Below are 47575 nucleotides of genomic sequence, written 5' to 3' on the forward strand. Positions count from 1 at the left end.
GGAAGCGTTCCCGACCTCCTTGGCCTCTTGAATAATCTGGTTCTTCATTTCCACTGAAAATCGTCTGCGTTGCATTAAAAAATCCCCTCCATCGCTTCTGCTTCTAGCTTACACCGTTAAGTGTGCTAGACTCAAATCCGATTAAGGGGCTTAATAGCGAATTGTATTGTCGAGTTAAAGCAAACGATAGTCCTCCTCTGCCTGGGAGTGTCATATCCGTTTGATATAGCGACAGATCACCAGATAAACTAGAAATACTCTCCTGATCCATATTGATCGAATAAGGTGCCTGACTAATCGTCGATTTGTTAAATACCGGCGCTTCCTCTTGGCCACCGGGTCCGGACATTGCCATCATAGACAAGGGCTCTTCAAGGACAGTCTCGCCTTCTGCCGAAAGCTCATCCTCTGTCTGCTCATTATCTTCTTCTATTGGTTCTTCAGAGTTCTGACTAGATTCTTCTAACTGATCTTCTTCTAATAAGTTGGTGTCTTCCTCGCTTGTTGATAAATCTTCAGTTCCTTGAGAATGGTCGTACTGAATTTCTTGTTCTATCGATTCCTCAGTTACATCCGCTGTAACTGACGTTTCCGGCAAGTCCGACTCTGTAGCATCTTGGTCATCATTGTTATTTTCATTCATAACTTGCGGATCATACACTTGGCCTGTCACAGTTGAATCAGCATCGGTAAGCACTAAATCCAGTGGCAGACTAGCATTGCTCACCTCGCTCTGGGCGTTAGTAGACAAATTGATTTCGTCTGGAAAGAGCTGAAGTCTTGCCGCAGCATAATCAATTCCGTCAAGCTCAACTTTCATAAGTGCGGCATAAATTTGGTTGACAGAATAGCCTGCTGCAAGTTCTGAATCAACAAAATTTTGTGTGACGGAAAAACGATCCAACAGTCTCTCCATTTTTTCGACCTCTTGCGAATTGCTGTCTGCAAAGCTGCGTGATATATCGAAACCATTAAATAGACTCACCATTAACGCAATGCTAAGCGCGACAGATAAAATTCGCATCTTCCAATTATAAGACAATGTATTCCTCTCCCCTGTAATAAAGTATTAAGCTACTCCTCTTCCTTCACAATTGCTATAAGATTTCCATTATCGTCATAGATATAGTTGTATCTCTCGTCATCCACTAACATATATTGGATTCTATTGGCATCATCATATTCATAGACTGCAACGCTGTTTAGTCTCACAGTTTGTGGGGTCCATTTGCTGATATTACCAATCCCCAACTTTCCTCCTACATTGTTTCCCCACGTCCAGACAGTACCATCATTCTTGAGCGCTAAACCATGGGTATTTCCGGTGGCTATTTGTTCTATACCTGATAGATTTACTACTTGAACCGGTGTAATTCTAGCCGCTGTGTAGGTCCCGTCTCCCAATTGTCCACTATCATTGTAGCCCCACGACCATACGGTACCATCTTCTTTGAGTGCATATGAGTGATGTAATCCGGCAGCGACACTAGTAATGTTTTCAATATTTAATACCTGCACAGGAGTTAATCGTCTTGTTGATGTTCCATCACCAAGTTTACCTAAGACATTGCTCCCCCAAGCCCAAGCCGTTCCATCGCTCTTTACGGCTAGAGAATGCGTACCCCCGGCACTAATGCTAACAACATTGCTAATACTGACTTGCACGGGAACATTCGTATTGGATTGAGATCCATTTCCGAGTTGCCCTTCGTTATTCCATCCCCAGGACCAAACGGTTCCATCTTGTTTTAAAGCAAGTGTGTGGTGATCACCAGCAGCTATTGCAACAATTTGATTTAAACCAGGAATTTGCAGCGGAGTTAATTGATCTGCGGAAGATTGATTGCCTACTTGCCCATAGTCATTTTTCCCCCACGCGAAAACCTCTCCCGTTTGTTTTAACGCTACCGAATGATTTTGACCCCCAGATATCTGCAAAATACCGGACAAAGATGTTAATTGAATGGGCGGGTATTTATTCACAGTTGTTCCATCACCCAATCTACCATTTAAATTGGCGCCCCACGCCCAAACGCTTCCAGAAGAGCTAACTGCCAAGCTATGTTCTCCTGCAGCAGCAACGGTTGCAATTGATGGCAAATTCCCAATTTTAACAGGCAACTCTTTCATAAAAGAAGTACCATCGCCTATTTTTCCGTAGTTATTGCTCCCCCAACCCCAAACCGAGCCATCGTCTTGTACTATAAAAGAATGTTCTGCACTTTCAGCAAGATGTGAGGCATTCGTTATAGATACAACTTGTCTAGCTGTAGGACTCCCTTTCCCAAACTCTTTTATTCCAAGTTGACCGAAATTGTTATTGCCCCATAGTGCCAGTGTTCCGTCTTGTTTTTGCATGACAGAGAAGTCTGATCCGGCAGCAATTCTTTTTCCATTTGTTAATCCATTAATTTGAGTTGGAATTTTGTTTGTTACATTCGTGCCATTGCCTAGTTGACCTTGCGAGTTATTCCCCCAAGACCATACAGAGCCGTCTGCCTTTATTGCTAGAGTATGGTTTTTTCCCGCAGCAATCGCACTAATATCCGCTATATTAATGGCAACAGGACTTAATCGGTTAGTAAAGGAATTATCACCTAGCTGCCCGGTTGCGTTATTTCCCCAAGCATACATAGATCCATTTTGAAGCAACGCCAAAGAATGATTTGTTCCTGCCGAGATGCTCTTAACCGATTGAATTGCCGTTATTTGAACTGGGGACAGCCGGGTAGAAGTCGATCCATCACCTAATTGACCGTTTGCGTTTAATCCCCATGCCCAAACGACGCCATTAGAATCAAGCGCTAAAGAATAACCGTTTCCTGCTGCAATAGCTACAATACTGCTGCTCAAACTCGCTTGTATCGGTTGGGAACTACTTGTAGTTGTTCCATTTCCCAATTGGCCATTAGTGTTCCCCCCCCATGACCAGACCGTACCGTCTTCTTTTAAAGCTAATGAATGATTAAAGCCTGCGGAAACGGAAACGATGTCCTGAAGGCCGCTTAGCATGACTGGAGCATTTCTTTGTGTAGATGTCCCATCTCCTAATTGGTTCACAGAGTTACTTCCCCATGCCCAAATACGTTCATCTTGATCGATTGCTAGAGAATGGTTAGCTCCAGCTGAAATACTGGTGATGTCCGATAGATTAGGAATTTGTGCGGGTGTCGCATTATCCATGACTGAGTTATTTCCCAATTGCCCGTTTGCATTTTTCCCCCAAGACCACACTTTCCCATTGGCCTTAAGGACGAGAACATGTGAGTCTCCTGCCGATAAACTCGAAGTTACAAAAGAATTTGCTTCTACGTGAACACTTAGACCCAAAATGCAGCATATCAGTACAATAGTTAACAAAAAAATTCGATCATTTCTGATAAACAAACCTTTCATTCGATATCCCTCTTTCTTTGTCATCAATTAGTGCAATCAAAACGTAAATCAACCTCTAACGACATCACCCCTCAAACTTCATTTTATGTATAATAATTACAAAATAAATTCTAGCATAAAAGTCAATTTTCTGGATATAGCGACAAATGATAGATTTTGTCATTTCGTGACAAATTTATAATAATTGATATAATTATCAAAATTAGTATTTTGTATGGAAACTCATAGCAGAACTCTCATCACTACGCGTTCTGCCTATGTTGTATGCTGTTAGGCTCAGTTATCGAAATTACAAATATATTCGCTTTAACTGTGCCAACCAAGGACTCCAATGTCCAAAGTATAGTTTCAAGCCGCGAGCGTGTTTGACGAAACTAGCGGAAGTGAGCATGAGGTCTTCTTGTATCACCGTTCGAATGCGCTGACGAACACCTGCTTCTTTCACTCTAGTTAATCCACCATCCGCTTCTATTAATAGACTTCTACACTTCCTCCGGTAACTATCCCAACATATAGTACTGATATACCACAATTCATAGGGATGAGAGGTGAGCAATATGCCTGATAACGGTCATTTGAACGTGAACGGACAAGATTTCCTCGTCTATGACGATACCGGGTTGCAAGAGAAACTAGATACGATCTACGATCCCACTTCCGGTAAGATTAAACCGTCGGCGCTGCCGGATGGCTACGGGGCTACTGGACCTACGGGACCTGCTGGCATGCAAGGGCCTGTGGGGCCTGCCGGAGCGAAAGGCGCTACAGGAGCAACTGGGGCAATCGGCCCTACGGGCAGCACGGGAGCGACGGGAGCGCAAGGACCAAAAGGCGACTCCGGGCAACAAGGAGCGGCTGGTGTTGAAGGGCCAAAGGGCGCGACAGGCTCAACTGGTGTGACTGGTCTGCAAGGCGTAACTGGAGCTACAGGGGCAACTGGGGCAACTGGCCTGCAAGGCGCAACTGGCGCTACAGGGGTAACTGGGGCAACTGGTCTGCAAGGCGCAACTGGAGCTACAGGGCAACAGGGTCCCGCCGGGCCTGCAGGACAGCCGGGGCAGCAAGGACCCGCAGGTCAATTAGGCCCCCAAGGACCAGTCGGACCACAAGGTCCTCAAGGATCGATCGGTCCGCAAGGGCCCCCTGGTCAGAATGCAGGGGCAATCGGTTCAGCATTGTCATACGTCATTGAACTAAGCAGATGGGGAATAGTTGCCGGAATACCTACCAAACCTTACACGGATGCCAACTATGTACAAGCTGACAAAAACGTACAAGGGATCAATAATGCTCTGCAATGGGCTGCCACAAACGGCTACAACTATGTACTGATGCCACGAGGGGATTATGCCATCTGTTATCCCCGCACTATTATGATCACCCAGAGCAGTATGACAGTAGACTTTAATAGCTCCATACTGAAGGTCATCTACGATTCAACGCGCAAGTCTCCGTTCGACACGAGAACCGGAGTGACGGACTATTATAACTTCCCCGGCAAATTCTCGAACGGACAGGACGGCGTCAGCATCAAATTGCAAAGCGTGACGAACTCCCATGTCAAAAACCTCGTTCTCATCGGATGCAAAGCCGACCGAAGTTTCATCGCGACAGCGGAAGCATCGATTGAATGGACCTACGGCATTCAAATCGTTAGAGGATCGTCTTACTGTACCGTTAGCAACAGCAAAATAAGCAGCTACATGGGCGATGGCATTTCACTAGATAGCACAGGCTATTACGACTATGCGGAATTTGGACTCGGATTGACCGTCAACGATATCGATCGACAAACCGGGGCGCTTATTCCAACTAACGGAAAAACGTTAACATCACAATTGTTAACGATCCCAACGACAGGGTATGACAGTTTCCTTGTCGCCGGAGCTGGCTACTCTCGCCAGACGGCTATTAACACGAAGGAAGTAGATGTCGCTTATTACGGAGCCGACAACACGTATCTCGGCAACTATAGCAACAAGAAGATCTATACTCCGATTTCAATTCCTCCCACTGCCAGGAAGTTTAGGTTTATTTTTAACAATGAGACTTCAACGACCAAAAACATGCAGATGACCTTGAAATTCGGCTTGACTCCACATCACAATACAATTGAATATAATGAGGTCTACAATATTCACCGCGGCGGCATTACGCTCGGTGGCAACTATAACACGGTTCAAAACAACATGATTCATGACGGAACCGGGGCGCTCGATCGCAAACCTCTCTTCACTGATCCTACACGATATGGAATCAATCAGGAGGACTCGTACGGGGATAATTGCATCATTCGAAACAATGTATTATATAACTTATATCACGGTATACTCGCAGGCTGTTGGACAATCGAAATACACAACAATCATTTCTACAACCTTGGAGGAATCGGTATAAATCTATACACATTACACATGGCAAACATAACCCAAAACTACCTATATCGTTGCCAAACGGGAGTCGGACTCATGACGGCCCATTTACCCAATGCCCATGTGAACATCGAAAGCAACACGATCATTTATACAAATAAAACCAGCTTCGAGAGCCCTGATTATATTGTTCATTTTCACAAAAACACGCTTATTGACTTGGGCGTATTCGTCATGTTGGATGATGATAGACACTTGTGCCGGGATAACCATTTTATCTGGACGGAAATGTTTTCAGGCTTACCAACAATTATGGTAAACCGAATCGAGAATTGTACCTTCGAAAGCAGCATAACGCAGCGAGAAATGTATTTCAGAACTTATTTCGTTCAGGGAACCGTTATGGTGAACATGAATTTACGATTAGAAACTAGACACCAAAAAACAAAAGCCGAAACCGTAGAGTTCCATGATTGCCGGTTTAATAAATGTTTGCTAAATAATCATGTCAGCGTTTCTTTAGGCCGAACAGTCTTAGTGAATAAGAGCGCTCTGACGGACACGATTATTAAAATAGGTGGTATTAACAACCCTGATTATTCACCTGTTACCCAATTAATAAATTGCAATCTTGACGTGACGTCCATTACCTATCTTTTTATAAGCGAGTTTAATACAGGTTACGGTTGGATTGAGGTTGAAAACAGCCGTATAGAAATCGCCAACAGCGGGTTCGCTTATTTACTAACCAACATTTTTAATGTTATATCAGATACCGTCAGCTTGTTTATAAAAGAATCGAGAATTAGCTATACGGGAGCTGGACGATTATCCCTCCAGTATTACAATAATGCTAACAAAAAAGCAGTCAAATTATTTGGGAACATTAGAAATACGTACTTTGGAATCGCTTTGCCGGGAGAGGAAGCGGATATCTATATCGACTATGATCCAAAATTCGAAGGGTATGCACCTCCTAATTCCGGAATATGGTTCAAAGGGGATACCTTCAGCCATGCAAATCCAGTAAGCGGGGGATATATTGGGTGGGTGTGTATCATTCCGGGAATTGCGAATGCAACCGCATGGTCAGCATCAACGGTAAAAGCAAAGGGTGACAGGATCTCTGCAGGAGGAAAGGTATTTGAGACGATCGGCGCAGGTACTACTGGAGGAACAACGCCTACTTGGCCAACCGTGTCACCCCTCCAAGTAAACGATGGTACAGTCATTTGGCAGGAAATCGGTTCATTGCCCGTCTTTAAGCCATATGGATCAATTATGTAATTTGAGATTCAATAGAAGGCAGTCTGGAAAAACGGAAGGCAAGTTAAAGAAGGCAGATCAACTAAATTCGAGGGCAGGCACAACGGGATCACAGTGCGGGCAAAAATACAGCTCCAACACTGCTGTATGTAATAATGATACAGTAGTCAAATTGCCGGAATCGGGCGGTGTAGATGAAATTTTGATTGTACTTTCCTATACGGGATAGTTAGTCTTATTATTAATATTTGTGATTTTGGGATCTGCCTCATAAAGCAGATCCCTGTCCTAATCCAATTTATCTTCGATAACTCGTAGACACTTCCCGGCTGTTTGTCATCCTATTAATCCATTGGATTATATCTTCTGAACCATCATTAAATTTCCTCGCAAAACAGTGGTAAGATATGCCGTAAGCCGTTTCTGAAAATTCCTTTTCCAACTCTGCCATATGAATTGAACTTATTAGGGATGGAAAAGGTGGTTCTCCTATCCTCCAATCCGTATATGTGAGACAACCCTTGATCGTGTGACTGTAAGGCGAATTCATTAAAATGATATGGAAAAACATCTCATCCGGAATATACGTATGCTTAAAAAACTTCGTGAATTGTGTATTCTCCCCCAAAAATTTCAATAGGTATTGAATAAATTCATAATGAAATGCCCACCATTGACCACCTGCATATAATTTATAATCCAAGAAAGGGAGAGGAAGACTTCTATTTTTTATAGTTTTCTTATAAAAGTAATTGCAAAGCTTTATCCACCACGATTTTATACGACTTTTTGTACGTTCCCCGCCTTCAATATAATAAGTTCGGATACGTTCCAACGGTTTATTAAATTGGGGCATCTCCGCTGCATTCAAAAAATTAGATCCATTATTTTCTTTTAAATGTCTTATTAATTGGTCTCTCGTTTTAATCGGATAATCAGCACCGCTCAATAATATATAATAGTCATAATGTCCTTTCTCATTAGCCTCTTTGAGAAGTTCTATCTGAGCCTTTATCATGCTGAATCCACCCCAATGGACACACAATCGTTTTTCAATAATACTTACATTAGGCCGCCTAAATCTAAGTCCATCCAATTGAGCGCGTTTATCTACATGAATGAAAATATCATCATCCACATGGATTAAACTGGAAACCAGCCTTTCAAGATGATGAAATTGATTGTGGGCCAATATCAAATAAGCGATTTTCATTGTTATCCCCTCTTCAACTTATAATGAATCATCTCGTACTACTCTCTTTTTGAAAAATACATAACTTTTACCCGTTACTTTGTTCACGAGCAGCCTAAAAACTTTCAATAAATACTTGAACTCATCGCACCTATAAAAAAATAAGGTGTATAATGCGTTGATTGCAATCATCGAGAATAAACATTGAATGATAAGTTGTGCATAAGAATCCATGTTAAAGAGGGTTGATATGCCGTAGCTTAAGAAAAGGCCCAATAAAGCTATGACGATATAATAAAGATTTGTTAGGTAGTAACTGATGAGCGGCAAATCAAAAACTCTTTTAAATACCAAATAAGGTGTTGACCAGAAAGGGACAGCAAATGCACTAATTAATCCACCCATAAAAATTCCTGATAATCCCCAAAAATGAACTAACACAAGCGAAGCACTTAAATTAATGAATGCTTGCAACAGTGGTGCAAACCGATCCTCGTGAAAAATTCCAGAGGTGGTTTTCAACATAGTGATCGCATTACGGATACCTCGTTCATAGAAAGTAACAAGCAAGAGAATAAGTACAACTTTATCCAATACAAAATCATCGCCTAACCATAGTTTGATAAACGGATTGACAAACAAAAACATCAAACTCGCAAATAACGAATAGAGCCAAAAGCTAATCAGTTGTGTTACACGAAAAATACTGTAAACTTTTTGTGAATTTTCTTTGGCAATCAAATTACCCATACTGTTGTACATGTTTCCAAACACCTGGTTTATAAACGTTCTGCATATATCAATAAGCATTTTATAATTGGAATACATCCCGACTGCCACAATGCTTACAAATGAAGATATCAAAATATTTTCTACGCCGAAAATAAAATAAGTTCCTATGTTTTGGATTAATATAGCTTTCATATTTTTGATAAAATTTGCTTTAGTGTCTGAATCGAGCTTTTCTTTTGATTTGATTTTTAGATATGGGTACATACGGTCAACCGCTTTGGCAAGTAATATCGATGTTGTAATCGAGATAATACATTCTACAACAAGAAATAACAAATAATTTTCTGTATAATGTAAAATAACTATTTTTAAAGAAGTGGAGATTATTGTGGAAAACGAATATACTGCAGTTACAATATAGTTTTTCTGATTGACATTTAAAAAGGAATGTTTATAGACGAATAAATAAGGCAATGCAGTATTAAACAAAAAAATTAAATATACCAGCTCTAAGTGCGGAATATCCGTATCAATAAAAACTTGTAAAAATGGCATCGCCATTAAACCGATCAGCATCACAATAAGAGCAATTATTCGATATGCGTTTTTATAAAGCCTCATTAATGACATTATTTTGGGTTGATCTTGTTCCGATATGGGTTTATACAAATTATATACAATACTTACTCCAATACCTGCTTCAGCTAGTGAAAGCATGGCCAGCAAGCTTGTAAACAGAGCATTAAGTCCAAGATATTCAATTCCTAAACTATTAATAAACACAGTCCGTGAGACAAAACTTAAGACCGTAATAATAAATTGATTCAGTAAACCGACAGTAATATTAAGAATAGTGTGCTTCACTCTCATGATATTAACTCTCTCCTGTAGGATGAATATCACAATCCCTGTTTTCTCACATTCCTCGTGTCATCCCATCTTTTGGATGTAGATAATTTTATGTTTTATCGTGTAATTATCTTAATATTATGTCTAATTCTCATAGGAAACTCCTCTAAAAACCATCCTCTTGATTTTCACTAAACTTATCGCGAGTTTTAAAGTGATCGGTGGTATTCCCAAATAATCAGCTGCTTGATTTGGTGTGTTACGTTCTTTAACAAACTCATAATACAAATAATAATTGGCCATTCTCCCCCACCAATTGTATCGATGATGTTTGATTTGCAGTTTAAAATAATAAGCGGTGCCCTTAGGGTTTTTTGAGAAAACATTTCTTATATTTCTGGTCAGGCCGTCTTCCAGATATTCCGAAATGTAAATGACATCGTTAAACCATCTCAGCTTATAACCATCGTATGCCATTTTGTCCCATACCGTGGCCTCCGTCATAAAGTTCTCACCGTCAATTTCGACAAACTTATAATTTCGAAGGAGCTCGGTATAAAAGGCTTCGGCTTTATCTCCCCTCATATTGTATTTCGTTCTCTCTAGCGAAGTCGCATCCAAATAAGAGCCTTCGAAGGTGGTTCCGTGCAATTGATCCGGTGCCGTTCCTCGATTTCCCGACACGCCGCAGAATCGGCCCTTGGGATCCAGACTTTCCTCCCACTTCACAAGCTTTTCAATCGCATCTTCCGTTAAGGCATCATCAGAATCTACGATAAAAAACAGCTTGCCTTTGGCTAAATGAGCCGCTTTATTAATCGCTCTATGTTTCCCGCCGTTCTCAACCTTCATGTATCTAATCGCAAACCGGTTGGGTTCTTCAATCCACTGCCGGAACAACGATTCCGTCTCATCCGAGGATCCGTCGTCTATTACTAGCCACTCGAAATCCTGAATGGTTTGATTCTGCAGGGATTGGTATAACGTTCCGATGATATATCCGCGGTTATACGTTGGAGTAAAGACGGTTATCTTCATAAAGCATCTCCTTTGGTCTGTCTACCTTCACCAATTGGGACACTCGAATGGCAAACCCTTGCGTGAATGGCATGATCCCGAATAAAGTAGAGTAGTGGCCAATATCTTTGGTATCCCCTTGCGAGAACTCGATCGCGCCATCCTTTCGCGTGACGCTCTTCAGATACGTGATTCCCTTCGTTACACCCGCGATACATAAATCAGACAACCCCTGGACGGCGGAAGCTTTGAGCAAATACCAGCTAAGCATGGCTGTTGCAGACGAATCCGGTCGGCTCTCAGGTCTGGTTACAGTCCAATTCCAGTTCCCGTTCGGCTGCTGAAACGTTATAACCGAGCGCGCAAATCTAGCCACGTATTCCTGCAATTCGGATTTATACAGATGGTTCTGCGGCAACAGATCCCAACAATCGATTAATCCTATTGCAAACCAGCCTAGTCCCCTCCCCCATCCATACAAACCAAGAGGAGCATGATTTCGGACATCGTATGCATGACATGGAATAAACTCTTTGCCATGCATGCCATGTTGGACATAGGCCCTAATCTGATGGATGGCAAGATCAACAGCCTGCGGTTTCATAAATTTTAATCCATAAGAAATTAGAAAAGGACAAATAAATCCTATCGTATCTACGTAGCGGTATTCCGCCATCCTTTTCCGATATTGTACGGTTCCGTCTGGACCAACATGATCTTGAATAAGTTCGTACATCTCGTCAAGAGCGGGTCTATAGTCTGTAATCTCGATTGTTTTTAATCGAAATAAAGAATAAGCGACTATGGCGGAATCAATATGAATCGGATTTTTCACCCACTTTCCATCAGCACGGAAACATGCGTTCAAAAACGTATGTATTTCCTTAACGTCATTGGCATCGTTCTCACATTCCGCTAGTCCTAGGAGAAGCGCCGCATGCTGCCAATCTTGCAAAGTAGCACTTGTATAGCGGCCTTTCATCCGATCCAATACCGTTAGGCGAGTCTGATCCGTTACCTTCATCAACGGTGTACGATTTAGCCACTTGATTCCCCTCTTCTTGATGATCTGGCTCCATGCCGATGTATCTTGCTGTCTTCCGATGTGAATTCTGCTGAGCCATACCCGGAATACAGGGACAATATCAATGAGGAGAACAGTAACCCCGCCCAAGAAAGCAACTCCCAGCACGACGAATGCGCTAATGAACAAGCTCATATAGCTTATTTACCTCCGATTCTGTACCTAAATTTTCCTCAGATAATCGGTCAATGACATGAGATCTTAAGCTCTCATCTTGGATGAACCTCTCAATGCCTTCCGCAATTGCTATAGGATCCATTTCGACTATCAAGCCATTCACTTCATGGTTTATCTGATCTTTAGCCGTGCTAAAATTAGTTACGACTATCGGTTTTTTCAATATTTTCGCCTCATCGATTGCAATTGATTTCCCTTCGAACCGCGAAGGTTGCACAACGATTAGGGAATTCTTCAGATACGGGTATGGATTCTCTACCACCCCAAGCAATACGAAATGCGATTGCAATCCATAGTGATTGATGAGCGCTCGATTTTCTTCAAGCTCTTTTTCGGTTCCATAACCAAGCAATTCCCATTTCACGAGATAGCCGCGGTCAATTAATATTTTGCATGCTTTAATCGCTAAATCGATTCCTTTGACATAACTTAATCTGGAAACGGTAATGATTCGTACGACTTGGTGCTGTATGGGATCGGATAATGCAGCTTCGTTAGCCATATTTCTGATAATGGTTGGGGACACAATGTTGGATATAAGCTTGAGTTTATTATGGTAGAGATCAAACTCATTTCGTAATGAGTGTAAACACTCCTCGGAAACGGTAACGATAAAATCCAGCTTTTCAAAATAGGGCTGGTCTATATTCGCGTCCATCTTCAGATTCGAATAGTTTGTATGAATCCATCCCAGTTTACGTTTTGCTTTCACTCGGTCTACAACATAATAAATCGGGCTTTTTTCCAGGAAGCCAATAGCAGCATCATATTCGCGTTCCGATCGCCGAAATGTACGGACGACATGTCTCCAAGCTAACTGCTCTCGCCGTGCTTCGTTTTTTTCGGTCCGCATAACGAAATTCAAATAAAATCGAACAAACAAATCCCGGAAAGCTCCTCTCTTAACGCATTTGACAGCAGCGGTTTTCAGAGGCATATCGAAATATGGGTAATTTTCTGGTGAGGGAAGAACATGAACTTCTTCAGGGACTTGCTTTAGGAATACCCCCGTAGGTTTAAACAATAGCAGGTCAACTTCGTAATGATCGTAATCAATCACTTGCAATAAGGAAACCAATGCTTTCTCGGCTCCACCGCAATGAAGATGGTTCATGACGAATAACAACTTCTTTTTCACCGCTTAACCTCCCACTAGCTTGTAAAGCTTATATATCTCCTCTTCTGTGCCCAACTTCTCATTGGATAACCGAATACTCATTTCGTTTGATTTATCGCGATTTACGATGAGTTCCTTGATGCCCGAAGCCAGTTCAAAAGCGTTCATAGGAGCAATCACACCGTTCAGACCGTGCTGGATCTGATCCTTTACAGTGCTAAAATCAGTCACGACGATCGGTTTTCCTAATATTTTTGCTTCATCCACTGCAATGGATTTCCCCTCATACCTTGATGGCTGAACGTAAATATCGCATTGCTCGATGTAAGGATAAGGATTCTCTTTAAGTCCTAGCAATATAAAATGTTGCTCGACTTTGTGCTTGCGGATGGCCTTCGCTAAAGAATCTCTTTCTTCACCTTCTCCGATAATAAACCAGCGCACATTGATTCCGTCTTCGATTAAACGTGCACAAGTCTCGATAGCGAGGTCGAAGCCTTTCTGCGAATGAAGCCTGCCTATGGAAAGTAGAATGATTTCATCCTCTTTCCGAGCGAAAATGTCCCCATCCGTCATTTGACCCATCTTCTTGATCAGCCTCGGCGACACAATGTTATAGATGGTGCTGATCTTGCCGGCATGCCGAGGAAATCTCTTTTTGAGTACCTGCTCGCATTCCTCGGATACTGTTACGATTTGGTCCAACTGATTAAAATACTTTTCATCAAATGCGGCATCCATATCCAACTTGTCGTAATCGTTGTGAATCCATCCGATTTTTTTGGCGGCATCTACTTTATCAACGCAGCAGTATATGGATGACTTTTCCAAAAAGCCTATGGCGGCATCATATCTGGACTGCAATCGCTCCATTGACTTGGACACAAAGCGCCAGGTGTACTGCTCGGTCGTGGATGAACCTTTCCGGTACTGATTCCTAAGTGAAAATAAGATGCGGTTTAACAAAAGCCGATAGTTGGACGCGGCGAACAGGACTTTAAGCGAGAGCAATAAGGGTTGCGTGAATGCCGAATAATTCTCTTGATGCTTAATCACATTCACTTCATTCGGCAATGCGTTCATGAAAATACCTTCATGGTTAAATAAGAACAGGTCTACCTCGAATTTCGTATAGTCGATTTGGGACAACATCGTCACCAAACTTTTCTCTCCGCCGCCTGCTCCAAGCCCGGGCATAATAAACAGCAGTTTTGTTTTCATGGATACCTCACGCTAACTTTGATAAATAATGAACAGCCCTTGACGACATCTCCTGAATCCGGGGAATCGCATGTTGCAATTGATGTTTGATCTCCATTTCATCGCGAAGCATTTCTTCGAATGAAAGCTTTAATTTGTCTGCATCCGAAATTTCTTGAATGCCTAATACCAATTTCTCCTTGCCGAACAAATCATGAGCAATCCCCTTAGACTTTACGCTGTATCCAAGCACCATCGTCGGGACGCAGTTGGAATACGCGGCAATCGTCGCGTGGGTTCTTGCTCCGATAAAGAATCGCATGCGTGCTATATACCCTTTGTACTGAATTGCGTTCAAGTTATCCGGAAGCAATAGAACTCTTCCTGAATCCTTATACAAGGCATAAAAATGTTGAAGAACTTCATAATCGTTATTGCTTTCCTGAATGACATGGGGAGTTAAAACGATCGTCATGTTTGTCTTGTTCAGAATGTGTTGAATAAGTTCATTCATTGCCGCATGCGAATTTTGATTTCTTTTCCAGACCAACGGGCTGAAATTGATCCCGATTGTATTGTTTTCCTGCCATCCGCTCGGCAATTCCAGTTCTTCCTTGTCCATGGTGAAGGCAGGATCCGCGCACAGTTTGACATTACTAAGCCCTTTTCCGGTCAACATTTGATAGGTCAATGATTCCCTGGCCAATATGAGGTCGAACGTCCTCAAATCCTCTAATTTCGTTTCGGACATGTCCTCTTCACCAATGGAACAACCCCATAATACTAGCTTTTTCCCTTCTCTTTTGACTCTACGATTTACTTCATACCAGCCAGGTTGCTCTCCGTAACAATAGTTGTCTCCACCAATCGACATACAAACGTCCATTTGATGAATATGTTTGATAATATTATTATGAATTTTTCCTTGGGCATAAGTTTCATCCTGAAAGAGCTTGTTCCGAATGGAAGAGACCATCCAATCGTAGGAATATTTCGTGAGCGGTCGAGGAGATCCGTCATAAATGCCGTCAAGTTTAGGGATGATTTGGTCGGTTACCGGATTATCGGACACCAAGTACACTTCCGACCCGCGTATCGATTGTTTAATAATAGAGGCAGAGGAACGGACAATGGCCTCGCAACCGCGATTCATAGAGCCTCCGTGCGCAAACATCATGATCTTCATTTGTTTATCCTCCAATAACCTTTTGATTTCGAAATCTGCTGTAAGCGGTGACGCCGTAAAGACCTACCGCTGATTTCGAGTTCATCAGTGACAATATGATGCGTTCGTATCTGCCGAATCTAGAATGATCGCCGGTTGCATAATCGGCCAATGCAACCTGCAATTCGGAGTGATGGACCATCTTGCGTACATCTGTTATTTTTTGAACAAAACTTACCGGATTAGACGGCTCAAAACAGTGATGGATCAAGGAAATGCACGAATGGACGAGTTTCTTGGAGCGCAGCGCCCGAATATTCGCATGTTGTACGGCAGCTTCATAATCAACGGGGAGGGGCTCCCGATACACTCGAAGGGCACGGGCAAAATATTGGGCAGGGTTTGAGTTTCGGGTCGCGCTACCCGCCGTATCTCTGTAATGATAACCGGCGTAATCGACATAACAGGCGGAGTTGGCCGCACTGAGAGCCTGCATATTAAACCAACCGTCTTCGCCTAAGGCGATGCCGCTTGGGAAAGTAATTTGATAGTTGCTGATGACCTCATGGCGGTAAAGTTTATTGCACACGGAATTCAGGCGATCCGATTCTAAATAAACAGGGAGAATTTCTTTTCGAATAAAGTCTCTATCCAGGAGTCGTCCGGTCGGAAATTCCATTCGTTCTGCGATCATTCGCCCGCCCAGTTCTCCAACGTAATCAGAAAAAACGATATCGCACCGATGGTATTCGGCAACTTGATACAGAGTTTCCATCATATCCGCCTTCACCCAATCGTCCGCATCCACGAACCCGATGTATTCGCCCCGGGCGGCTTCGATCCCGGCATTCCTGGCGACGCTTACGCCCTGGTTCTCTTGATTAATCAACTGGATGCGATTGTCTTCCTGCTGGAATCGTTCGATCATCGCCCGGCTTCCGTCAACCGATCCGTCATTGACGAATATGAATTCGCATTCCTGCAATGTCTGTCCGAGCAACGACCTGATGCACTCCTCCAAATACTTCTCCGCATTATAGACGGGCACGATGACGCTTACCTTTACTTCCATGACACTGCCTCCTTCCCTCGACGATTAGACGACCATATTGTACAGCTTCTCAAGTTCATCCCGATTATGGTAGTCCTCAAGTTCCAGGTTGCCTATTAATTCCTTGCGTTTCTCATCGTTCGCGTATAACTCCCCGATTGCATCCGCCAATCCTTCAGCACTGCACTCGCAAATGATGCCCGTTTTGCCATGAACGACTTGGCTAGTGGCGGTTGGATAGTTGGTGATGATGATCGGCTTATGAAGGATCTGCGCTTCCGTAACCGTAACGGCTTTCCCTTCATAGCGGGAAGGCTGCACGTACAGATCGCAATGTTTAATGAAAGGATACGGATTCATTTGTTTCCCCAGCAACACGAAGCTGTTCTCCAGTCCGCTTCTGGCAATCTGCTCGCGCAACTCGTTCTCGGAGCCGCCGTACCCGACGACATGCCACTTCACTTTCGTTAAACCGCGATCGTGCAGCAGCTTTAACGCCAGTATGGCGATGTCAAACCCTTTTACATAGGAGAGCCTTCCGACGGAAACGATCGTAAAACCTTCCGGCTTCATGGCTTGCGGGATGTCTCCTTGTTCGGCCATGTCCCTAATAAAGGCCGGAGATGTAATGTTTTCGATCAGCTTGATCTTCTCTTTAAGGCTGGGATAACTTTTGATGAACGAATCGGTACATGCCTCCGAGATCGAAATGATATTTTCGTACCGGCTCCAGACGGCTTCGTCCATCGTCCGGTCCATCTCAAGCTGGGTGAAATCGGTATGGATCCATGCGATTTTGCGTTTGGCGCGCACCTTCTCCGCAACGAAATCATGAGGCCAGGCGTAGCTGACAGCCATATCGTATTCGATCATCGGTCCTCTATGAGCGGCGGCGAACCATTTGGAATCGTATTGCATCTGGATATAACCGGGTCCCTCGGCTGGGCGCAGTCGGCGAGCGCTCACGTAAGCCGCGGCTTTCGAGGCTACGCGAAGCAAGGAAGCCTTCACCAATCCTTGACGCAAGCATTCGAGAATTGATTTGCGAATAGCTGCGTAACTTCGCGATTCCGGCAATAGATTCACCTGCTTCGGAATCATCTCCATGAATTCGCCGGTATGGCAGAACACGATCAGATCAACGTCGAAGCTGTCGTAATCGAATTGTTCCAGCATATTAATGAGGCTCCGCTCGATTCCTCCAATTTCCATCGCATAGCCGGTGAATAACACGCGTTTCTTCATATCGCCTCCGCTCCTTTCGCCATGCCGTGAACGAACTCATCGACCGGCCCTTGCCGAATGGCAGAGAATTGTTTCTCCCGTTTATTCAGAAACAGCGTGTCGGGCGGAACGATCCCTTTCACGATGCTCCCTGCGGCTATGACGGCGTTATCGCCGATTTGGGTTCCGCGCAAAATGATCGAACCCGCTCCGATCCATACGTTATTGCCGATCACGACGGAACCTTTGAGCAAGTGACCGCCTTCCGCGCCGCGGAAATTATGGTCGTGATCGTTGATGCATACGTTAGGCGCGATCTTTGTATAGTCGCCGATCGTGATGTTTAACGCGCAATTAATTGTGCAATTGTCGTTTACGAAAACATGATCACCCAGCCGAAGCTGCCCTTCGTCGTCGATTCGGATGCTAATGTTTTTCCGTAGGAAAACGAACCGTCCGACATGAAGTTTCGCGCGTTTATGGAAGATTTCGATCGTACTTCCGCCTTGCATCGCGAATAAAGAAGCCCGGATGCTGCCCAGGTAGAGTAGTTTATAAAAGAATGCCCTGGCGAAGGCCGCTAATTGCGCGACATTCATGAGCAGCGTGTGAAGCAGTCCCCTGCTTCGATATTGCAAGGCGATCGTACGAATCGCTTTTCTGATCATGGACTTGTCAGCTCCTTTCTCCGCTTCGCCCCGCCGAGCGATTAGGTTCCGGCTGCTTTATGTTTCTTGCTGTCGCTCAATTTCCGCCACATCCAGAGGAACGGACGCAGCCCGAAATAGAGAAAATGCAATTGCTTCGGCAACGGCAACGTCTCCGCATCCTCATGGAACGGATGCATGATGCTAAGCGCGTAGACGCACTTCTGCCTTAACGTCATCAGACCGAACAAATATTGTCTATGATATCGTTCGACATCCTTCGGCACCGGAGGACTGTGCAGATTGACCGTCCGCTCCATGTAGAACATGGTGTCTTCCGCCAGCCATCCCGCCTTGCGCGTCGTCAGGATCGGTTTCATCTCTTCCCGAAGCGGCGCCGCGAGCAGCTTGGCTGCCAGGAACAGAGCCTGCCCGCCCAGATGAAGCATCTGGTGCTTGCGCAGATGAACGGTCAGCCTTGGCCAGTCGATCCGCTGGTTCATTAGCTGCTTGATATCGAGCAGCCAGCGCAGCCGCGACCATCCGTGACGCGCGCCGTGGGAGACGAGGAACAGGAACAGATCCTCCCTTCCGAGATAGAAGATCGGCCGGCTGATGAGCGCGCTCTGGCGTCTGCGGCTCCATAGATCCTCGAAGCCGGGTTCCTTCGACGGCGACGGATTAAGCCGCCAGTGGACCTCTACCTTAATCCCTTTCTTCGGATGCAAGAAGGTTACGTGATGATGCCGCCACTTCCAGTCGTTCAGAACGCTTGTTATGTAATCGTCCTTCTCGTAGCCTAACGATACGAGCAAGGCTTCAGCCGCCTCGAGCCGGTCCATCGGAACAAGCACATCGAGGTCGCAGGACGTTCGAAGCGATACATCGCCATACAGATCGGCCGCAATAACGGGCCCTTTCAGGAACAACGCTCGAATATCCCGGTCGGCGAACAGGCTGGAGAGCTGCTCCATCTCGCCGCTCAAAGCCAGCATCTGCAGCGTATTCCGGTAATAGTCTTTCTGGAATAACCCTAGAACGAAAGCAGGCACGCTAATGGGCCGGTGCTCTTGCAGCTTCCGGTTAATCGTCGGGAATACGCGATGATGTCTGGCCAGTTCAATGAAGGCATGCCAGTCCGCGTCCTTCATGAGCTCCCAATGCTCATAACTCAGTTCCGACCCTTCCTCCATTTCCAGAAAGGCGAGCAGCAATTTTAATTCTTGTGAAAAGTCCCCGGTATGGAGCGCAGCTTCCATTTTCATGACGGTCTCCTTCATTCGCAAATAACGAACAAAATTTATATTTTGTTCTATAAAACGAACACAACTACAGATTAGCATCCGCTTGTAGTTCTGTCAATCAGGTTCACCAGATTTCTACAATATTCTGGATCGCCCGCGCCAATCGGTATGCTAGAATAGGAAATAGCAGGTAATAGTATGAACTCGGAGGGACTCTCGAATGTCGAATCGGATTATTTTGTTCGGAGCTGGCGGGCATGCCAAAACCGTTATCGATACTATAGAAAAACAAGGAATTTACGAAATCATCGGATTGTTGGACGGAGGCAAGCCTGCCGGAGAAATCGTATTCGGTTACGAGGTATTGGGAGACGAATCGTGGCTCGAGGATCGGGCAAACCGAGCAGACGGCGCAATCGTGGCGATCGGCGATAACTGGAAGAGAGGGCTGGTCGCACAGACGATTCGAAGAATTCGGCCGGGGCTCCCGTTCGTTACGGCTATCCATCCTTCTGCCGTTATCGCAAGAGGAGCCCGCATCGGCGCGGGCTCGGTCGTTATGGCTGGCTCCGTGATCAGCTGCGATGTGGAGATCGGCGATCATACCGTGTTGTATCCCCTAGCTTCGGTCGATCACGATTCGAAGATCGGATCGTTCGTCAGCTTCGCGCCCAAAGGGACAACCGGCGGCAACGTGACGATTGGCGAGTATACAGCCGTCGCGATCGGCGCGACGATCATCCATGGCGTTACGATCGGCGAACATAGCGTCATCGGCGCAGGTTCAACGCTCATTCGGGATATCGGCTCGCACACCGTTGCTTTCGGTACGCCTGCCCGACCCATCCGATCGCGACTAAGCGGCGAACGTTATCTCTAGCTCGCCGCTCCGGAAGCCTTCGCGCGCATTCCGCTTACGACGTCTTCGATCACGCCGATGACACGCTCTTGTTCTTCTTTGCTCATGCCCGACCCGGATGGCAGGCAGATGCCGGTTCGGAATAGCTCCTCGCACACTGAATTCGTTTGTTCGTTATGCCGATAGAACGCAGCTCCCTTAAACAACGGCTGGAGATGAAGCGGCTTCCACAACGGCCTGGCTTCAATGTTAGCTTCGGCGAACGATTCCAACAAGCTGCCGATGACGGCTTCCGCATGCGGATCAGTCACCGTCATGGCAGTGAGCCAGCGGTTCGACCGCGTACCCTCCAGCTCGGGCATGAACTTGATCGCCTCAAGCTTGCCGAGAGCTTCGGCATAGTTCCGGTAGATCGCTCTCCTAGCATCCACCCGTTGCTCCAATACTTCAAGCTGCGCTCTTCCGATGCCGGCCAGCACGTTACTCATCCGGTAATTATACCCCATGACGCTATGCTGATAATGAACGGCGGCATCTCTCGCTTGCGTCGCGAGAAACTTCGCCCTCTCCAGCGCTTCGACATCGTCCGATATCAGCATGCCTCCGCCCGATGTTGTAATGATCTTGTTTCCGTTGAAGGAGAATATGCCGAAAGCGCCGAACGTTCCGCTTTGACGACCGCGATAGGAGGAACCAAGCGACTCCGCCGCATCTTCGACGACGGGCACGCCATAACGGCCGCAGACATCCATGATTTCGGCCATTTTCGCCATTCCGCCGTACAAGTGCACGACCACGGCAGCCTTGGGCAGCTTCCCTGCGGCCGCCGATTGCCACAAAGCCCGCTCCAGCGCCGCCGGCGATAGATTCCATGTATCCGGCTCGGAGTCTACGAAGATCGGCTCCGCTCCAAGATAACGAATCGGACCCGCCGTGGCCACGAACGTAAAGCTGGGACAGATGACCGTATCTCCTTCTCCGACGCCCAGCAGTTGCAGCGCCAAGTGGATCGCGGCCGTTCCCGAGCTTACCGCAGCAGCGCCGCGAGAGCCGACATAGGAGCTTAGCTGCTGCTCGAACGCGTTAATATGGGGACCAAGCGGCGCAATCCAGTTGCTGCGGAACGCTTCGTCGATATAAGCTTGTTCGTTCCCGCTCATATGCGGAGGCGATAAGTAGATGCGGGTTTGCTCATTCGTATGCTGCTGGGACATCGTAGCCATCATCCTTTCTGATTATGCGCCTGACCGTCGAAGAGCGGCATCGTCACATGGTTGCCGTTGCTGATTCCATCCGAACGCAGCACCCGCTTCACGGTCAGAAGCAGAATGCGCATATCGAGCCAGAAGGTCCGGTTCTCGACGTACCATACATCCCGGTCGAACCGGTCATCCCATGTCACCGCGTTGCGGCCGTTCACCTGCGCCCATCCCGTGATGCCCGGCCTGACGAGATGCCGCTTCGCCTGCTCTTCCGTATATAGCGGCAAATAATCCATTAAAAGCGGCCTCGGGCCGACAAGGCTAAGCTCTCCCCTGACAACGTTGAACAGCTGCGGAAGCTCATCCAAGCTTAGCTTCCGAAGCAGCTGCCCGAATGGCGTCAGACGCAGATGGTCCGAGAGCAGTTTGCCTTCTCCGTCCCGTTCGTCGGTCATGCTTCGGAATTTGTATAAGTAGAACGGGCGGCCGTGAAGACCGGGCCGTTCTTGCTTGAACAACACCGGAGATCCCAGCTTCGTCCGCACGAGCACGGCAAGCAGAACCATAAGCGGCAGCAAAGCCGCAAGCAGCAGACTGGCGGCGATTAAGTCGAACATTCGTTTCATCATCGTATGGCCTCTCCTCTATTTATCTCTGTCTCTGTTTCGAATTACGTTTGCGCAGCAAACAGCTTTCTCATCTTGGCGATCGCCGCAGGGCCGATGATTCGGCTTACAAACCGTTTCGCGCCGCTCTTAAGCCGCACATGCGCGGGCAGCCAAGATTGCGCGAAATGATGGATCGTGTAGCTCTCGTCCGTCAAATAGCTTCCCCCGTTAATATAGTCGTAGGGGCTGAAATATTGTCGTGGATAGAAGACGACGCCGTTGCCAAGCTTCTGGTATTTGCCGTCCAGAACGAGGCCGTCCGACTTGCACAACTTGGAGATGACGGCGGTATTGGTCAGCATGTCGTACGTGCCGTCAGGCAGCAGGAACGATCTGCTTTCGTAATCGTCGAGCAGCTTCTTGATCCAGGGATGCTCCGGAACGGCGCCCATCGTCCCGGACTGCAGGAAACGTTCGTCTTCGAAGCCCGAGAACGCTTCGTGCGCGAGAAGCGGATCGAGCGGCTTCACCACCTCGACATCCGTGTCCAGATACACGCCGCCGAAATGATAGAGCGCAAAGAGCCGAACGTAATCGCTGACGAACGCGTATTTTTTCGCTTCATAGGCCTCCTTCACGTAACGGGATTGACCCAGATCGAAGTTGTCCTCGTTCCATTCCATGAACTTGTAGCCGCTGCCAAGTCGCTTCTGCCAGCTTTTCATACAGGTTTGAATCTTCTTCGGCTTCTCCCCACGCCCGAACCAACAGTAGTGAATGATGCGGGGAATTTGCTCCATTTGTCCCATGACGTCTCCTCCTCCCTGGTTAGAACGGCCACTTGAGATAATCGCTAGAGTAGCGAATATCCAAGATGATCACATTTTCATAGAAGAAATATAGGAAGTAACAACAGATTAATCCGATATAGACAAACCGTTGATCCTTCTCTCGAAACAGCTTGACGATCCAGCCTAACAAAATCAATTGATAGAGAGTGAAGTAGATACCCAGTCTCGCGAAAATCCAATTCTGCGTCGAGATGATCATGATGACTGCTCCGACGAGGGACAAGTTGACGATGATATCGCTCTGGGGAAAGATGCGGGCTAATTTCTCTCTTCCGAGAAACGCGATGAGGACTGGAACGATGTAGACGATGACTCGCAGCACGTTCGCTCCGCCTTCTTGAAAACTTTGGTACTCCGAATATTGCGTATTCTCGATAACGGCGAACAATGCCGTAGAGAAGTAGTTAAATCCGACAACGACCAGAATTGCCATACTAAGCATTAGCATGGATGTCAACGTCCAAGCTTTGCGCCGGACCAAGAAATAGATCGGAAGCATGATGAGCGCGCTCTGATGAAAGAACGAGGCGAAGACGACGACTGCGAAGAAGCTCTTCCACTTGCCTTCCAGCAATGCTTTTGTCGCCGCGAACACCATTGCCGCAGCTAGAAATTGGCGGATTCCGTTCATGGATACGATGAACGCACCCGTCGTGATATAAGCGTAAAGGCTCAGTTCGATTTGCCTTGCATATTGATAGAACACGACGAAGATTAACGCATTCGTAGCAAATGCCGTTAAAAAGATCATCAACTGCGGATCTTCCGTCATTTGTTTCAACATCATTTGGAAAATATTAAATGCGATATCGTCACCTTGAAGCACGGACATCCACGTATAATCTGTTACTCTATAACTATGCATATAAAGAAACGTATCTCCGATGTTATTGCGGAGACCCGCCACGACGATCAAACAAACGGCGCCCATCATGATGTAAATCCGGTTAGGCTGGATGCCGAGCGGTCCGCTGACCGTCGCAGTAGAAAAGTATCTGGCCATGAAGGCGTTAAAAAAAACGACCAGCAGCGCAAACCATATCATTTCCATTACTCCGCATCCTCCCTTCCGTTCACAATGCCGTTAGCCTGTCTTGACTACTGTGCTCCGTTTCGTTCGAACAATATAGACGAACAACGCGAACCCGAGCGGCACGGCAAGCAGCGTCGTCCATTTGCGCGGCGACTCTGCGATAAACCTCCGGTTCCGCAGCATCAGACTGCTGGAAACGTAATGCACCGCCTCGCGGAATCGGTCCCTGTACGTAGGCGCATGCTGCATCGCCGTTCTCCGGAAGAAGGAGAAGCCCCGCGGATTGCGAATGTACTGCTTCACCATGTTCATGCTTGAGCCGTCCGTCCGGTATTCGACGAAACATAACACTTCATTCAGGACAAGAAGAGGCGCTTGCTGATCGATCAAAATATATTTGTACGAGAGCGGGCAATACTTCTCTCCCTCGTATAGCGGATAAGGCGGGCATGCTTTGGTCAGCTCCGTCCGATAGACGAGCTTCTTGTCTCCTTTGACGCCATGTTTCGCATACAAATCGGACAAGGTTGTGTTCTTTAGCCGCTCGGGCATCCGCGTGCCGATGACCGTCCCGTCCGTGGCCGCGTCGAGCGCGACGATGCCCGCGTACTCGCTGCCGCCTCGTTCCTTCCAGAACGTGAGGATCATCTCTACCGCGTTATCCGCCATAAAATCATCGGAATCGATGCAGACGTTTAGTTCCGTATCGATCAGCTCGTAAGCCGTATTATGGGCGCCGTGCATCCCTTGGTTCTCCTGGTGGACGTAGCGGATCGGAAAGTCGGCTTCCTCGATCCACCGGTTCACCAGTTCTTCCGTTCCATCCGTCGAGCCGTCGTCGATAATAAGCCAGACGAACTGTTTGCTTGTCTGTCTCAGCAGACTTTCATAGCAGAGATGAAGCGTATACGCCCGGTTGAACGTTGGCGTGAATACGGTCAATGGGGGTTTTGTTTGACCGCTCATCTCATCCCTCCGCCCGATGCCTCAGCCGGTTCGATTCTCGATCTGTAATAGGCGCCTAGCCAGTCGGCCATCGTCTCCGCGTCATAACCGCTTGCCTTAAGCTGGCTTCGCGTATCCGCATGCTCGTAAGTCGATGCCAATACCGCGTCGCTCCAAACCTCAGGAGATTGGTCCAGGGACAGGAACGATACTCTGCCCGTAATGTCCGACTCCTTCGTAATCCGGTCGGAGACGATGCACCGCAGCCCCGCGGCTTGCGCCTCCACCAAGACGACCGGCAACCCTTCGAAGAGCGACGGGAAGAGGAACAGATCCATCGCTTGCAGCAATCCGGCGATGTCCTCGCGAACGCCTAGGAACTTCACCGCGGCGGAGATGCCGCGTTTCTCCGCCTCCTTCTCCATGGCCGGACGCAAATGCCCGTCGCCTGCGAGTATGAGCATCGTATTCGCGTTGCGCCGATGAATCGCTTCGAAGATTTGGAGCAGGAAGCGGTGATTCTTCTGTTCGTTGAACCGTCCGATATGGCCGATAACGATCCGATCGCCCGCTCCAAGCTCTTCCCTGACGGCTACCCTCGCGGCTTCGTCATACCTGAACTCCGAAGCATTCACTGCGTTATGAAGGACCGTCACTTTGGCCGATGACGCCTTCTCCTTGCCGAACAGCCACTCCCCGGCCCTTGCCGAACAAGCGAAGTAATCGCTCGGATGATCTTTGATCGACATCCTGGCATATAACCGGAACGGATATTTGTAATCCAAGCCGAGATCGCTTAAGTGGCTGTGGATAATGCGGCAGGGAACGCCCGCCCTTCTTGCCGCTCTCAGCACGAAGCCGCTGTTCTCGTTCATGTGGGAATGGACGACCTTATAGTCGCGATGCTCGGCGAAAAACGCGTCGAGCTGCTTGAAGTAGCGGCGGTAATTGCCCGGCCGGATTTGCGGCATCCGGAAGATGCGTCCGCCTAACGAGGCGATTTCGGCATCGTAATGGCCTTCTTCCGTCCGATGGACGAGGAAGTCAAACTGTATGCCTTTCTCCCGCATTTGACGGTAATAATTCATGAGCATCGTTTCCAGCCCGCCCCGGTTCATGACGGTGACGACTTGCAAGATCCTTAACGGTTCCACGGTTACTCCTCCTGATCGGCTTCTTGGTTCGCATCGCTTCCATGGCGATTAACATGACGTATACTGCAAGCGACATCCGCAGTTTGGCCATTCCGTAAAAGAGCCGCCACAAGGGCGGACAGGGCTTCGGCTGAAACGCGTTCAACGCCTTGCGGAACGTCTCTTCGCGAAGCAGGCTGCCCAGCTCGCGCATTCTCCCAAACACAGATTTGGGATTCGTGCGGCTGACGATGTTGAGCCCGAGTCCGAGCACGTTCATCGCGATCCGATTCGATAACGCCTTCAGGCGAATGTCCTTATCGAGCCGCCTTTCACCCGCCTCTTCCATCTTGTCGTAAAGGACGCGGAATTGAGCCGCCAGCATCGGCTTATATCGAGTCGTGATCGAAGCGTCGTTCGCTCTCCAATAGTGGTAATAAGGCCGGTTCAAAAAAACGAATGTCTTCGCTCTGCTGCATGCCGATATATTAAATAGCGTGTCCTCGTTACTACCGATCAGCGAAAGATCCGTGAACCGCACGCCTTCCAGCAGCTCCGCCCGGTACAGCTTCGACCAGACTGTTCCCCAGGCGTCCAAGTTTTCCGGCATCGCGACTTCGTCCCCGATCGGGCCGATCAGCCGGCGCGTGACGCGAGACTGAACCTCCTCGCCACGATAAACCGTATAGTCCGGCTCTTCGAACGTTTTGGGCCTCGCGAATCCGCCGAACTCCCGAACATAGGCGCACATTACGATATCCGCGTCTTCCTGGCGGGCAACCTCCAGCATATTCTCGTACATCCCGCGATCGGCCCAATCGTCCGGATCAACGAAGCCGATAAATTCGCCGGTGCAATGGGAAAGTCCGATGTTGCGAGCTGCGGCAACGCCTTGATTCCGGCCGTCTATGACAACGATTCTAGGATCCCGTTCGGCATATTGGCGAAGCAGCCCGAGGCTGCCGTCGCTCGAACCGTCGTTCACCGCCACGATCTCGATCTCCCTGATGCTCTGTCCGATCAAGCTGTCGAGGCATCTGGGCAAGTAACGCTCCATGTTATAGATAGGCACGACGATACTGATCTTTGGCTCCACCCGGCGACGCCTCCATCATAAAGGTCAAGTACATCTCCCCCAGCTCCCCCATCACCTGCTCGAGCGAATAACGCTGCGCGCGCTCCGCGCTGCGTTCGCCCATTCGGCGCCTGGAGTCGCGGAAGAAATAAAGCAGCTGCAAGCGGCTCGCGAACGAGGCGACGTCATCGGGCTCGACGATAAAGCCGGTTCGGCCTTCGTCCACCAGCTCGTTATGGCCGCGGTTGCGAGTGGCGACGACCGGCAAGCCGCATGCCATCGCCTCCATCACGTTGACGGGCAGCCCTTCCCGAAGACTGGACGCGGCGGCGGCGTCGCACATCGGGTACAACTCGTCGAGGTCGTCCCGGTAGCCCAGGAACTCGACCATATGGGCAACACCCAGCTGCGTGGCAAGCGCTCGGCACTCGTGCAGCAGCGGCCCCTCGCCGGCAAGCAGCAATCTTGCGGTCGGCGCTTTGGCCTTCAGCTTCGCGAGCGCGTAGATGAGCAGCCGATGGTTTTTGTTCGCGTTAAACTCCGCGGCGTAGATTAGCAGGAAGTGATCGGGGCTGTAGCCGTACCGCTCCCGCCTGACTCGTTTCTCCTCTTCGCCGATCGGCGCGTAGTAGGCGGTATCCACCCCTACGCCATGGATATGCGCGATCATTCCCGCGCGGAAGTCCGCACGGCGGGCGCGACCGAAGTCCTCCTCGTTAATGGTGACGAGACAGTCCGTGCGGGAGGCCAGCCAGCGCTCGACGGGATAATAAAGCAGCCAATTGCGCAGCGGCGCTCCTTTGTAGAAGTGGAAGCCGTGGGCCGTATAGATCACTTTCGTCCCCCGCGCTCTGGCGCCCCTCGCCGCTAGCCGGGCCAGAACGCCGCCCATCGGCGTATGGCAGTGGATGATGTCGTAACCTTCCTTGTCAATGATGGCCTTCAGCATGCGGTAGGCCTTCAAATTCGCTCGCTTCAATGGCGATCGCTCGATCGGCAAGTCGAACTTTTGGTCCGTATGCGGCAGAACCAGCGTGCCCCTAGCAGCTACGTGAACCTCCCAGCCCATCTGCTGGAACCACTCCATGACGGGCAGATGGAAAGCACGGAAGTGATAATCCACCGTCGCGCAAAACAATATTTTCGGTCGCATTCGCATCGCGATGACATCCGCGGCCTTATTGCGGCGCGGTCTCCTTCTCCAGCGTTCGGGTCAGGTATTCAAGCAGCTCGTAACGCAAGTCTTCGCGCTGTAGAGCGAACTCGATCGTCGTCTGGATGAACCCCATCTTCTCGCCGACATCATATCGTTTGCCGTCGAATTCATAGGCAAACACGGCGCGGGAGCGGTTCAGGGCGGCAATGGCATCCGTCAGCTGGATCTCTCCCCCCGACCCCGGCTCTTGTTCGCCGAGAATGTCGAAAATTTCCGGCGTCAGGATGTAGCGGCCCATAATGGCCATATTGGACGGCGCGGCTTCGCGGCTTGGTTTCTCGACCAGATGGTTGATCCGATGAAACGCAGGCTCCATAACCTTCCCGTCCACGATGCCGTAACGGGAGACAGCTTCCTCGGCAACCCGCTGTACGCCGATGATCGACGAGCCGTATTGCTCGTACTTCTCTATCATCTGTTTCAGGCAAGGCTTCGGCGCGGAGATGATATCGTCCCCGAGCAGCACGGCGAACGGCTCGTCGCCGATGAACTTGCGGGCGCACCAGATCGCATGGCCCAGTCCGCGCGGCTCCTTCTGGCGGATGTAATGGATGTCGACCATGTCCGACGACTTCCGCACCTCCTGCAGCAGCTCGAACTTGCTCTTCGCCGCCAGAATTTGTTCCAGTTCCATGGAATTGTCGAAATGATCCTCGATCGCGCGTTTTCCTTTGCCCGTGACGATGATGATGTCTTCGATCCCGGATTCGATCGCTTCTTCGACGATATATTGAATCGTCGGCTTATCGACGATCGGCAGCATCTCCTTCGGCATCGCCTTCGTGGCAGGCAGGAAGCGGGTTCCTAAGCCCGCCGCCGGTATAATCGCTTTTCTTACTTTCATCTCCGCACCGCTCCTTCTCTCTTTATCCCGTAATGGTAGCCAGCTTCGACTCCGATTCCCGAACGACCGAGTTCGCGAGGTCGAGCAGCCTCACTTTCAATTCCGCGCCGTTCATGGCGGGGAAGGCTGCAATTATCGCTTCGATCTCCTCGTAGAGGATGTCGGAAGCCTTGCCGATATAGATCTTCGGATACACCTGCTGCTCGGTCACTTCGTTATCCTTCAGCATCTCTTCGAACAGCTTCTCGCCCGGCCGGATGCCCGTATAGACGATCCCGATCTCTTCGACGGCATATCCCGACATTCGGATGACGTTCTGCGCGAGGTCCGTGATCCGCACCGGCTCGCCCATGTCGAGCACGAAGATTTCGCCGCCTCTGGCCAAGGCTCCCGCTTGGATAACCAGCCTCGATGCCTCCGGTATTGTCATGAAATAACGGACCATATCGGGATGCGTGACCGTGATCGGTCCCCCTTTGGCGATCTGCTTCTGGAAGAGCGGAATAACGCTTCCCCTGCTGCCGAGCACGTTGCCGAACCGGACCGCCACGAAGTTCGTATGGCTGACGCGATCCATGTGCTGGATGATCATTTCGGCTAGCCGCTTCGTTGCGCCCATGACGCTGGTCGGATTAACGGCTTTGTCGGTAGAGATCATGACGAACGTCTCGACGCGCGCCTTGCTCGCCGCCCTTGCCGTGTTCAGCGTGCCGACCACATTGTTCTTGAACGCTTCTTCCGGGTTGCGCTCCATGAGCGGAACATGTTTATGGGCTGCGGCATGGTAGACGACCTGCGGACGATGCGCGAGCATGACGGCCGTCATTTTGTCCGCGTCCTGCAAATCCGCGATTTCCGTAAAGAACTTGATGTTCGTATCCTTGAACATCTCCTTCAGCTCCATCTCGATCGCATAGATGCTATTCTCGCCATGGCCCAGAAGAACCAGCTTCTCCGGCAGGAACCGCGATATTTGCCTGCATACCTCTGAGCCGATCGAGCCGCCCGCGCCCGTCACGAGCACGACCTTCCGCGTCACGTAGCCGGAGATGCTGTCGATGTCCAGCTCCACCGGCTCGCGCCCGAGCAAGTCCTCGACCCTAACGTCTCGGAACTGCGTGACGGATATCCGGCCGGTGGCCAGGTCCTCCAGCATCGGGATCGTTTGCGTCTTGGCCGACGTTCTCGCGCATTCCGTATAGATGTCGTACAGCTGCTTCTTGCTGAGCGACGGAATCGCGATGACGATGTTGTCGATCTGGAGCTCCTTCGCCCGCTCCCCGATCCCTTTCACGCTCCCGCATACCGGAATGCCCATAATATCCAGGTTTTGCTTATGCGGATCATCATCGACGAACGCGACGGGATAAAGCTCCGTGTCGGAATTGCTCAGCAGCTGGCGGACGAGCATTGTGCCTGCGGACCCGGCCCCGACGATCAGCGTACGCTTGCGTTTCCCGCTCTGTTTATTGAAGCTGCCCCTGACGATGCGCCAGATGAGACGTGAGCCGCCTACGAGCATCAGATGGATGAGCCAAGCCGCCGCGAGCAGCCGGAACGAGACATGCTGGTAAGCCGCCAATTGGGCAAGCCCCGCCGCGGCGACCGATAGCGTAACCGCCTTAAGGATAATGACCAACTCGCCCACGCTCGCGTATTCCCATGCTTTTTTGTACAGCTTGTAGGCGAAAAAAAACGTATGATGAGCGGCAAGCAACGCCGTCGTGACCAAATAAAAGGATGGCGTCTCCGCCTCATAAGTCGGCCCCAGCAGCAAGCGGCTAAGCGCCATGGCGGCAACCACGATGGCCGAATCCAGCAGAACGAGCAGCGACAGCCTTCGCCGATACGTCATAATCAACCTCACCTTTCTAATCTCGAACTCTATATCTGTTCTTCATTAAGAACACTACTGCCGCAGGAAACGTCGATTCGACTCGCGTCGCGCCGACCTGTATCCTTCGAACTAGAACTCCTTCTTTTCGTTTCCACAAAAAAAGCGTTATCCGATTGGGATCATCTAACGCTTTTTTTATTCAGGATCGCGCCTACAATGTTCGCTCCAGCGAACGCGAGCGATTGTTTGGCTTCCAACGCCTTGCTATGCGTAGTCTTGCCGCAACGCAGCAGCAGCACGACGCCGTCGCATTTGTTCACCAGCGCGTTCGTATCCGGCGCTGCCAATACGGCGGGACAATCGATGACGATTCGGTCATATTGCGATGAGGCGGCTTCCAAGATCTCTTTCATGCGGTGGGAGTCCAGCATGTCGGTCGAATGCGTCTGAAGCACGCCGCTCGTAATCAAATCCAGACATTCGATCTCCGTCTGCTGCGCCGCCTCCCCGAAGGGCAGCTGATTCGCAAGCAGATTGGATAAGCCGGGCGACATCTGGGTATTAAACAGCTTGTGCAGCATCGGACTCCGGAAGTTGGCGTCGATCAGCAGCACCTGCTCGCCCCTCTGGGCCATGCTGATCGCCAGGTTGACGGCGGCCGTCGACTTTCCGTCTCCCTCGGCGGGCGAAGTGACAACGATCGTGCGGATCGCCTTGCCCTCCGAAGCGAACTGAATATTGTTGCGGATCGAACGGAATTGCTCGGAAATTTTGTGCCCCGGATTCAGATACGCCATCAGGCTTCGGCTTACGACTTTTTTGGCAATCTTCGCCTTCTCACGAACCAATGCTCTCACTCCTTATCATAGCGGGCTTCGACTTCTTCGATTGCTGTGCGGCGGAGCGCGGCTTTATTCTCGATACGTGGCCTAACATGTTTAGCCCCAACAGAGATTCGACATCCTGCTCCGTCCGGACGGACTCGTCGAGCGACTCCAGCAGGAACGCAAGGCTGATGCTTAGGATCAAACCGATAACAAAAGCGACATATACGATCGTATTGCTTACCGTATTGATCGGGAACGGTTCGGGTTCGGCGGAGGTCAGCAGCCTTATGCTCTGGACGCCGAGCGTATCCATCGCAACCTCACGGTACTTCTCGATGATGGCATTGGCGATGTCCGCGGCTCGGTTCGGGTTCGTGTCCAGCACGCTAACGACCGTAATAAGCGAGGAATCCACGCTGTCGACGCGGACCTGGCTGCGAAGCTGGCCGGGCGTGGCGTCCAACTGGAGCTCTTCGATGACCTGATTCAGAACGATCGGCTCTCTGACGAGCGCTCTGACCGTCGTCATCATATCGTTGCTGGCAGCGATGATCACGCGGGTGGAGGAAACGTAGATTTGCGGTTCCGGCCTGTTATTGTACAGAATGCCGAGCGCGGTCAACAAGCCGGTAAGCAGCACGATGAGCCAAAGTCGTTTTTTTATGATGTGAAAAACGATTTTCAAGTTGATTTCCTTTTCCTTGAGCGGCGCGAATCCCTTGTTCACACGACTGATTTCCATTCATACACCCACTTATTTTGTTAGTTATATAGAACACTAACTAGAGTGTAGTTCTTTATATAGAACATGTCAATACAATTCGGCTTCATTTTTTTGTGAACGATTAGTGATCGATATGCAGAATGATGATGTTGGACGATTTTTTTTTGCCTGCTGACGGCGGCTCATCCTTCCACTTATGGGAACGGACCAAGTCCTTCAGCACTCGGAAGTCGCCGGAACTCATTCCCTCGTCGACGGCGTCCCGCAGAATGGAATGCCATTCATCGTCAAGCACATCCTCCACCCATACCTTCGGCGAGAGCTCCTCGCCTAACAAATATTCAATATTGGTATCGAGGTGGTAAGCGATTTTGGCCAGCACCTGAAGGGAAGGATTGTTCTGTACGTTGCGTTCGATATAGCTCAAATACGATTTCGAAACGCCCGCGAGATCCGCAAGCTTCGTAATCGAGTAACCTTTTTTTTCTCTCAGCGATTTAATCCGTTCCCCAATCATAATATTCTCCTTCAATCAGATTAGATCCGTATCGTTGGCAAGCGTAACGGCGGTCGGGAGTCGTTATAACGGACGATTTCTTTTATTGTAGTTCTTTAAAGAGAACAGGTCAATAGCTGTAACGCCAAGCTTTTTATGAAAAATCATTTATTTAAATTCGTTATAGTGAACAACTCTCGCGATCATTGGACGCAAAAACAAAAAAACTTACCCTCGTCGCCTCAACGAATGGGTAAGTCATTTCGCGCTCGCCAGCGCCTCTTCCGTTATTCTTCTTATATCGACCGTCGATACGATTTCGTCGTTCACCATGTCCGGCAAAATGTGAGCCAGGAAATAGTCTACGCAATGCAGATCGATGTTTTTGATTTTGATGAGCGCATGGCGATACATTTCGATAAATTCTTTTTCGGTATTTCCGCGCCGCAGTTCGGCGAACGCCTCATAGACTTGATCCAGCTTATCCGCAACTTCCAGGATCAGTCCTTCGGTGGATTCGTCCTTGCCCTCCCGCAATTGCTGATGGAAGATCGATTTGAACTCTTCGGGGATATGCTCTTCGATGAATCGGTCGATCATGCCTTCTTCCACCTGCTGAATTAATGAACGAAGCTCCCTTGAAGCGTGTTTCACCGGCGTTTTGATATCCCCGATAAAAATTTCTCCATAATCGTGGCTGCTCGTAATTTCGTACAACTTCTTCCAATTGACGAGAGTCCCGTTCCGTTCTTCGATATCGGCCAATGTTTTGGCGTACTGGACGACTTTCCACGAATGGGCCGCCACGCTGTGCTCCTCGAATTTGAATTTGCCCGGACATCTGAAGATTCTCTCCAACTCATTCAAAGATCTGAAATAATAATGGATTCCCATGTTGTCCTCCTGTCGTGTCTTCGTTGTTAATTGCGATTGATTAACCCTACTTCAGTATATGACTTGTCTGTAAACGCTGAATGAAACCGAATCGTTTCTTTCGTTAACGCGAGCCCAATCTTCCGTCAACATGATAAGAAGGGAAAGAAGCCATCGCTTCTTTCCCTTCCTCTTCCTTCGTGTTAGCTCACGATTTGATTTGCAATTGCGGCAAGGTCGAAGATGTCGATGACGCCGTTGTCATCCATATCCGCGATTTTGATGCGATTCCAGTCGGCGCTTTGCGATGTTTTGCCATAGTTCGCCGCCGCGATTGCCAGATCGCCGACGCTGATCTTGCCGTCGTTGTTGGCGTCGCCTGGTATGCCTGCCGGTTCAGCCGCTACTTTCACGCTGACGGACGAAGTTTCCGCTTTCGTTTCGTTCCCCTCGTCGCCCCCAAGCGTCGCATCCGTCACCGCGATCGTCCCTACCGTTTCCTGGGAAACGGATTTGGCCTTGAAGGTCAGTTCCGCAACGTCCAACGTTCCTTTCGCGCCATGGCCTGCGCCTTCGCTCGCGATAATGAGACGAAGCGTACCGTCGCTATTCCGCGCCTCGACGATGCTCAGTCCATCCTGCGCCGATTGTGCCGACATGAATTCCATCGCGATCACATCGTAGCTTATCCGAATATCTTGCGCGTATGCCTCTTCCGCGATGTTCTTTAATCCGAGCTTCACCGTAAACGGTTTGCCCGACTCGACGGCGGCCGGACCGCTAAGCGAAGTGGAAGGCGCCTCTGCCGGCACGACCTCTGCTATGCTCACGTCGTCGATGTAGCTCTTCTTCGCGGAACCGGTATCCTTCCAGAAATACAGCGTGACGCCCGACGTCCCGCTTCCCGTCGTAAATTCCAGCTCGTACAAGGCATATTCGACCGACTCTACCGGAATCTGCACGGATTTATTGCCGGTTGACGAATCGGTCCATTTCACGCCCAAATACAGTTTTTGGTCCGCGCCTCCTGATTTGGCGTACGCGCTTAAGCGGTAGGTCGTATCCGGCGCGACGGCTATTTGCTGCTCGATCGAGGCGCCTCCCGAAACTTCTTTAATATACCCTGCGAAGCTGCCTCCGTGCGCGTGGCCGTCATTTATGATGCCGGCATTCCATTGCCACTGCCACGGATTCGAATTCGCATGCTGGGCCGTATTCTCGAAATTCCCGTTTCTAACGACCGCCTGCGGTTTCGGAATGACCGGCTCGAACGGGTCGACATGAGGATACTGCACCGCTTCGTATTCATGTACGCCTACGTCGGGCATGCCGTTATAGATCGGGTTACCATAGTTGTCACGCGATCCTGGATTATGCGTGACGCCGATGAAGCGGCCCGCGTTAATCATCGGAGAGTCGGCGGACAGCTTATAGCCGTCCAGTTCGGCCCAACTGACTTGATCGGGAACGATCGGGCCAGTTTTGTTCAGTACCGTGCCGGCTTTGCCCGGATCGACCAGCTTCGGATCTCCCGTCAGCATAAACGGATCGGGAATTTGTTCCTTCGTCGGCACATTGTTGCCGAAAAACGCGTTATTATGATATTTCCAGGTCGGCTTGGCCGTATAGCGTCCCGTTCCATGGTTAATGAAAATATTGTTGAACAAGGAGACGTCTACGCCGCCGCCTTGGCTGACAAGCATGTTCGTATTCATGCCTGCCTTTACGTAGAACACATTGTTATAAACTTTGACGTTTTCAACATTGCTGCCGCCGCAAATCGTAAACGTTTGGTACTTGTCGTTCTGGCTGATGTTGTAGCGGTAAATCCCGTCTTTCACTTTACCGCCCCTGCCGTCCGCGCAGACGAGCAGCGTGCCGCCGTCATTGTTGTACGTATAGTTGTATTGATAAATAATGCCTTGCGTGGCATGGTCGAAGTCGAACGGCTGTCCGTCTCTCGTCGAATAACCGCCTGTCACTTCGTTGAACTGATACAGCGTATTGTCGCCGTCCCATGTCCACATGCCGGCGTTGTAGCCTGTCGAAGTGCGGTTATACCCGTCAAGAAAATTGTATTCGACCAAAGCGCCGTCCGTCATATGCGGCACGATGCCGTCGCCGCCGATGTTGTACAGCTTGTTGCCCCGAATGACGACGTTCGTGACTGGCGTCCAAGGCGTAAGCGCGCTTTCCCCGTAATCCAAACCATCTCCAAGCAACGGCCTGTTCTTCCAATCGTTCCAGATCATAATGCCGGAACGCGAGACGTCTCTTATCTCATTGTTCATAATTCGGACATCGTCGAACGTCGTGCGCTGATGGACCGAACCCGCTGCCGGAACGCCATTCACCAAGCCCGCGATTTTGACGCTCACTTGAATGCCCGAGCTTCCGTTTACGTCCTTCTTATCCTCGCCGTTCACGTCATGGACGTACAGATCATGGATATAGATGCCGCGCAGCGTTTTCGTATCCGCAATATTCGTGACGCTGCCTTTCTCGAAGTCTTCTCCCGACACGAGCACGCCTCGGCGTGGCGAAGTGGCAGGCGCGGCGCCTTTATTCGTAATTTCCAAATGACCGATTTCCCAATATTGCTGGTTGTATAGGTAGACCGCATTCTCCACTAAGCCTTTGCCTTCGATTAACGGCCTGTTGCCTTCGCCGTATTTGCCGATGACGATAGATTTGCCTTCCGTTCCCGAACCTTTGGGACTCAGCGAACCCGTCCATTTGCCGCCGGCTTTGAACAAAATCCGGTCGCCCGGCATAAAGGTCGTCGCATTTACTTTATCCAACGTTTTCCATGCCTGATCTACGCTCAGTCCGTCGTTTGCATCAGAACCGTTCAAATCATCGATGTAATAGGTTGTATCGCCCGTTCCGGAATCCGCCGCTGCAATCGGAATGCCGGATAGAAGCAAAAGCAAAACGAGACTCAACAGCATCGGTTTTGATTTCATCTTCAACATGTATTCCTCCTCGTGTTCGACTATTTCATCATTCCTTTGGCAACCGCCGCCAGATCCTCTACATCTATTTTGCCGTCCTTCTTGACGTCCGCGATCTTCGCCGTATTCCAATCCGGGCTCGAGCTGGTTTTGCCGTAATGGGCGGCTACGATGCCGAGATCTCCGACGCTTACTTTGTCGTCGCCGTTCACGTCGCCAGGGATGCCCGGCTCTACTGTGGTGACTTCGATCGTAACCGACGTTCCTTCTATTGACGATTCCGTACCTTCGCCGTCAGCGAGCACCGCCTCCGATACCGCGATCGCTCCGGATGCGTTCGCATCCGCCGACTTCGTCAAGAAGGAGAACTCCAGTACGCCCGCCTCTCCCATCAAGGCATGGTCTTGCCCTTCGCTCGCGACAAGTAGCCTTACGTTCCCGGCTCCGTCGTCTTTCGTTTGCAGCACGCTGATGCCAGGGATAATCGATTGCGCCGATTGGAATTGGAACCGATCCGCATCATAGCTGATCTTGACGTCCTGCGCATACATCGGCGTTGTTAACCCAGTGAATCCGAGTACGACTTTGAAAGCTTCGCCGCCAGCAACCGTTTCAGGCGCCGTCAGCGCTGTCTTCGGCGTAAGCTCCGATTCGTCTACCGGAACATAGCGGAAAGCGTCGATCGAAACGATCGCACTGGAGGCCTGATTGTTTTTAGTTCCTGTTACGACAACCTTGATCGTATGCTCGCCAGGCGTTAAGCCGTCCTTCTGGAACAAGACTTGCTGCTTACGAGTAGACGACGCATATCCGTCAACGTTCTCTGCGACGAGCGCTCCGTCCAAATAGATATCAGCATAACCTTGGTTCGTCTGCAAAGCGCTTATAAATGCAATCGAAGTGCCTTTGAACGTGAATTCAGCCGATGCGCCGATTGCACTGCTGTAGGACTCCGATCCCTTATAGTTCCCCGAGTCGCTGTACGAGTTCCAAGTGCCGGAATAGCGGACCGACGGATCCTTATCGTCCACCGTAATCGGAAGCACTGGAGGCTTCACGGATGAGACGATCCGGTATTTCGCGCCCGCTTCCGATGCGAAAGTAATCGTATCGCCGTCCGTCGTGTAAGCGACAGGCTGGCTGCTGCCGACTTTGCTCACTTTGATCTTGCCGGTATGGACAAAATCGCTGTTACGCACTATAGCTGTATTGCCTTTTTTGGACGTCAGCACGGCTTCTTTCAGTATCGTTCCGTTCCAACTCATGTCTACTTCGAACGCACCTCTCGCTACAAGACCGCTTACGCTGCCGCTTGCCCACGCATCCGGAGTAGCCGGGAGCAAATCGATCGTGCCGCGATGGCTTTGCAGCAGCATCTCCGCGATACCCGACGTCGCCCCGAAGTTGCCGTCGATCTGGAACGGCGGATGTGTGTCGAACAAGTTGTTCAGCGTACTTCCGCGCAGCTGCTCGCCGATCAGCTTATGCGCGCGGTTGCCGTCCAGAAGACGCGCCCACAAGTTGATCTTGTTCGCTTTGCTCCAGCCTGTGGCGCCGTCGCCGCGGGAGTTCATTGTCACTTTCGCCGCCGCGAACAGCTCCGGCGTATCATCCGGATTGATAAGCGTACCAGGATACAACCCGACTAGGTGGGAAATATGGCGATGCTGGTCATTCGGATTGTCGATATCATCTTTCCATTCCTGTACTTGTCCCCAGCGTCCAACCTTCGGCAGCCAGAGCTTGCTTCTTTTCTCTTCGACCACTTCGCGCAGATCCGCGTCAATGCCTAAAGTCTCGCTTGCTTGGATGTATTGGGTGAACAGCTCCCATATCAGCTCTTGATCATAGGAAACGCCGATGCCGACATCGCCTTGCTCCGGCGAGTAGGACGGAGAAGAAACAAGCGAGCCATCGGAATCCACAGTCAAATATTCAAGCCAGAATTGTGTTGTTTCTTTAATGATGGGATACAGCTTCTCTGCAAGCAGCTCTTCATTCCCGCTGAATGCGTAATGGTCCCAAACCTGCTGCACCATAAAGGCGTTGGCCGCAGGCGACCATCCCCAGTAGAAGCTGGAGCCAGGCGCCGTGTAGCCGAACGGATTATTAACCGTATGGATAGCCCAGCCTTCTCCTTCAATGCCGTGATGCCTCTTCGCCGTCTCGCGGCCCGGTTCTCTCAAGGAATCGATATAATCGATATAAGGAATATCTGTTTCCGCCAAATTGACAACCTCGGAAGGCCAATAGTTCATCTGGACGTTAATATTGGTATGATAGTCGGCGTTCCAAGGCGGACTGTTCACTTGGTTCCACACGCCCTGCAGATTGGCAGGCAGCGAGCCTTCGCGCGACGAAGCGATGAGCAGATAACGCCCGTACTGGAAGAACAGCTCCTCCAGCGTCCGCTGCTGAACCGCCGTTCCTCCGGACTTGTAAGCGTTCAGCAAGTCGTCTGTCGGAATAGCCGGCAGCGCGCCTCCCAAATCTAGCGATACACGGTTGAACAACTCTTGGTAATCTGCGAGATGTGCATGCCGGAGCTCCTCATACGACTTGGCCAGCGCGGCCGTCATCGCCGTTGTCGCCTTCGCATTCGGCGTCTGCATCGACTTGTAGGTCGGATAGTCGTTGGCATAATCGGTAGCAGCCGTAAGAAGAATCGTTACGCTTTCCGCGTCTTTGACAGAGAGGCTGCTTTGGCCGGCAGTTATCGTTCCTCCCTCGCTGCGGGCGACAAGCCGGGACTCGTAACCCATTTTGTTGCCTGGCACCTTGCCGCTCAGAACAAGCGTGTTGTTCCCTTCAGCGACTACGGTATTGGAAGGCTGCATACCCGTCATTCGGATATTAAAGGAAAGCGGGTCGCCATCCTCCGTTGTCAGCCTCATCGCCATGACTTTATCGGGGTAGCTGATGAAATACTCCCGTTTGTAGCGAACATCGTCTTTCGTATAGCTTACGCTTGCCGTAGCGTTGTTCAGATTCAATTCACGCTTATAATCAGTGACAGGAGACGTGCCCGGGTTGGATGCTCCCGTCATCGTCATCTCCGACAGCTGGATAGCTGTACCACCTTTGCTCACAAGGTCGAATTTGTAGTAGCGGTAAGCGGTTGCATTCGTAAACGTATAACTCTTCGTCTGGCGGCGTGAAGCAAACTCCTCGTTGTTCCGCGTATCGAGCGTCGTCCACTGCGTCCCGTCGTTCGAGCCTTTCAGCGTCCAGTTTTTCGGATCGCGATCAGGAACGTCGTTGCCGGAAGTCATCGTGTAGCCCGTAATGACGGATCCGCCTTCATACTCCCACTGGATCCAGAACGGAGGCTTGTAGTCGCCGGAATACCATTTGGTCGTGATGGAGCCGTCCGTTAAGTTGCTGACCGGTTCGCCGTAAGCCCCATTTTCGGCGCTGGCCGTCACGACGGGACGGGATTGCTTGCCGAAATCAAGGAATACGTCACCGAAAGCCTGATAGGCACCGAAGGAAAAGTCATCCTGATTCCCCCCTCTGACGCCGGTAATATTCCCGAGCAATGCTTTCGCTTCGTTCACTTTGCCTTCCATCAGCAGCGTTCTGATTTGATCCACATATTGCTGCGCGCCGTCTTTAATGCCGTACTGGTAGTTCGGATCAGCACCTGGACCGCCGCTCCAAAGCGTCTTTTCGTTGAACTGGATCCGCTCTTGCTCCACGCCGCCGAATACCATGCCGCCCATATGCCCGTTGCCGATCGGCAGAGCTTGCGACTCCCAGCTTGCCGCAGGTTCGTCGTACCAGAGCGAAAGTCTGCTTTCGGGATCCGCTGCGGCTGCAGCTGCCGGATTCATGCCGCCTGCGGGAAACAAAGAGAGGGTTATCGATAACACTAATGCCGATGCAAAAACATTTGCGCGTTTTTCCAACAATCCGATCATCATCCTATTGCTCCCTTCTTTATCCATTCAGAAGGAAAGCCTATCCCGGCTCTCTCGTTATAGGGGATAGGCTTCCTGTCCTGATGGATTATGGAATGATTTTGTTTGCGATCAGGACGAGGTCGTCCAGATCAATCTTGCCGTCTTTATCGACATCGACGCGCTTGATCGCGTTCCAATCCGGATGAGTAGAATCTTTGCCATAATGCGCCGCGACCATCGCGAGGTCGCCGATACTTACTTTTCCGTCAACGTTGATGTCGCCTAGCAATCCCGGCTCTTCCGCCTGAACTTCGATCGCATGGCTGGATGCCGCCGCCTGCGACTCCGTTCCTTCGCCGCCAGCCAACGTCGCGCCGGCGATCGAAACGGTCGTCTCTACCGTTTCCTCCAGCTCTTTCGATTTGAAGGTGAGCGCGATCAATTCTGCATCTGCCTTGATGGCATTGGCAGCGCCTTTGCTTGCGAAGATGAGGCGCACTTTGCCGCTACCGTTATCTTTGGCTTCGAGCAAGCCGACGCCTTCAAGCAAGGATGCGGCTTTCACGAACGTCAATACGGCAGAATCGTAAGTCACTTCGATATCACCGGCATATACTTCGTTTTCCAAATGCTTGAGGCCAAGATTCACCGTAAATTCCTCTTCGGATTGGGTCGTGTCCGCTCCTGTCAACGACGTGGACGGCTCTTCGGATACCGACGGCACGCGATAGACGTTGATTTCCGCTGCGGAAGCGAAGTTACCGACCGCCTCAACCGCTTCCAGCTTCACATAAGAAGCCGTCGTCTTCGGAATGATAACGCTCTTCTCCGTATTGCTGCGAGCCCAGTTTCCAGTTGCCGCAAGCGTGAACGTCTCGCCATCCGTGCTAACATAGAGGTTATACTTTGTTATGGTGCCGTTGCCCGCGTCCGAACGCGGCAAATATTTCAGTTCGTTGATCGGATAGCTGCCGCCCAGATCAATCGTGATCGATTCCGGCAGATGAGGCGGCGACCATGCCGTATGCCATGCCGTAGATGGATCTCCGTCAAGCGCCTTGGTCCCCTCCGCGCCTGGTTGGACACTTGTAGCCGTCGCTGTCATGCCTGACTGAGGAATGAGAACGTTCGCTTCGTATACCGTAACTTTAGATGTAGCGGTCAGGTTGCTGCCGTCGGTCGTAGTTGCCGTAATGGTCGCCGAACCCGATGCCAGCGCTGTAATTTTACCGTTTTGATCAACAGATACGATGTTTGGCTGATCCGAGCTCCAGCTCAGCATTTTGTTGAACGCATTGGCCGGTTCAACGATAGTCGAGAGCGACTTGCTGCCTTCGAGCGACAGCACGACATTCGTCTCCAGCATACGGAGGCTGCTTACGAGAACGCCTTCCTCCGGCTCGATTGGGCCTTCATCATCGACGCGGACATTGTCCAGCACAAGCGTGCCGGTCAATTCGGCCTGATTGTTGTTCAAGTTTTTAATAATGGCGAGATAAGCGTTCTGAGCGCCGTTCGTTTGGAACGGCAGATCGATTTCGCTTTCGCCAAGCGCAAGCGTCTTCGAAGCGAGGTCGCGAACCGTGCCGTTTTCGTTCGTGCGCAGGGCAACCGTGTACATACCTTCCGTATCCGTCTTGACCTTCATCGTAAGACGGTAATTATGGTCCGTCTCCAGGCGAAGCGTCTGCGGCAGCGTCCGGAGCCATTCGCCCGTTGCGTCTTCATTCGATTTGAGCGAATACTTGCCATCCAACACGTAGGTCATGATCTGTCCTTCTTTTTTCTCTGCCAGATGCGTCCGGACAGCTCCGTTCTTGCTATAGACGAACGGTCCCCAGCCCTCGTCGACATTCTCGAAGTCTTCGTACAGGACGGAATCGCCCGGGTCGGTATGCGTCGGATTTTCCCATACGCGAACGTCGTCCAGATTGACCGTCCCGCTTCCTGCCGCTACGGCGAGATACAGTTCGGCCGTCTCCGCTTGCGCCGTGAACGTCACTTTCACGCGCTGATAATTGCTGTTGTAGTACTTGTGCTGCGGGGCAAAATAAGTATGCGCGGAATCTTCCATGAAGTTGCTGACTTCCTCGCTGCCCTGCTTCACGCCGATCGTCATTTTGCGCTTGCCGCCGATGTTCGCCCATACGGATGCCGTATACGATTTGCCCGGTTCAAGTCCTGTCATTGTCTGCTTCAGCAGCGCGTCGGACGGTCCTTTCACTTGCATGATATCGTCAGCGTTGCCCGTCTTGGCGAATGCGATATGATCGGTATTCGCTCCTGTGGACGACTTGCTCCAAGCGCCGAAGCTTTGGCTGTCGAAGCCGGGATCGAGCGCATGCCCGCCGTCGCCCCATACCATCTCTTCTTCCACTTCGGCAAGACCTTTGTAGAGAACGTAACCTACGCCTATAGTTGCCGTAAGCGTCACTTCGCCGCCTACAACGTTGACTGCGCCGACATGCTCGCGGCCCAGATCGGTCAGCTTATACAGCTGCGCGGTTTGTACTTCGCTCCAAGAAGCCGGAAGCTTCCAAGTCGACGATCCGCCCGCAGGGTTCCAGTGGTAAATTTTCGTTTCCTGAACTGGATCCCATGGAATAAAGACGGTGCTGTCGCCGATATTGCTGCTGTCCGTCATGATCGCGATGTCGTTGCCGCCTTTTCTCAGGTGGATCTTGCCGTCAGCCTCGCGGGCAACTGATACGCCTCCTTCGAAGTCGACGCGGTCGTTTGTCATCTTCATGATTGGGAAGTACTGCATATATTTGGTCGGCAGGTTATGGTTAAAGAACGCTTTTGTCGTTTCATTATAGCTGTAGAACGCTGGATTGGGTTGCCAATAGCCGACACCTACTTGCTTGTTGCCTTTCAGGAGCGGCGTCGTCATGAACCCGTCCAGCACTTCGTTTCGAAGGAACCTGACGACCTGGCTATTGTTGCCTTGGTTCGGATAACCCGGATCCGTTCCCCAATGCACCCAAGCCGCTTGTTCGTAGAGCGGACCCGCGAACTCGGTGCCGAGCATCCAGCCGTTGCCGTTAATGTATTCCGCCAGCTTCGACGCGTTGTAGCCGTTGCCGGAATATACGTCGACGTATACGAAATCAAGGTTGTCGCCGGTATCGTCCTTCAGCATATCGAGCCTACGCTTCAGCTCGCCGGATTCCAGATCCTTGGTCTGATTGACGTAATAGGCTTGATCGAGCCAGCCCCATCCTTTCGCAAGAGGCTGAGTCAGATTTTCCATCTTCGTCTCGTAGGCGTCGAGCATGTATTCTGTCGCGTTGATGTGAACGCCGCCTTTGATGTTGTACTTCTCGCCTTCGCTCAGCACGAAGTTGAAGTCTTCCTTGCCGCCTTGGCGAATGCCGATATGGCCGCCGTAATCCGGATGGGAGTCGTCATGGCCTTCCGCCTGATACCCTTTGAACAAAATGATTTGGCCGAATCCGTCCGTCAAGTTATGAATGTTTTTCGCGTTGTCGAACGCCCGCAGGAACGGGGACGTTGTCGTGGAACCGATGTTCATGCTGATATAAGAGATATTGTCGCGAATCATCTCGCTGCGGTAAGGCTCCGGCGCGTAATCGCGGTATGCGATCGCTCCGTCCTGCCAATCCACCGTGCCGTCTCCGTTCGCATCCGGCGTAATAATGACCTTGGACGATGGAAGCGGCTGCGCTTCGAGCACGTCGCTTCCGCGGTAAATGAATGCACCGTTCCAAACCGATGCTTGTTTGTTGCCGCTTGCGTTATCCGCTATGCGCAGTCGCGACTTGTCGAAGCCGTTCACGATGTTGTTGACGATGGTGCCGGCCAGCTTGTCGTTGTTCAGGAAAGCGTAAGTGCGGCCGCCGCTCGCGTTCGCTGCTCCCGCTTTCAGGTCGTTATATTCCTCCGTAATCGTATTCCAGCCGCCAGGGATTGACACGCCCGTCTCCTTAGCGACCGTCTGCGTGGATACGACGCTGATGAGATCGTGATTCGGGAATTCGATCGACTTCACTTTCTCGGAGCCGTTTTCGGCGATGCGCGTCACGTTGAAGTTCAACGCGTTGCCCATGGCTTCCAGCTCGACGTCCAGCGCCACTTGAATGCTGGGAAATTGAAGCGTGTAGCTGGCTCTCTCTCCCCGATTGCCCGAAGCTGCCGTCTTGACATATTGCGTTGCGGTCGGGAAATAGGATTTGCCATTGATTTTGATTTCGTTCACGCCATTTAATTGACCGAGCATTTCCGCACCGGTGTCCTTCCACGTATATTTCTGCACGCGCGGGAACTCCTTGTCGATGACGACCGACATATCGTCGGACTGCAGCGTATCCGTCACCTCTATGGGCTTCTCCTCCGGTCTATCAATCTTCAGCTCGGTAAGCTTCACATCGTCGATATGGATAACCTTGTTCGCAAACCAGCTGCGAAGGCCAATCTTCCCTGCGTTCAAGGGGAGGCTAGGCACGCTTTCGCTGAATAGCGGCTGTCCGTCGATCCACATGGATATCTGATTTTCCTCGTAACGAAGCTTGAAAGCGTAGACGCGGTTCGCTTCGAACGTATAACTGCTATTGGCAATATCGCCCCATGACTCCTGACCGTTCTTCATGAGACCCCAGCCCCAGTTGCTTACGTCGTAATGGATGACACTGTAGTTATTGCTGTCCGCATAACGCAGTACGAGTCCGAAACGGCTTGGCGCCGCGTTAAACTTCAGCTTCACCTCGTATTCACCGTTCGTATAAGCCGGTGAATCGTTATCATATACGATAACGGCCCCCGTCGTCGTTGCCTTAACCGCCCCATTGTCTGCGGCAAACGTCGTCGTCCCTCTTGCGCGGCTCCAACCACTGATGTTGCCGTCGTTATAATCCCTGAAGTAAACGCTTTCTTCCTCGAGGGCGACTACCTGTGCGGCCTCTTCCGATGATCCGTCCGCAAACACGACGGCAGAAGGCGAAATCAACAGTAAAGATAAGGACAACGACAAACCGACACTCCACTTCTTATAATAGGATTTCAAGTGAATCTCCTCCTTTTCTAAATTACAAGCTTGCCAACAAACGCTTCAGCACGACGGCCGCTTCCGCGCGCGTCGTCTGGCCCTTCGGCGCAAACAACGCAGCCGATCGTCCGTTCATTAACTTCGCCTCCGCCGCGACGGAAACGGAAAACTTCGCCCAACCGCTGATGGAGCTTTGATCGGAATACGAAGGCAGCTTTCCTTCCTTCAACGTTTCCGGCTTCACGCCAAGAGCGTAAGCTTTCGAACGTACGAGCATAACCGCCATCTCTTCGCGTGAGATCGGCTTCTCCGGCTTGAACGAGTCGGCGGTGACTCCGCTAACGAGACCGGCCGCGTAAGCTTTCTTTACCGCATCCTCGTACCAAGCGCCCTTCTTTACATCCTTGAACGGATTGCCGGAGCCCGCCTTGAGTTTAAGCGCACCCGCAAGCATCATCGCGAATTGCGCTCTTGTCACCTCGTTGTTCGGCGCGAACCTGTCCGTGCTCATGCCGGAAACAACGCCGCGGTCCACCATCGCCATGATGTCGGCCTTCGCCCAATGTCCGGAAATATCCGAGAACAGCTTCATAAACGATGTCGCGAGATTCGGGGAAATTGTCTGGCTCTTCAAGTTCTGATCGACGATTTTCATTCCCGTCCACTTCACCTGTGAAGATCCCGCCTTTTTGGCCTTGAACGTCAGCGTAGTGATGTCCAGATTTCCTTTCTCCCCCTTGACCTTTCCGATTTTGGTATGCGCGAACGTTATTTCGCCGTTTGTCACGATCGCAGACACGGAGTATCCTTCGATGTCGGTCTCCGCTTTGACCAGCTCCAGCTTCTCGGGGTCAAAGGTCAGCTTCGCCTCGTACGCGTACAAATCCTCGATTTGCTCTCCGGACAACGTGATCGTGAACTGGCTATTGGACGACTCCGCCGTCGAAGCCTTGAGCTTAAAATCCGAGGCAGTTTGCGCGGTGGCTGGCGTTAACCACATCATCGAGCAGATGGAAACCGTCAATCCATACATCAACCATTTTCGCTTCATCGGCATCGTCCTTTTCGGGTTAGTCCAATCGATTTGGCGTTCTCCGGACAAGAAGATACATTTTGTATCATAATCTTCATTATTCGACATCGCCAAAACTTCCTTTTCGACTACGTCCTCCTATTATTTTTTGCGGACTTCTTGTCTGCGCCCCCATTGTAATCGCTTTTTTTGAGAACCTCCAGCAAGTATATTGACATAAACATTCACTATTTTTACATTCCCTTTCTTCATCCCACTCCTTCCGTTACGAAGGGGCGAACGATCCTCTCAATGACTTGCTAAAATATCGAGTAGGCCTATGCGCATGCGCATAGGCCTCTCACAGATCCGGACTTGCGGGTCGTCGCATCCGGCTCCTCCAGTGATTATCCCCGTTGGGGATGAAGTTCTTTGCAAATCGTATA

Annotated in this window: 33 protein-coding genes; 2 read left to right on the forward strand and 31 right to left on the reverse strand. The window is 50.2% G+C overall.

Annotation, left to right across the window (positions count from 1 at the left end; genetic code table 11):
* Positions 1-103: 103 nt before the first annotated feature.
* Together RB620_RS27870 and RB620_RS27875 are read right to left on the reverse strand one after the other, a co-directional pair.
* The gene (locus RB620_RS27870; protein ID WP_308100135.1) at positions 104-1042 is read right to left on the reverse strand and encodes a hypothetical protein; all 939 of its coding nucleotides are present in this window, start codon (positions 1040-1042) and stop codon (positions 104-106) included.
* 32 nt (positions 1043-1074) lie between these two features.
* Complete coding sequence (locus RB620_RS27875) at positions 1075-3396, reverse strand: RCC1 domain-containing protein (protein WP_308100137.1); 2322 nt, start codon at positions 3394-3396, stop codon at positions 1075-1077.
* 557 nt (positions 3397-3953) lie between these two features.
* Here RB620_RS27875 and RB620_RS27880 point away from each other — a divergent pair.
* Positions 3954-7055 (forward strand): right-handed parallel beta-helix repeat-containing protein, encoded by a 3102-nt coding sequence (locus RB620_RS27880; protein ID WP_308100139.1) that lies wholly within the window; start codon positions 3954-3956, stop codon positions 7053-7055.
* 277 nt (positions 7056-7332) lie between these two features.
* Here RB620_RS27880 and RB620_RS27885 read toward each other — a convergent pair whose 3' ends face one another.
* The 11 genes from RB620_RS27885 to RB620_RS27935 form a co-directional block, all read right to left on the reverse strand.
* On the reverse strand, positions 7333-8247 hold the full coding sequence (locus RB620_RS27885; protein WP_308100141.1) for a beta-1,6-N-acetylglucosaminyltransferase: 915 nt from the start codon (positions 8245-8247) through the stop codon (positions 7333-7335).
* 18 nt (positions 8248-8265) lie between these two features.
* A complete protein-coding gene (locus tag RB620_RS27890; protein ID WP_308100143.1) occupies positions 8266-9828 on the reverse strand; it encodes a lipopolysaccharide biosynthesis protein in 1563 nt (520 codons plus the stop codon).
* Positions 9829-9951: 123 nt separating this feature from the next.
* A complete protein-coding gene (locus tag RB620_RS27895) occupies positions 9952-10845 on the reverse strand; it encodes a glycosyltransferase family A protein (protein ID WP_308100145.1) in 894 nt (297 codons plus the stop codon).
* A complete protein-coding gene (locus tag RB620_RS27900) occupies positions 10814-12043 on the reverse strand; it encodes a glycoside hydrolase family 88 protein (protein WP_308100147.1) in 1230 nt (409 codons plus the stop codon). Before RB620_RS27900 ends, RB620_RS27895 begins: the two co-directional genes overlap by 32 nt.
* Positions 12027-13223: a glycosyltransferase gene (locus RB620_RS27905; protein ID WP_308100150.1), complete on the reverse strand. Its 1197-nt coding sequence runs from the start codon at positions 13221-13223 to the stop codon at positions 12027-12029. Before RB620_RS27905 ends, RB620_RS27900 begins: the two co-directional genes overlap by 17 nt.
* A gap of 3 nt (positions 13224-13226) precedes the next feature.
* The gene (locus tag RB620_RS27910) at positions 13227-14423 is read right to left on the reverse strand and encodes a glycosyltransferase (protein WP_308100152.1); all 1197 of its coding nucleotides are present in this window, start codon (positions 14421-14423) and stop codon (positions 13227-13229) included.
* Between the two features lie 7 nt (positions 14424-14430).
* The gene (locus RB620_RS27915; protein ID WP_308100154.1) at positions 14431-15588 is read right to left on the reverse strand and encodes a polysaccharide pyruvyl transferase family protein; all 1158 of its coding nucleotides are present in this window, start codon (positions 15586-15588) and stop codon (positions 14431-14433) included.
* Positions 15589-15592: 4 nt separating this feature from the next.
* A complete protein-coding gene (locus tag RB620_RS27920) occupies positions 15593-16639 on the reverse strand; it encodes a glycosyltransferase (RefSeq protein WP_308100157.1) in 1047 nt (348 codons plus the stop codon).
* Between the two features lie 24 nt (positions 16640-16663).
* The gene (locus RB620_RS27925) at positions 16664-17863 is read right to left on the reverse strand and encodes a glycosyltransferase (protein WP_308100159.1); all 1200 of its coding nucleotides are present in this window, start codon (positions 17861-17863) and stop codon (positions 16664-16666) included.
* Entirely contained in the window at positions 17860-18510 is a 651-nt protein-coding gene (locus RB620_RS27930) for an acyltransferase (RefSeq protein WP_308100160.1), read from the reverse strand. Before RB620_RS27930 ends, RB620_RS27925 begins: the two co-directional genes overlap by 4 nt.
* A gap of 41 nt (positions 18511-18551) precedes the next feature.
* Positions 18552-19754, reverse strand: a complete 1203-nt coding sequence (locus RB620_RS27935; RefSeq protein WP_308100162.1) for a nucleotidyltransferase domain-containing protein — start codon at positions 19752-19754, stop codon at positions 18552-18554.
* 199 nt (positions 19755-19953) lie between these two features.
* Between RB620_RS27935 and RB620_RS27940 the strand changes: the two genes are divergently transcribed.
* Positions 19954-20613, forward strand: a complete 660-nt coding sequence (locus RB620_RS27940; protein WP_308100164.1) for an acetyltransferase — start codon at positions 19954-19956, stop codon at positions 20611-20613.
* Here the strand turns inward: RB620_RS27940 and RB620_RS27945 are convergent.
* From RB620_RS27945 to RB620_RS28030, 18 genes are all read right to left on the reverse strand, one after another.
* Positions 20610-21806, reverse strand: a complete 1197-nt coding sequence (locus RB620_RS27945; protein ID WP_308100166.1) for a DegT/DnrJ/EryC1/StrS family aminotransferase — start codon at positions 21804-21806, stop codon at positions 20610-20612. The two genes, RB620_RS27940 and RB620_RS27945, sit on opposite strands and share 4 nt — an antisense overlap.
* 8 nt (positions 21807-21814) lie before the next feature.
* Positions 21815-22420 (reverse strand): sugar transferase, encoded by a 606-nt coding sequence (locus RB620_RS27950; RefSeq protein WP_308100198.1) that lies wholly within the window; start codon positions 22418-22420, stop codon positions 21815-21817.
* Between the two features lie 44 nt (positions 22421-22464).
* Complete coding sequence (locus tag RB620_RS27955) at positions 22465-23211, reverse strand: glycosyltransferase family 32 protein (RefSeq protein ID WP_308100168.1); 747 nt, start codon at positions 23209-23211, stop codon at positions 22465-22467.
* Positions 23212-23230: 19 nt separating this feature from the next.
* Positions 23231-24304: an EpsG family protein gene (locus RB620_RS27960; protein WP_308100170.1), complete on the reverse strand. Its 1074-nt coding sequence runs from the start codon at positions 24302-24304 to the stop codon at positions 23231-23233.
* 33 nt (positions 24305-24337) lie between these two features.
* Positions 24338-25252 carry a glycosyltransferase family A protein gene (locus RB620_RS27965; protein ID WP_308100172.1) on the reverse strand — a complete coding sequence of 305 codons (915 nt, stop codon included), beginning with the start codon at positions 25250-25252 and terminating at the stop codon, positions 24338-24340.
* The gene (locus RB620_RS27970; RefSeq protein WP_308100174.1) at positions 25249-26385 is read right to left on the reverse strand and encodes a glycosyltransferase family 1 protein; all 1137 of its coding nucleotides are present in this window, start codon (positions 26383-26385) and stop codon (positions 25249-25251) included. The genes RB620_RS27965 and RB620_RS27970 overlap by 4 nt, the downstream gene beginning before the upstream one ends.
* Positions 26276-27460 (reverse strand): glycosyltransferase family 2 protein, encoded by a 1185-nt coding sequence (locus RB620_RS27975; protein WP_308100177.1) that lies wholly within the window; start codon positions 27458-27460, stop codon positions 26276-26278. The genes RB620_RS27970 and RB620_RS27975 overlap by 110 nt, the downstream gene beginning before the upstream one ends.
* Positions 27423-28592, reverse strand: coding sequence for a glycosyltransferase family 4 protein (locus RB620_RS27980; RefSeq protein ID WP_308100200.1), 1170 nt, complete (start codon positions 28590-28592; stop codon positions 27423-27425). The genes RB620_RS27975 and RB620_RS27980 overlap by 38 nt, the downstream gene beginning before the upstream one ends.
* Before the next feature lie 25 nt (positions 28593-28617).
* Positions 28618-29499 (reverse strand): UTP--glucose-1-phosphate uridylyltransferase GalU, encoded by an 882-nt coding sequence (gene galU / locus RB620_RS27985; RefSeq protein WP_308100179.1) that lies wholly within the window; start codon positions 29497-29499, stop codon positions 28618-28620.
* A 22-nt stretch (positions 29500-29521) separates the two neighbouring features.
* On the reverse strand, positions 29522-31354 hold the full coding sequence (locus tag RB620_RS27990) for a polysaccharide biosynthesis protein (protein WP_308100181.1): 1833 nt from the start codon (positions 31352-31354) through the stop codon (positions 29522-29524).
* A gap of 161 nt (positions 31355-31515) precedes the next feature.
* Positions 31516-32184 carry a CpsD/CapB family tyrosine-protein kinase gene (locus RB620_RS27995; RefSeq protein ID WP_308100182.1) on the reverse strand — a complete coding sequence of 223 codons (669 nt, stop codon included), beginning with the start codon at positions 32182-32184 and terminating at the stop codon, positions 31516-31518.
* Positions 32174-32905, reverse strand: coding sequence for a YveK family protein (locus tag RB620_RS28000; protein WP_308100184.1), 732 nt, complete (start codon positions 32903-32905; stop codon positions 32174-32176). The genes RB620_RS27995 and RB620_RS28000 overlap by 11 nt, the downstream gene beginning before the upstream one ends.
* Before the next feature lie 103 nt (positions 32906-33008).
* Complete coding sequence (locus RB620_RS28005) at positions 33009-33404, reverse strand: helix-turn-helix domain-containing protein (protein WP_308100186.1); 396 nt, start codon at positions 33402-33404, stop codon at positions 33009-33011.
* Positions 33405-33641: 237 nt separating this feature from the next.
* Complete coding sequence (locus RB620_RS28010) at positions 33642-34277, reverse strand: YfbR-like 5'-deoxynucleotidase (RefSeq protein WP_308100188.1); 636 nt, start codon at positions 34275-34277, stop codon at positions 33642-33644.
* Between the two features lie 182 nt (positions 34278-34459).
* Positions 34460-37231: a cohesin domain-containing protein gene (locus RB620_RS28015; RefSeq protein WP_308100190.1), complete on the reverse strand. Its 2772-nt coding sequence runs from the start codon at positions 37229-37231 to the stop codon at positions 34460-34462.
* A gap of 20 nt (positions 37232-37251) precedes the next feature.
* On the reverse strand, positions 37252-41133 hold the full coding sequence (locus RB620_RS28020; protein ID WP_308100192.1) for a glycosyl hydrolase family 95 catalytic domain-containing protein: 3882 nt from the start codon (positions 41131-41133) through the stop codon (positions 37252-37254).
* An 85-nt stretch (positions 41134-41218) separates the two neighbouring features.
* Positions 41219-46135, reverse strand: coding sequence for an endo-alpha-N-acetylgalactosaminidase family protein (locus RB620_RS28025; RefSeq protein ID WP_308100194.1), 4917 nt, complete (start codon positions 46133-46135; stop codon positions 41219-41221).
* A gap of 22 nt (positions 46136-46157) precedes the next feature.
* Positions 46158-47168 (reverse strand): S-layer homology domain-containing protein, encoded by a 1011-nt coding sequence (locus RB620_RS28030; RefSeq protein ID WP_308100196.1) that lies wholly within the window; start codon positions 47166-47168, stop codon positions 46158-46160.
* Positions 47169-47575 lie beyond the last annotated feature (407 nt).

Source organism: Paenibacillus sp. LHD-117 (assembly GCF_030929555.1).
Taxonomy (GTDB): Bacteria; Bacillota; Bacilli; order Paenibacillales; family Paenibacillaceae; genus Pristimantibacillus.

Bases quoted from the DNA above. Each gene is read 5' to 3' on its own strand.
- RB620_RS27965 (WP_308100172.1), bottom strand. From the start codon at position 25,252: ATGAGCGGTCAAACAAAACCCCCATTGACCGTATTCACGCCAACGTTC.
- RB620_RS28015 (WP_308100190.1), bottom strand. From the start codon at position 37,231: ATGTTGAAGATGAAATCAAAACCGATGCTGTTGAGTCTCGTTTTGCTT.
- RB620_RS28030 (WP_308100196.1), bottom strand. From the start codon at position 47,168: ATGAAGCGAAAATGGTTGATGTATGGATTGACGGTTTCCATCTGCTCG.
- RB620_RS27955 (WP_308100168.1), bottom strand. From the start codon at position 23,211: ATGGGACAAATGGAGCAAATTCCCCGCATCATTCACTACTGTTGGTTC.
- RB620_RS27920 (WP_308100157.1), bottom strand. From the start codon at position 16,639: ATGGAAGTAAAGGTAAGCGTCATCGTGCCCGTCTATAATGCGGAGAAG.
- RB620_RS28020 (WP_308100192.1), bottom strand. From the start codon at position 41,133: ATGATGATCGGATTGTTGGAAAAACGCGCAAATGTTTTTGCATCGGCA.
- RB620_RS27980 (WP_308100200.1), bottom strand. From the start codon at position 28,592: ATGCGACCGAAAATATTGTTTTGCGCGACGGTGGATTATCACTTCCGT.
- RB620_RS27935 (WP_308100162.1), bottom strand. From the start codon at position 19,754: ATGAAAATGGAAGCTGCGCTCCATACCGGGGACTTTTCACAAGAATTA.
- RB620_RS27940 (WP_308100164.1), top strand. From the start codon at position 19,954: ATGTCGAATCGGATTATTTTGTTCGGAGCTGGCGGGCATGCCAAAACC.
- RB620_RS27880 (WP_308100139.1), top strand. From the start codon at position 3,954: ATGCCTGATAACGGTCATTTGAACGTGAACGGACAAGATTTCCTCGTC.
- RB620_RS27950 (WP_308100198.1), bottom strand. From the start codon at position 22,420: ATGAAACGAATGTTCGACTTAATCGCCGCCAGTCTGCTGCTTGCGGCT.
- RB620_RS27885 (WP_308100141.1), bottom strand. From the start codon at position 8,247: ATGAAAATCGCTTATTTGATATTGGCCCACAATCAATTTCATCATCTT.
- RB620_RS27990 (WP_308100181.1), bottom strand. From the start codon at position 31,354: ATGACGTATCGGCGAAGGCTGTCGCTGCTCGTTCTGCTGGATTCGGCC.
- RB620_RS27915 (WP_308100154.1), bottom strand. From the start codon at position 15,588: ATGAAGATCATGATGTTTGCGCACGGAGGCTCTATGAATCGCGGTTGC.
- RB620_RS28010 (WP_308100188.1), bottom strand. From the start codon at position 34,277: ATGGGAATCCATTATTATTTCAGATCTTTGAATGAGTTGGAGAGAATC.
- RB620_RS27910 (WP_308100152.1), bottom strand. From the start codon at position 14,423: ATGAAAACAAAACTGCTGTTTATTATGCCCGGGCTTGGAGCAGGCGGC.
- galU (WP_308100179.1), bottom strand. From the start codon at position 29,499: ATGAAAGTAAGAAAAGCGATTATACCGGCGGCGGGCTTAGGAACCCGC.
- RB620_RS27960 (WP_308100170.1), bottom strand. From the start codon at position 24,304: ATGGAAATGATATGGTTTGCGCTGCTGGTCGTTTTTTTTAACGCCTTC.
- RB620_RS27925 (WP_308100159.1), bottom strand. From the start codon at position 17,863: ATGAAGAAACGCGTGTTATTCACCGGCTATGCGATGGAAATTGGAGGA.
- RB620_RS27895 (WP_308100145.1), bottom strand. From the start codon at position 10,845: ATGAAGATAACCGTCTTTACTCCAACGTATAACCGCGGATATATCATC.
- RB620_RS27900 (WP_308100147.1), bottom strand. From the start codon at position 12,043: ATGAGCTTGTTCATTAGCGCATTCGTCGTGCTGGGAGTTGCTTTCTTG.
- RB620_RS27945 (WP_308100166.1), bottom strand. From the start codon at position 21,806: ATGTCCCAGCAGCATACGAATGAGCAAACCCGCATCTACTTATCGCCT.
- RB620_RS27875 (WP_308100137.1), bottom strand. From the start codon at position 3,396: ATGAAAGGTTTGTTTATCAGAAATGATCGAATTTTTTTGTTAACTATT.
- RB620_RS27930 (WP_308100160.1), bottom strand. From the start codon at position 18,510: ATGATCAGAAAAGCGATTCGTACGATCGCCTTGCAATATCGAAGCAGG.
- RB620_RS28005 (WP_308100186.1), bottom strand. From the start codon at position 33,404: ATGATTGGGGAACGGATTAAATCGCTGAGAGAAAAAAAAGGTTACTCG.
- RB620_RS27890 (WP_308100143.1), bottom strand. From the start codon at position 9,828: ATGAGAGTGAAGCACACTATTCTTAATATTACTGTCGGTTTACTGAAT.
- RB620_RS28000 (WP_308100184.1), bottom strand. From the start codon at position 32,905: ATGGAAATCAGTCGTGTGAACAAGGGATTCGCGCCGCTCAAGGAAAAG.